The organism is Sphingomonas sediminicola, from assembly GCF_014489515.1.
GTDB classification, from domain to species: domain Bacteria; phylum Pseudomonadota; class Alphaproteobacteria; order Sphingomonadales; family Sphingomonadaceae; genus Sphingomicrobium; species Sphingomicrobium sediminicola.
Genome location: NZ_CP060782.1, coordinates 782,471 through 838,056, shown reverse-complemented (window position 1 = coordinate 838,056; position 55,586 = coordinate 782,471). Strand labels below are relative to the sequence as shown.

Annotated in this window: 57 protein-coding genes and 10 pseudogenes (2 of these 67 running past the window's edge); 34 read left to right on the top strand and 33 right to left on the bottom strand. The window is 61.7% G+C overall.

Annotation, left to right across the window (positions count from 1 at the left end; translation table 11 throughout):
- Positions 1-71: pseudogene (locus H9L14_RS04590) on the bottom strand (hydantoinase/oxoprolinase family protein) (its annotated part extends 1,338 nt beyond the left edge of the window); the annotation flags it as partial.
- Complete coding sequence (locus H9L14_RS04585; protein WP_187709401.1) at positions 68-1,009, bottom strand: hydroxymethylglutaryl-CoA lyase; 942 nt, start codon at positions 1,007-1,009, stop codon at positions 68-70. The gene H9L14_RS04585 and the pseudogene H9L14_RS04590, both read right to left, overlap by 4 nt.
- A gap of 64 nt (positions 1,010-1,073) precedes the next feature.
- On the opposite strand from H9L14_RS04585, the gene H9L14_RS04580 reads away from it, so the two are divergent.
- Positions 1,074-1,718 carry an isochorismatase family protein gene (locus tag H9L14_RS04580; RefSeq protein WP_187709400.1) on the top strand — a complete coding sequence of 215 codons (645 nt, stop codon included), beginning with the start codon at positions 1,074-1,076 and terminating at the stop codon, positions 1,716-1,718.
- Here H9L14_RS04580 and H9L14_RS04575 read toward each other — a convergent pair.
- Positions 1,697-2,353: a GntR family transcriptional regulator gene (locus tag H9L14_RS04575; protein ID WP_187709399.1), complete on the bottom strand. Its 657-nt coding sequence runs from the start codon at positions 2,351-2,353 to the stop codon at positions 1,697-1,699. The genes H9L14_RS04580 and H9L14_RS04575 overlap by 22 nt on opposite strands.
- A gap of 96 nt (positions 2,354-2,449) precedes the next feature.
- Between H9L14_RS04575 and H9L14_RS16920 the strand changes: the two genes are divergently transcribed.
- Entirely contained in the window at positions 2,450-3,370 is a 921-nt protein-coding gene (locus H9L14_RS16920) for a TonB-dependent receptor (protein ID WP_343070232.1), read from the top strand.
- Positions 3,367-5,094 carry a TonB-dependent receptor gene (locus H9L14_RS04570; RefSeq protein WP_343070231.1) on the top strand — a complete coding sequence of 576 codons (1,728 nt, stop codon included), beginning with the start codon at positions 3,367-3,369 and terminating at the stop codon, positions 5,092-5,094. The genes H9L14_RS16920 and H9L14_RS04570 overlap by 4 nt, the downstream gene beginning before the upstream one ends.
- Positions 5,095-5,107: 13 nt before the next feature.
- On the opposite strand, the gene leuD is transcribed toward H9L14_RS04570, so the two are convergent.
- Positions 5,108-5,770 carry a 3-isopropylmalate dehydratase small subunit gene (gene leuD / locus H9L14_RS04565; RefSeq protein ID WP_187709862.1) on the bottom strand — a complete coding sequence of 221 codons (663 nt, stop codon included), beginning with the start codon at positions 5,768-5,770 and terminating at the stop codon, positions 5,108-5,110.
- Complete coding sequence (gene leuC / locus H9L14_RS04560) at positions 5,724-7,142, bottom strand: 3-isopropylmalate dehydratase large subunit (RefSeq protein ID WP_187709398.1); 1,419 nt, start codon at positions 7,140-7,142, stop codon at positions 5,724-5,726. The genes leuD and leuC overlap by 47 nt, the downstream gene beginning before the upstream one ends.
- 595 nt (positions 7,143-7,737) lie before the next feature.
- On the opposite strand from leuC, the gene H9L14_RS04555 reads away from it, so the two are divergent.
- The 3 genes and pseudogenes from H9L14_RS04555 to H9L14_RS04545 all read left to right on the top strand — a co-directional run bounded on the left by H9L14_RS04555 (position 7,738) and on the right by H9L14_RS04545 (position 9,308).
- The gene (locus H9L14_RS04555) at positions 7,738-8,283 is read left to right on the top strand and encodes a PAS domain-containing protein (protein ID WP_343070230.1); all 546 of its coding nucleotides are present in this window, start codon (positions 7,738-7,740) and stop codon (positions 8,281-8,283) included.
- Positions 8,280-8,414: a LuxR C-terminal-related transcriptional regulator gene (locus H9L14_RS16915; protein ID WP_343070229.1), complete on the top strand. Its 135-nt coding sequence runs from the start codon at positions 8,280-8,282 to the stop codon at positions 8,412-8,414. Before H9L14_RS04555 ends, H9L14_RS16915 begins: the two co-directional genes overlap by 4 nt.
- Positions 8,415-8,649: 235 nt before the next feature.
- Positions 8,650-9,308: pseudogene (locus H9L14_RS04545) on the top strand (inositol monophosphatase family protein).
- Here H9L14_RS04545 and hisIE read toward each other — a convergent pair.
- The 8 genes from hisIE to H9L14_RS04505 form a co-directional block, all read right to left on the bottom strand.
- Entirely contained in the window at positions 9,276-9,908 is a 633-nt protein-coding gene (gene hisIE / locus H9L14_RS04540) for a bifunctional phosphoribosyl-AMP cyclohydrolase/phosphoribosyl-ATP diphosphatase HisIE (protein ID WP_187709396.1), read from the bottom strand. The pseudogene H9L14_RS04545 and the gene hisIE sit on opposite strands and share 33 nt — an antisense overlap.
- Entirely contained in the window at positions 9,884-10,648 is a 765-nt protein-coding gene (gene hisF, locus H9L14_RS04535) for an imidazole glycerol phosphate synthase subunit HisF (RefSeq protein WP_187709395.1), read from the bottom strand. Before hisF ends, hisIE begins: the two co-directional genes overlap by 25 nt.
- Positions 10,635-11,291, bottom strand: a complete 657-nt coding sequence (locus H9L14_RS04530) for a 1-(5-phosphoribosyl)-5-[(5-phosphoribosylamino)methylideneamino]imidazole-4-carboxamide isomerase (RefSeq protein ID WP_281389480.1) — start codon at positions 11,289-11,291, stop codon at positions 10,635-10,637. Before H9L14_RS04530 ends, hisF begins: the two co-directional genes overlap by 14 nt.
- A 75-nt stretch (positions 11,292-11,366) precedes the next feature.
- Positions 11,367-11,945, bottom strand: a complete 579-nt coding sequence (gene hisH, locus H9L14_RS04525) for an imidazole glycerol phosphate synthase subunit HisH (RefSeq protein ID WP_187709394.1) — start codon at positions 11,943-11,945, stop codon at positions 11,367-11,369.
- Positions 11,942-13,600 (bottom strand): histidinol-phosphate transaminase, encoded by a 1,659-nt coding sequence (gene hisC, locus H9L14_RS14970; protein WP_222949922.1) that lies wholly within the window; start codon positions 13,598-13,600, stop codon positions 11,942-11,944. Before hisC ends, hisH begins: the two co-directional genes overlap by 4 nt.
- Entirely contained in the window at positions 13,597-14,670 is a 1,074-nt protein-coding gene (hisD, locus tag H9L14_RS04515) for a histidinol dehydrogenase (protein ID WP_222949921.1), read from the bottom strand. Before hisD ends, hisC begins: the two co-directional genes overlap by 4 nt.
- 217 nt (positions 14,671-14,887) lie before the next feature.
- Positions 14,888-15,778, bottom strand: coding sequence for an ATP phosphoribosyltransferase (hisG, locus tag H9L14_RS04510; RefSeq protein WP_187709393.1), 891 nt, complete (start codon positions 15,776-15,778; stop codon positions 14,888-14,890).
- Complete coding sequence (locus H9L14_RS04505) at positions 15,768-16,094, bottom strand: YerC/YecD family TrpR-related protein (RefSeq protein ID WP_187709392.1); 327 nt, start codon at positions 16,092-16,094, stop codon at positions 15,768-15,770. The genes hisG and H9L14_RS04505 overlap by 11 nt, the downstream gene beginning before the upstream one ends.
- A gap of 231 nt (positions 16,095-16,325) precedes the next feature.
- Between H9L14_RS04505 and H9L14_RS04500 the strand changes: the two genes are divergently transcribed.
- The 6 genes and pseudogenes from H9L14_RS04500 (at position 16,326) to H9L14_RS15585 (ending at position 19,860) form a co-directional block, all read left to right on the top strand.
- The gene (locus H9L14_RS04500) at positions 16,326-16,961 is read left to right on the top strand and encodes a DUF1326 domain-containing protein (RefSeq protein WP_187709391.1); all 636 of its coding nucleotides are present in this window, start codon (positions 16,326-16,328) and stop codon (positions 16,959-16,961) included.
- Positions 16,942-17,659, top strand: a pseudogene (locus tag H9L14_RS17325) (DUF2182 domain-containing protein). Before H9L14_RS04500 ends, H9L14_RS17325 begins: the two are co-directional and overlap by 20 nt.
- Positions 17,660-17,779: 120 nt before the next feature.
- A pseudogene (locus H9L14_RS04490) lies at positions 17,780-18,480 on the top strand (type 1 glutamine amidotransferase domain-containing protein).
- Positions 18,481-18,684: 204 nt separating this feature from the next.
- A complete protein-coding gene (locus tag H9L14_RS04485) occupies positions 18,685-19,149 on the top strand; it encodes a potassium channel family protein (protein WP_187709390.1) in 465 nt (154 codons plus the stop codon).
- A 73-nt stretch (positions 19,150-19,222) separates the two neighbouring features.
- A complete protein-coding gene (locus tag H9L14_RS04480) occupies positions 19,223-19,651 on the top strand; it encodes a PAS domain-containing protein (RefSeq protein ID WP_246444453.1) in 429 nt (142 codons plus the stop codon).
- Positions 19,645-19,860 carry a LuxR C-terminal-related transcriptional regulator gene (locus H9L14_RS15585; RefSeq protein WP_246444450.1) on the top strand — a complete coding sequence of 72 codons (216 nt, stop codon included), beginning with the start codon at positions 19,645-19,647 and terminating at the stop codon, positions 19,858-19,860. The genes H9L14_RS04480 and H9L14_RS15585 overlap by 7 nt, the downstream gene beginning before the upstream one ends.
- Here H9L14_RS15585 and H9L14_RS04475 read toward each other — a convergent pair.
- The 3 genes and pseudogenes from H9L14_RS04475 to H9L14_RS04465 form a co-directional block, all read right to left on the bottom strand.
- Positions 19,844-20,721 (bottom strand): annotated as a pseudogene (locus H9L14_RS04475) (polyprenyl synthetase family protein). The gene H9L14_RS15585 and the pseudogene H9L14_RS04475 sit on opposite strands and share 17 nt — an antisense overlap.
- Positions 20,722-20,752: 31 nt before the next feature.
- Complete coding sequence (gene ispH / locus H9L14_RS04470; protein ID WP_425506922.1) at positions 20,753-21,697, bottom strand: 4-hydroxy-3-methylbut-2-enyl diphosphate reductase; 945 nt, start codon at positions 21,695-21,697, stop codon at positions 20,753-20,755.
- A gap of 119 nt (positions 21,698-21,816) precedes the next feature.
- Positions 21,817-22,242, bottom strand: a complete 426-nt coding sequence (locus H9L14_RS04465; protein ID WP_187709389.1) for a DUF2141 domain-containing protein — start codon at positions 22,240-22,242, stop codon at positions 21,817-21,819.
- A 50-nt stretch (positions 22,243-22,292) separates the two neighbouring features.
- Here H9L14_RS04465 and H9L14_RS16500 point away from each other — a divergent pair, with 50 nt between their 5' ends.
- The 4 genes and pseudogenes from H9L14_RS16500 (at position 22,293) to H9L14_RS04445 (ending at position 25,776) form a co-directional block, all read left to right on the top strand.
- Positions 22,293-22,952, top strand: coding sequence for a lycopene cyclase family protein (locus tag H9L14_RS16500; RefSeq protein WP_187709388.1), 660 nt, complete (start codon positions 22,293-22,295; stop codon positions 22,950-22,952).
- A gap of 97 nt (positions 22,953-23,049) precedes the next feature.
- On the top strand, positions 23,050-23,430 hold the full coding sequence (locus H9L14_RS16495) for a lycopene cyclase family protein (protein WP_187709387.1): 381 nt from the start codon (positions 23,050-23,052) through the stop codon (positions 23,428-23,430).
- Positions 23,427-24,904, top strand: a pseudogene (locus H9L14_RS04450) (phytoene desaturase). Before H9L14_RS16495 ends, H9L14_RS04450 begins: the two are co-directional and overlap by 4 nt.
- Positions 24,901-25,776, top strand: a complete 876-nt coding sequence (locus tag H9L14_RS04445) for a phytoene/squalene synthase family protein (RefSeq protein ID WP_187709386.1) — start codon at positions 24,901-24,903, stop codon at positions 25,774-25,776. The pseudogene H9L14_RS04450 and the gene H9L14_RS04445 overlap by 4 nt, the downstream one beginning before the upstream one ends.
- Here the strand turns inward: H9L14_RS04445 and H9L14_RS16490 are convergent.
- The 4 genes and pseudogenes from H9L14_RS16490 to groES form a co-directional block, all read right to left on the bottom strand.
- A pseudogene (locus H9L14_RS16490) lies at positions 25,739-26,483 on the bottom strand (sterol desaturase family protein). The gene H9L14_RS04445 and the pseudogene H9L14_RS16490 sit on opposite strands and share 38 nt — an antisense overlap.
- 3 nt (positions 26,484-26,486) lie before the next feature.
- Positions 26,487-26,981 carry a sterol desaturase family protein gene (locus H9L14_RS04435; protein ID WP_281389424.1) on the bottom strand — a complete coding sequence of 165 codons (495 nt, stop codon included), beginning with the start codon at positions 26,979-26,981 and terminating at the stop codon, positions 26,487-26,489.
- Between the two features lie 213 nt (positions 26,982-27,194).
- Positions 27,195-28,814 (bottom strand): chaperonin GroEL, encoded by a 1,620-nt coding sequence (gene groL / locus H9L14_RS04430; RefSeq protein ID WP_187709385.1) that lies wholly within the window; start codon positions 28,812-28,814, stop codon positions 27,195-27,197.
- A 49-nt stretch (positions 28,815-28,863) separates the two neighbouring features.
- Positions 28,864-29,178 (bottom strand): co-chaperone GroES, encoded by a 315-nt coding sequence (gene groES / locus H9L14_RS04425; protein ID WP_187709384.1) that lies wholly within the window; start codon positions 29,176-29,178, stop codon positions 28,864-28,866.
- Positions 29,179-29,633: 455 nt separating this feature from the next.
- Between groES and H9L14_RS04420 the strand changes: the two genes are divergently transcribed.
- The 5 genes from H9L14_RS04420 (at position 29,634) to H9L14_RS04400 (ending at position 32,535) form a co-directional block, all read left to right on the top strand.
- Positions 29,634-29,903, top strand: coding sequence for an usg protein (locus H9L14_RS04420; protein ID WP_187709857.1), 270 nt, complete (start codon positions 29,634-29,636; stop codon positions 29,901-29,903).
- A gap of 156 nt (positions 29,904-30,059) precedes the next feature.
- On the top strand, positions 30,060-30,224 hold the full coding sequence (locus tag H9L14_RS04415; protein ID WP_187709383.1) for a hypothetical protein: 165 nt from the start codon (positions 30,060-30,062) through the stop codon (positions 30,222-30,224).
- Positions 30,225-30,374: 150 nt separating this feature from the next.
- Positions 30,375-30,680 (top strand): hypothetical protein, encoded by a 306-nt coding sequence (locus H9L14_RS04410; RefSeq protein ID WP_222949919.1) that lies wholly within the window; start codon positions 30,375-30,377, stop codon positions 30,678-30,680.
- A gap of 132 nt (positions 30,681-30,812) precedes the next feature.
- Positions 30,813-31,088, top strand: coding sequence for a high-potential iron-sulfur protein (locus H9L14_RS17320; protein ID WP_425506898.1), 276 nt, complete (start codon positions 30,813-30,815; stop codon positions 31,086-31,088).
- An 88-nt stretch (positions 31,089-31,176) separates the two neighbouring features.
- Positions 31,177-32,535 carry a hypothetical protein gene (locus H9L14_RS04400; protein WP_187709380.1) on the top strand — a complete coding sequence of 453 codons (1,359 nt, stop codon included), beginning with the start codon at positions 31,177-31,179 and terminating at the stop codon, positions 32,533-32,535.
- A gap of 31 nt (positions 32,536-32,566) precedes the next feature.
- Here H9L14_RS04400 and H9L14_RS04395 read toward each other — a convergent pair whose 3' ends face one another.
- Both H9L14_RS04395 and H9L14_RS04390 read right to left on the bottom strand, forming a co-directional pair.
- Positions 32,567-33,559 (bottom strand): M14 family metallopeptidase, encoded by a 993-nt coding sequence (locus H9L14_RS04395; protein ID WP_222949918.1) that lies wholly within the window; start codon positions 33,557-33,559, stop codon positions 32,567-32,569.
- Between the two features lie 23 nt (positions 33,560-33,582).
- Positions 33,583-34,518: a glutamate-cysteine ligase family protein gene (locus H9L14_RS04390; protein ID WP_187709378.1), complete on the bottom strand. Its 936-nt coding sequence runs from the start codon at positions 34,516-34,518 to the stop codon at positions 33,583-33,585.
- A 131-nt stretch (positions 34,519-34,649) separates the two neighbouring features.
- Here H9L14_RS04390 and H9L14_RS14965 point away from each other — a divergent pair, with 131 nt between their 5' ends.
- From H9L14_RS14965 to H9L14_RS04370, 4 genes are all read left to right on the top strand, one after another.
- A complete protein-coding gene (locus H9L14_RS14965) occupies positions 34,650-34,889 on the top strand; it encodes a hypothetical protein (RefSeq protein WP_222949917.1) in 240 nt (79 codons plus the stop codon).
- Positions 34,890-35,189: 300 nt separating this feature from the next.
- Positions 35,190-35,723, top strand: a complete 534-nt coding sequence (locus H9L14_RS04380; protein WP_246444448.1) for a lipocalin family protein — start codon at positions 35,190-35,192, stop codon at positions 35,721-35,723.
- Between the two features lie 154 nt (positions 35,724-35,877).
- A complete protein-coding gene (locus H9L14_RS04375; RefSeq protein WP_187709375.1) occupies positions 35,878-36,636 on the top strand; it encodes a ThuA domain-containing protein in 759 nt (252 codons plus the stop codon).
- On the top strand, positions 36,633-37,889 hold the full coding sequence (locus H9L14_RS04370) for a metal-dependent hydrolase family protein (protein WP_187709374.1): 1,257 nt from the start codon (positions 36,633-36,635) through the stop codon (positions 37,887-37,889). Before H9L14_RS04375 ends, H9L14_RS04370 begins: the two co-directional genes overlap by 4 nt.
- Here H9L14_RS04370 and H9L14_RS04365 read toward each other — a convergent pair.
- Positions 37,886-38,137, bottom strand: a complete 252-nt coding sequence (locus H9L14_RS04365) for a DUF167 domain-containing protein (protein ID WP_246444445.1) — start codon at positions 38,135-38,137, stop codon at positions 37,886-37,888. The two genes, H9L14_RS04370 and H9L14_RS04365, sit on opposite strands and share 4 nt — an antisense overlap.
- 68 nt (positions 38,138-38,205) lie before the next feature.
- Here H9L14_RS04365 and metC point away from each other — a divergent pair.
- Positions 38,206-39,392 (top strand): annotated as a pseudogene (metC, locus tag H9L14_RS04360) (cystathionine beta-lyase).
- 63 nt (positions 39,393-39,455) lie between these two features.
- Here the strand turns inward: metC and H9L14_RS04355 are convergent.
- From H9L14_RS04355 to H9L14_RS04330, 6 genes and pseudogenes are all read right to left on the bottom strand, one after another.
- Positions 39,456-39,887, bottom strand: a complete 432-nt coding sequence (locus H9L14_RS04355; RefSeq protein WP_187709372.1) for an ExbD/TolR family protein — start codon at positions 39,885-39,887, stop codon at positions 39,456-39,458.
- Between the two features lie 17 nt (positions 39,888-39,904).
- Positions 39,905-40,396, bottom strand: a complete 492-nt coding sequence (locus tag H9L14_RS04350; protein ID WP_187709371.1) for an ExbD/TolR family protein — start codon at positions 40,394-40,396, stop codon at positions 39,905-39,907.
- A 77-nt stretch (positions 40,397-40,473) separates the two neighbouring features.
- The gene (locus H9L14_RS04345; RefSeq protein ID WP_187709370.1) at positions 40,474-41,295 is read right to left on the bottom strand and encodes a MotA/TolQ/ExbB proton channel family protein; all 822 of its coding nucleotides are present in this window, start codon (positions 41,293-41,295) and stop codon (positions 40,474-40,476) included.
- A gap of 50 nt (positions 41,296-41,345) precedes the next feature.
- A pseudogene (locus H9L14_RS04340) lies at positions 41,346-42,004 on the bottom strand (energy transducer TonB).
- 177 nt (positions 42,005-42,181) lie between these two features.
- A complete protein-coding gene (locus H9L14_RS04335) occupies positions 42,182-42,607 on the bottom strand; it encodes a dihydroneopterin aldolase (protein WP_187709369.1) in 426 nt (141 codons plus the stop codon).
- On the bottom strand, positions 42,607-43,338 hold the full coding sequence (locus H9L14_RS04330; protein WP_187709368.1) for an SDR family oxidoreductase: 732 nt from the start codon (positions 43,336-43,338) through the stop codon (positions 42,607-42,609). Before H9L14_RS04330 ends, H9L14_RS04335 begins: the two co-directional genes overlap by 1 nt.
- 35 nt (positions 43,339-43,373) lie before the next feature.
- Here H9L14_RS04330 and H9L14_RS04325 point away from each other — a divergent pair, with 35 nt between their 5' ends.
- The 5 genes and pseudogenes from H9L14_RS04325 to H9L14_RS17310 all read left to right on the top strand — a co-directional run bounded on the left by H9L14_RS04325 (position 43,374) and on the right by H9L14_RS17310 (position 46,679).
- Positions 43,374-43,955 (top strand): DUF1285 domain-containing protein, encoded by a 582-nt coding sequence (locus H9L14_RS04325; protein WP_187709367.1) that lies wholly within the window; start codon positions 43,374-43,376, stop codon positions 43,953-43,955.
- Positions 43,952-44,293 (top strand): NUDIX hydrolase, encoded by a 342-nt coding sequence (locus H9L14_RS16905; RefSeq protein ID WP_343070227.1) that lies wholly within the window; start codon positions 43,952-43,954, stop codon positions 44,291-44,293. Before H9L14_RS04325 ends, H9L14_RS16905 begins: the two co-directional genes overlap by 4 nt.
- On the top strand, positions 44,248-44,532 hold the full coding sequence (locus tag H9L14_RS16900) for an NUDIX hydrolase (RefSeq protein WP_343070226.1): 285 nt from the start codon (positions 44,248-44,250) through the stop codon (positions 44,530-44,532). Before H9L14_RS16905 ends, H9L14_RS16900 begins: the two co-directional genes overlap by 46 nt.
- Positions 44,523-45,715 (top strand): annotated as a pseudogene (locus tag H9L14_RS17315) (CCA tRNA nucleotidyltransferase). The gene H9L14_RS16900 and the pseudogene H9L14_RS17315 overlap by 10 nt, the downstream one beginning before the upstream one ends.
- A 70-nt stretch (positions 45,716-45,785) precedes the next feature.
- Positions 45,786-46,679, top strand: coding sequence for an outer membrane protein (locus tag H9L14_RS17310; protein WP_425506897.1), 894 nt, complete (start codon positions 45,786-45,788; stop codon positions 46,677-46,679).
- Positions 46,680-46,993: 314 nt separating this feature from the next.
- On the opposite strand, the gene H9L14_RS04305 is transcribed toward H9L14_RS17310, so the two are convergent.
- The 4 genes from H9L14_RS04305 to H9L14_RS04290 all read right to left on the bottom strand — a co-directional run bounded on the left by H9L14_RS04305 (position 46,994) and on the right by H9L14_RS04290 (position 53,695).
- The gene (locus H9L14_RS04305; RefSeq protein WP_187709365.1) at positions 46,994-48,223 is read right to left on the bottom strand and encodes a L,D-transpeptidase family protein; all 1,230 of its coding nucleotides are present in this window, start codon (positions 48,221-48,223) and stop codon (positions 46,994-46,996) included.
- A 140-nt stretch (positions 48,224-48,363) separates the two neighbouring features.
- A complete protein-coding gene (locus H9L14_RS04300; RefSeq protein WP_187709856.1) occupies positions 48,364-50,025 on the bottom strand; it encodes a putative bifunctional diguanylate cyclase/phosphodiesterase in 1,662 nt (553 codons plus the stop codon).
- Between the two features lie 163 nt (positions 50,026-50,188).
- On the bottom strand, positions 50,189-52,414 hold the full coding sequence (parC, locus tag H9L14_RS04295) for a DNA topoisomerase IV subunit A (RefSeq protein ID WP_187709364.1): 2,226 nt from the start codon (positions 52,412-52,414) through the stop codon (positions 50,189-50,191).
- Between the two features lie 342 nt (positions 52,415-52,756).
- Entirely contained in the window at positions 52,757-53,695 is a 939-nt protein-coding gene (locus tag H9L14_RS04290) for a LysR substrate-binding domain-containing protein (protein ID WP_187709363.1), read from the bottom strand.
- 153 nt (positions 53,696-53,848) lie between these two features.
- Here H9L14_RS04290 and H9L14_RS04285 point away from each other — a divergent pair, with 153 nt between their 5' ends.
- From H9L14_RS04285 to H9L14_RS04275, 3 genes are all read left to right on the top strand, one after another.
- A complete protein-coding gene (locus H9L14_RS04285) occupies positions 53,849-54,043 on the top strand; it encodes a hypothetical protein (protein WP_187709362.1) in 195 nt (64 codons plus the stop codon).
- A gap of 29 nt (positions 54,044-54,072) precedes the next feature.
- Positions 54,073-54,252, top strand: a complete 180-nt coding sequence (locus tag H9L14_RS04280) for a hypothetical protein (RefSeq protein WP_222949916.1) — start codon at positions 54,073-54,075, stop codon at positions 54,250-54,252.
- 132 nt (positions 54,253-54,384) lie between these two features.
- On the top strand, positions 54,385-55,586 hold the 5' portion of the coding sequence (locus H9L14_RS04275) for a S9 family peptidase (protein WP_187709360.1). 823 nt of this gene lie beyond the right edge of the window; 1,202 of the gene's 2,025 nt are visible here — the first part of the coding sequence; its start codon is at positions 54,385-54,387; its stop codon lies off the right edge, out of view.

The window sequence follows — 55,586 nt, the reverse complement described above, 5'->3', positions numbered from 1 at the left end:
CCGTTCGTATCGTCGATGACAAGCAGGTCAGTGAAAGTGCCACCGACATCCACGCCCAGCCGATAGCTCATGCACACTCCTGCTGCTTTTGGGGGTGAGGCGAAAAATCTCCGGCCCGGCCGACCCGGCTGGAAAGCGATCTGCCCATCCTTTCCGATAACCAACGATTGGCTGCGATCGCCTTCGTGAGATCGAGGCCGGTTGAAATTCCGGCGCGCTCGAACAGGTAGATCAGTTCTTCAGTTGCGAGATTCCCGGCCGACTTGGGGGCGAAGGGACAGCCGCCAAGTCCACCCAGAGCGCTGTCGAACTTGCGGCAACCTTCTTGCCAGGCCGCCCAGGAATTCGCCGGCGCCATGCCGCGCGTGTCGTGGAGATGGACCCGAATGGGCAGGTCGCCCAGCCTCTTGCGCGCGCTTGCAACCATCCTCCCGACGTTCGCCGGAACCGCAACTCCGATCGTGTCCGCGAATGCGATCTCGGTTGCACCCGCTTCGGCCATGGTCTCGGCCAGACCTAGTACGTGATCCTCGCCGACTTCACCCTCGTAGGGACAGCCGAAGCTGCCCGCGATCGTGACCTGTGCCGAGAGGCCGCCCGCATTGGCCGCAGCGATCATTGCGCGATTCGCTGCAATTCCCTGATCGACAGTCTGCCCTTGGTTCGCGATGCCGAAGCTGTCGGTTGCGACGAGAACGCACCCTATCTCGTCGAGACCGCGCGTAGCCGCGGCGGAGGCTGCCAGCGCACGTTCGACGCCGCGCTCGTTCAAGCACAAGCCGATGAAACGTGCGTCGCTGAGGACCGGTAGGCCCGCGACGACCGCCTCAGCATCGGCCATTTGCGGCACGCGACGAGGACTGACGAAACTCGTGACTTCGATGCGCCGCGCGCCGATGCCGATGGCGCGTTCGATGAGCTCCAGCTTTTCCGCAAGCGACAGGCCGACCCGCTCGTTCTGCAGGCCGTCGCGCGGGGATACCTCGACGACTTCGACGTCTCGTTCCATCCGATTTTGTATACAAACCAGTGTCGCGCTTGTATAGCGGTCTCAAACCGGTGATGCAGGTGCGATGAGCGTTCACGGGCGCGATCTCGAGAAGGATTATGCGGCGTCTGGGTTTGGCGGCAGCCTTCCCAGGGGACGCCGGCCCGCGCTCCTGCTAGTTGACTGGGCGCGCGGCTATTTCGAGGACGGCTCTCCGTTGCGGGCGCCTGTCGAGCGCTGCAGGGAGGTTGCCGCCGACCTCGCCGCCGAGGCTCGCCGACGTGATGTGCCTCTTGTCTTCACGCGCGTCGAGTACCCGCTCGACAGGAATGCGGAACCAGCCCGGTTGTTTCGCCGCAAGATTGCTGGCCTCACGTGCTGGGAAGTCGGAAATCCATTGGGGGATTTCACGCCAGAGCTGGCTCCGAAGGACGGGGACCTCATCGTGACGAAGCAGTTCCCGAGTGCTTTCTTCGGCACCGACCTGGCGCAGCAATTGCACGGCCGCGGTGTCGACACGGTCCTTGTTGCCGGGCTCACCACAAGTGGTTGCGTGCGAGCTACGGCCTTGGATGCCCTCTGCCACGGATTCGCGCCTCTGGTGGTATCCGACGCTTGCGGCGATAGGGATCCGAAGGTTCACGAAGCAAACTTATTCGACCTTCAGGCAAAATATGCCGACGTGATCACTGCCGCGCAGGCTCGCGACTATCTCGCTTCGCTCTCCTGATCGCTGCGGGCAGTGAAGGCATGAAAGGCCCGGCGGATATGCCCGGTCATCACCGCGTGAGCCCATTCTCCGTCGCGGGCCGCGAAGGCCTTAAGTAGCTCTCGATGCTCGCTTGCGGATTGCTCGAGCTCTTCGCGGCCGTAGTGCATTGCAGTGCGCCGAACGATTGGCTGCTCGACCAAGGTTGCCAAGGTCGCCAGGAGCCTCGGCGACGAAGCGCCCTCAATGATCGATCCGTGAAACTCCCGGTTTCGATTGAGAAACGCGACCACGTCAGGCTTGGCCTTTGAAACCGCCGTTTCGATCGCCCGATTGCACGATTGCAGTTCGGCGAGCCGGTCATCAGTCATCCGTTCGGCCGCTCGCCTGGCCGCATGCGCTTCCAGCATCGCCCGAAGCGCGAACATTTCCTCTACGTCTTCTCGGCTCCAGTCCGCGACGAATGTTCGCTGGCTCTCGCTGCGAACGACATAGAGCTCCGCCTCCAGACGGCGCAGTGCGTCACGGACGGGTGTACGCGACACGCCGCAGAGATCCGCCAACTGTTCTTCCCTTAGCGGCGAGCCGGGCGGCGCGTCACCTGAAAGGATAAGGCTTCGAATCTCGGCATATGCATGGTCGGATGCGCGCGACATTGCCTGCCTTGTAGCTCCTGCGGTCTGACGAGCAACTCGCTTGACGCTTCCATTTTGTATACATTACATCTCTCATGCGGAAGGGGCTCTCCGTCCATGGCCGGCGAGTCGAAGCAGTACCGATTCCCTGTGCACATCAGCGGCGGCCGCGAGGCGCGCCACAAACGGAGGAGGGCGGCGATGAAGAAATGGTGGAAGACGCACCTGGCTGTCGGTTGCGCGGCATCGGCACTGGCAATTCCAGCTCAAGCCCAGGATGTGCCCCAGCCTACGGAGCCTTCGCAACAGTCAGCTGCCGCAGAACCGCAGCCGGAAGAAATCATCGTAACCGCCCGCCGCCAGAACGAGCGATTGATCGACGTGCCGGCATCCATTTCTGTACTGTCCGCCGAAACTTTGGCGCGCACCGGAATTACGAAAGCGGAGAGCTTCGTCCAACTCACCCCCGGTGTCACCATCGTTACCGGCACCGCCGAGGCAGGCGATACGCAGATCAATATCCGCGGGATTAACGGAGCGCGTGACGCCGAGAGTTCGGTCGCGCTGGTCGTTGACGGGATTCTCAAGACGAACACCGCACAGCTTAACGAGTTGCAGGGCACTCTCCGTCAGGTGGAAATCCTGAAAGGGCCTCAGGGAGCGCTCTATGGCCGCAACGCCGCTGCCGGTGCGATCGTCCTGACGACCGTCCGACCGGGAAAGGAGTTTGGAGGAGCCGTCACGGGCATCGTCGCCGAGAACAGCACCTACGAAGCACGCGGTTACGTTGCTGGACCATTGAGCGAGTCCGTTGGCGTCGTGCTCTCCGCCAACTACCGCAAGACCGACGGTTTCTATCATAACTTCTTCCTCGATTGTGACTGCGTCGACAATCAGAAGAACTATGGGTGGATGGCCGCGTTGTCGCTGCGCTCGGTCCAAACACGGAGATCGACGTCAAGGCTAGATACGCCAAGCTCAAAGGCGCTTCGATTGCTTTCAATTCGTCGTTCCACCTTCCCAATTTTGCTGGGGTGAATCCCGCCTTCTATGAGGACGTGAACGACCATCCTTTCGGTTTTTACGGGAATATTCGTCCGTCCAATGACCAGCGCACGATCGAGGCCTCGGTCAAGGTCGAGCATGATTTTGGTGCCGCCAAGCTCATTGCCTGGACGCTCTATTCCGACATCAAGCAGGACCTCGTCGCCGATGGTACGTCGGCCGACTTCGCCCGCTACATTGCTCCGGCGCTAGGCGCTCCGGCAAACCCCACAAACACCGCGGTTCAGAATGCCTGTTTTGCGTCCACCGCGGCTCTCACCGGCTTTCCGCTAAACCAGCCGGCGTTCATTGGCGCTATTCCGGTTCCCTTCATTTTCGCGCCGGCCAACGGCTCTACGTTCGGCGCGTATTCGCCGACCACGTGCGACGGGACGCAGTACCAAGTTCGCAATCAAAAGGACTGGAGCGCCGAGGTCCGTCTTGCGTCGGACACGGGCGGCCCGCTGAACTGGCAGGTCGGCGCCTACTATCTCCGGATCAGTCGGCTAGTCGGCGTCAGCCTCGCCGCAGATCTAGGCAGTGGCGTGATTCAGAATCTCTACAACGATCCAAGCTCGACCAACCCGACGTCGCAGCTTTATGCCGACAAATTCAACACCAACGTCTACGCCGGCTTCGGCTCGGTCGACTGGGCAGCTACCGAGAAATTGAAGATTGGAGTGGCGGCGCGATACGACGTGGAGGCGCGCAAGGTCTCGAACCGGGTACCATTCGTGACCGATCCAATCACTGGCGGTCCGCTGAATCCGGGCCAGGCATTCGGCCCGATTGAGGATCAAAAGAAGACGTTCCGACAGTTCCAGCCCAAGATCAGCGTCAGCTACCGGCCGGTGCCGTCGACCAACATCTATGCAAACTGGGGCATCGGCTTCAAAGCCGGCGGCTTCAACAACAGCGGGTCCAAAGCGACCATCGATGCCAGCTTCAATGACGGCGTGACGCCCGGAACCATCGACGCGGACGTCACCATCGAAGACCGTTATCGCAAGGAACGATCAAGCGCCTTCGAAGCCGGCATCAAGGGCGGGTTCCTGGACGGCGCGGTTACTTACGATCTCGCGGGATATTACACGCGCGTCACCGACATGCAGTTTTTCGAATTCTTCGTCGGCAGTTTCGGTCTGCTGCGAGTGGTCAGCAACATCGACCGGGTCGACATCAAGGGCGCTGAACTTAACGTCAACGTGCGGCCGCTTCGCGGCTGGACATTGTTCGGCTCGTTCAACGTGACCGATAGCAAGATCAAGAAGAACAGCTCGCGCCCGTACACGGTCGGCAACAAGTCTCCCTATACGGCAGATTACACGCTGAACCTCGGGACCCAGGTCACGCAGCCCATCGGCTTTGCGAGCCTGGTCGCACGAGCGGACTACAGGTTGACCGGACCAACCTGGTTCCACACGGTTCAGGGTGACGAGCGCCCTACCCTCTTCTCAGCACTCCTTCCGATCAGCGCGTTGGGACTGCCCGGGTTCGTCGGAAACGCCCGCTACGACGTGAACCGGCGCGACCGGTTCGGCGTTCTCAACCTCCGCGGCGGGCTCGAGGGCAAGAACTGGAGAGTGATCGCGTTCGTCGACAACGTGACGGACAAGAAATATCTCAACGAAGTCATCCCAGCGATCGAGTTCGGCGGCTCGTTCATTTCACCGGGCGGCCGCCGTCAATTCGGCGTGGAGGTCGGCGCAAGCTTCTAACGAAGGCGCGCGCTCAGAACTTCCCATTCGGGATGGGCGGAACTCCAGGGAGATGACGTGTCTCGAACTCGGCGATCGCCGGCTCGAGCTTCAGCGACCGTCCGATCTCGTCCAGGCCCGAGAGCAATGCCTCGCGCTTCTCGGCGGGGACGTCGAACGGGAATGTTTCACCAGTTGCGGCGGTGACCTCTCCAGCCTCGAGATCGACCTTGAGCAGGCAGGTGGCGGGGTTGCCCGCGAGCGCCAGCAACCTCTCAACCGCACCGGCCTCAAGCTTCGCTGGAAGCAGCCCGTTCTTGAACGCATTATTGTAGAAGATATCGGCAAAGCTCGGAGCGAGTACAGTTCGGATGCCAAAGTCGGCCAAGGCCCAAGCTGCATGCTCGCGACTCGAGCCGCATCCGAAATTGTCGAGCGTCACCAGGATTTTCGCCTGCCTCCATGGCTCCCGGTTGAGAATGAAGTCCTGTTGCTCGCGGCCGTCAGGGTCGTATCGCAATGGCGCCAACAGCACCTTGCCGAGGCCGTCTCGGGTCGTTCCCTTGAGGAAACGCCCCGGCACAATCTGGTCCGTGTCGACATTCGCGATCGGAAGCGGTGCCGCGACGCCGGTCACAAGTGTGAACGGGTCATACGCCGAATGTCCTAACGTCGACGATCTTGCCCGCGATCGCAGCCGCGGCGGCCATGGCCGGCGACATCAGATGTGTGCGGCCACCCGGACCTTGCCGCCCCTCGAAATTGCGGTTCGAAGTCGACGCGCAGCGCTGGCCCGGGTTCAGCCGGTCCTCGTTCATCCCCAGACACATCGAGCACCCGGCGTCGCGCCAGTCGAATCCCGCATCGAGGAATATCTGGTCGAGTCCTTCAGCCTCGGCAGCCTGCTTCACCATTCCCGAACCGGGCACCACGAGCGCTCGCACTCCCGGCGAGACGTGCCCTTCACGCGCAATCGCCGCCGCCGCGCGCAGGTCCTCGATACGGGCGTTGGTGCAGCTTCCGATAAAGACCTGATCGATCGGAATTCCAGCCAGCGGCTGGCCGGGCCGAAGGTCCATATAATCAAGCATTCGAGCAATTTGCGCGCGACGCCCAGCATCGGATGCCTCCTTCGGGTCTGGTACACGGCCGTCGATAGCCGTGACGGCCTCCGGGCTGGTTCCCCAGCTGACCATTGGAGCAATTTCCGGGCCCTCGATCACGACCTCGCGATCGAACCGGGCATCGGGATCGCTTCGAAGCCGCCGCCAACGACTGCAAGCCTCTACAAATGCCTCGCCTTGGGGCACCAGCGGCCGTCCCTTCAGCCATTCAAAGGTCTTCTCGTCTGGCGCTATCAGGCCTGCCCGCGCGCCCGCTTCTATCGACATGTTACAGACCGTCATGCGCCCCGCCATGTCCAGTCGCGCAATTGCTTCGCCGCAATATTCAACGACGTGGCCAGTCGCTCCCGCCGTGCCGATTTGGCCGATAATCGCGAGAATGAGATCCTTCGCTGTCACTCCGGTGCCGAGCGCGCCGTTCACCTGAATGCGCATGTTCTTCGCGTGCGACTGCACCAGCGTCTGGGTCGCAAATACGTGCTCGACTTCGCTGGTACCGATGCCGAACGCCAGCGCTCCGAACGCACCATGAGTTGACGTGTGGCTATCGCCGCACACAACGGTCATGCCTGGCAAAGTAAATCCGAGCTCAGGCCCGATCACATGCACAATCCCCTGCTGCCGGTGGATCAGCGGGACGTAGGGTATGCCGAACTCGATGACGTTCCGTTCCAGCGCCTCGACCTGGGCACGGCTTTCCCGATCGGCAATGCCGGCGACCCCAAGCTTCCGTCTTATCGTCGGCACATTATGATCTGCGACGGCAAGGGTGAGTTCCGGCCGGCGCACCTGCCGACTTGCTTGCTTGAGGCCAGCAAACGCCTGTGGACTGGTTACTTCGTGAATGAGGTGCCGGTCGATGTAGAGCAGCCAGTCATCCCCGCTCAACGGAGCGACCGCATGTCCATCCCAAATCTTGTCGTAGAGGGTTCGGCCAGAGCTCACGTATACATAATATGTCTAGGGTGCCCCGAGTGAAAGGCTAGAGCTTGAACTTGAGCGCCGTTACTAATGTCCAGAAAGGGTGGAAAGCGGACTTTGGCAAAGTGCTATCGAAAGGGGCGACTTGCGCCGTTAGCCGTCAGCTAGGGACTCAACCTGGTTCTCAGAAAGCGTTCGACGCTCCCATTCGCGTTCGGTCGCCAAAGCTCGCTGCTCGTAGCCTTCAGCCATTCGGAGCAGTGCTGACCGGTCTTCTGGCTTTAACGCAAGCTCGGCCGACTTGCGGCATCGGGTTGCCAACAATCGGTAGCGCAAACCGGGGACATCCATCCGTCGACTCCGAACCCAACTGAGTGGGCAATTCCACCCGACCGTCTTGGCTCGGCTCTCTTCGTTTGGAGGGGGATGAGAGCCGAGCCTGGGGATGAGAGATGCACTCGCCGTTTATGGCTAGACCGAGGGCACGCTCTCGCTTGAATTCTGCCGCCGTGTTGGACGAGCCGGAATACGGGAGTTACCCTAGGGTCTCTTACTTACAGAAGGGGTCCGGGGCCTCCGAACAGAAGCTGGATTGCGCGACTGAGATCAGGGGCGGGAGATGATGATCGGAGAGAACCAGCGCCACGAGGAAGCCGGTGCTGTCTACACCGCTATGATGGATCTCGCTGAAGAGCCCATTGAGCGAAGACGGTTCTTCGAAATGATCGAACTTAGCCCGGTCGCGATGCTGATCACAGATCCCACTCATCCCGATAATCCCATCCAGCTTGCTAATGCGGCATTCTGCGCACTCACGGGCTATCGGAAGTCTGAAATCCTTGGCCGAAACTGTCGCTTTCTGACTGGGCGCGCGACAGACCCGGCAGCCTCTGCCGAGATCAGGTCGGCTATCGAGCAAGAGCGACCGGCGCTTGTAGAGGTAATCAACTACCGAAGGGACAGGACTCCGTTCCGCAACGGTGTGATGATCACGCCCCTGTTCGACGCGAACGGAAAACTGAGATGGTTTCTGGGTTCGCAGGTCGATCTCGGCGCAAAGGAAAGGAGCGGGCTCACCGCTCGGGAAAGCGATGCCGCTCGTCGAGTTTCAACGCTGTCAGTCCGTCAGCGACAGATTCTTGCAAAAATGGCTCGGGGTTATTGAGCAAGCAGATCGCTTGGGATCTGAAAATCAGCGAGAAGACAGTTCAAATGCACCGTGCGCATCTGCTCAAGAGGCTAGGCGTGGCCACATCGGCGGAGGCAATCCGGCTCGCGGTCGAGGCCGGCCTTTAGTGTCCGGAGTGGGTCGAAAGCGGACACTAAGGTTAAGGCAAGCTTTTGGTGAAAAGCGGACATGAGAGCGCTAGGTTGGGCGGATGCCGGATTTTTTCGCCTTCGCGTGTGAGCTTTCTGTAGCCGCCAGGCGCGAGACACTGCGAGACCTGTCCACCACTCTCGGATTGGAGAACAAGAACCCCGGCGGCCTTTCGATCCAGTTTCGAATGCGGATCGGGGAGCCGAGCGTGCAATGCGCGAGCTCATTGTCGAAGCCTTTCCGGACCACGGTATTTTGGGCGAGGAATTTGATGATCGGGCGGGAACAAGCGTCTATCAGTGGAGCCTTGATCCCATCGACGGGACGCGTTCCTTCATTAGCGGTCTTCCAACTTGGACAACCTTGATCGCCCTCATGGAGAACGGTCATCCAATTATGGGGTTATCGATGCCCCATACCTCGATGAGCTTTATGTAGGTTGCCTTGACTCGAGTTGGAAAGAAGTAGCCGGAGCGCGAACGTCGCTTCGCGTGAGCAATGTCAGGGAATTAGGCGAGGCGCGCCTCGCGACGACGGACCCGTTCCTGTTTGATGGAGATGCGGCCGCGGCTTTCAAGACCCTCTACGGCTCCGTACCTATAACGCGCTTCGGTCATGACGCTTATGCTTATGCGCGCCTGGCATCAGGCACGATCGACCTGGTCGTCGAGTGTGGGCTCAAGCCTCACGACTATCACGCTCTGATTCCCGTGGTGCGCGGCGCTACAGGTGTATTTGGAGATTGGTCGGGAGGCACTGACTTCAGTGCCGGCCAGGTCATCGCGGCAGCGACCCGTGAGCTATACGAAGCTGCAGTCGAAATCATGCGCGCTGCAGCTTCATCCGTGCCGCCGCCGAAGGACGGTGATTAGGTCTTCCCAACTCATATCCCGGGCCTGCAAAAGCACGGCGAGATGGTAGAGCAGGTCGGCGCCTTCTTCAGCGCATCCGGATGAGTCTCGCGTGACTGCCGCCAGCGCCAGCTCCACGCCTTCCTCGCCCACTTTTTGAGCAATCCGCTCAACGCCGCTGTCGAGCAACTGCCGCGAATAGCTTGATTGTCCGCCCGAAGCAGCGCGGTCTGCGACTATGGACGACAAGTCCGCCAGCCAACCGGGTCCTGTCAGGATTTGCTCCCCGAAGCAGCTGCGCGTGCCGAGGTGGCAAGTTGGACCTTCTGGCTCGGCAATGACCAGCAACGCATCATCGTCGCAGTCCGCGAACACTGATCCCAGGCGCAACCGATTGCCGCCCGTTTCGCCCTTCATCCAGAGCCTCTGTTTCGACCGGCTGAAGAAGGTGACGAAACCGCTTTCGAGTGTGGCGCCGAGCGCGTCAACGTCCATGTAACCGAGCATCAGCATGCGGCCTGAGGCGCGATGCTGGATGGCGGCGGGCAGCAGTCCATCCATCTTGTCCCACGCGAGACCGCCGATGTCCGCCGCGGTCAGAGGCGCATTTCGATCCCGCATGATACGAGGAACTCCTTCAGCTTGGGAATGCCGATGATCCGCTCGTGAAAGACGGTGGCCGCGAGAGCTCCGCTAGCGCCGATCTCGAAGGCATGGCGGAAGTGCTCTGGCGCTCCTGCCCCGCCAGAGGCGATCACCGGGACTGTGATGGCTTTGACGACGGCGGCGGTGTGCGGGATGTCGTAACCGGTGCGGACGCCGTCGCGTCGCATGCAGTTCAAGACGACTTCGCCCGCGCCTCGGTCGCACGCTTCGCGCACCCAATCGAGCGTCCGCCGTCCGGTGTCGCGGGTCGCGTCGGGGCTGCCGGTATATTGCTTCACCCAGTAGTCGCCGTTCGCTTCAAAGCTGTCGACGCCGAGCACAACGCACTGGCTGCCGAATTCGCGCGCCAGCTCCCCGATAAGACCGGGCCGTTCCAACGCGGGCGAGTTGATCGACACCTTGTCGGCGCCGCAGTCGAGGCAAGCAGCCGCTTTGTCGCGGCTGCACAGACCGCCCGCGACTGCGAAAGGGATGTCGATGGTCTCTGCGACCTTGCGCACCCATGCGAGGTCGACACTACGACCCTCGGCGCTGGCCGTGATGTCGTAGAATACGAGCTCGTCCGCGCCCTCGTCGCGATACCGCATCGCCTGCTCGACAATGTCGCCGGCGTCGCGATGGTCCCGGAACTGGACACCTTTAACCACGCGCCCATACTTTACGTCGAGGCAAGGGATGATCCTACGTGCGGACAAGGCGGAGAGCCTCCTCGAGCCGGATGCGGCCCTCCCAAAGAGCCTTACCGACGATCGCGCCGTCGGTCGTTAGACGTTCCAGATCAGCAAGCGAGGAGACGCCGCCCGAAGCCTGGATATTCAGGGGCGCCAGACGCTCGACGGCGTCTTCGAGCAGCTCGAAGTTCGGACCGGCTAGCATGCCGTCCTGGCCGATGTCGGTGAGCAAAAGGTGCCGCGCCTCAGGATATTCGGCCACCACTTTCCACAGGCTGGTGCCCGTGTCCTCGGTCCAGCCGGAGATGGCGACGACCGGCACACCATCCACCACGTTGACGTCCAGCGACAAGGTGATCCGGTCGGCGCCAAACTCGCCGATCCACCTTCGGACGGTGTCTGGCTCGCGGACGGCAAGGCTGCCAATGACTACGCGAGCAATGCCGGCGTCCAGCATGCGCGCAACCTGATCGCGGGTGCGGAAGCCACCGCCGACCTGCAGTCGCAACGATGACATCCGTGCAAGTGCAGCGATCAGCTCATGCTGGACCGGCTCGCGCATCCGGGCTCCGTCGAGGTCAACAATGTGCGTCCATTCGGCGCCAGCCTCCGCGAAGCGCTGCAGCGCCTCGAGGGCTCGTCCGAATAGGTGGTGGCATCGTCGAATTTGCCCTGCTGCAAACGCACGATGCGTTCGCCCATTAGGTCCATTGCCGGGTAGATGATCATTGCGGTGGTGCAGTCACTGCAGGAAGCTTTGAAGAAACCGCGCGCCCGCCTCGCCGGACCGCTCGGGGTGAAATTGCGCACCCAACCAGTTGCCCGTTCGAACCACTGCAGGGATTGGCCGACCATAGTCGGCGCGCGCCACGGTCGCCGGCCCGTCGTCACACGCATAGCTGTGCGCGAAATAGACATAGTCGCCGGAGCGCAGGCCGAGGTCCTGGTTCCCAACATGAACACGGCTCCAGCCCATGTGCGGCACCGGGCGCTCCGGTTCTGGCTCCAGCGCGCGGACGGCACCGGGGATGATGCCGAGGCAGTCGACATCTTCTTCCTCACTGCGGTCGAACAGCAGTTGCATGCCAAGGCAGATGCCGAGCGCCGGTTGCTTCAGCGATCGCAGCGGCTCGCGCAGGCCGAGCGCTTGAATCCGTTCCATCGCGAAGCCGGCGGCCCCTACACCGGGCAGGACGACCTTGTCAGCGGCAGCGAGTTGCTCCGGATCGGCAGTGACAAATGGACTAAGTCCAAAGCGTCTAAACGCCAGCCGCACGGATCCGATATTGCCGCAACCGAGATCGACGATGGCCAGCTTCACAGCATGCCCTTGGTGCTTGGCAGCGCATCACCCTCTCGACGGACGGCTTGGCGGAGCGCGCGGCCGAATGCCTTGAAACAGGCCTCTGTCTTGTGGTGGTCATTCTCGCCCTGGACGCGGACGTGGACCGCGGCACCGAGGCCGTCGGCAAGGGAGCGGAAGACGTGAGGCGTCATCTCGGTCGGATATTCGCCGATGTGGCTGGTCTCGAACTCGCCTTCGAAACGGCTGAACGGACGGCCGGACAGGTCGATCAGGACCTGTGCTTCAGTCTCGTCCATCGGTAAAGCGAAGCCGAAGCGGCCAATGCCGCGCTTATCGCCGAGCGCGCGCCCGAGCGCCGTGCCCACGGCGATGGCGCAGTCCTCGATGCTGTGATGGCCGTCGATGTCGAGATCGCCATCGCAACTGAGCACGAGGCTGAAACCGGCATGCGCGGCGACCTGGTCCAGCATGTGGTCGTAGAACGGAATTCCGGTCGCGATGATCCGCGGCTCCGCCCGCTCCAGGTCGAGGGCGACCGCGATCTTTGTTTCCCTGGTCTCCCGGACGATCTCGGCGCGGCGCACCTTCTCGTCACTGCCGGGCACGCCGAAGGCCGCCAAGGCCGCAGCATTTTCCTGTTCGGTTCCGATGGTGAGGCGCACCCCGCCAGGCGCTGCATATGGCCGAAAGCGAACACGGATACCGAGACCGCGCAGTTTAGCTGCGAGCGCTGCCGGATCGTGGACTTCGAGGAAGAGAAAATTGCCCCCGCCGCTGCGCACCGACTTAACGATGGCCGATTGCTCCAGCAGCGGCACGAGCCGTTCGCGGTCGGCCTTGATGCGCGCAATTCGCTGCTCGTGGATGGGCCGGCGCGATGGCGCGAGGGCTGCCATTGCCGCTTCGATCGACAAGCTCGGCAGTGGGTATGGCGGCAAGGCCCGAGCGGCGAGACCGATCAAGTCGGGGTTCCCGATCGCGCAGCCGATGCGCGCACCGGCGAGGCCGAACGCCTTTGATAGAGTCCGCAGCACGACGAGATTGTCTCGCGAGCTCGCGTTGGCGGCGAGGCTCGCTGTCTCGGAGAATTCGAGATACGCCTCGTCGAGCACGATGATCGTGTTCGGCAGCGCGTCGGCGACGCGAAGCACCAGTGCCGGGTCGACCTCGTTCCCGGTCGGGTTGTTCGGCGAGCAGATGAAGGCCAGCTTCAGGTTCGGCTCGCCCTTCAGCACCTCCAGGTAAGCATCGGCGTCGAAGCCGAAGTTTTCGCTAAGCGGCACGTGGACGATACGGGCACCCTGCACACGGGCAAAGTGCGAATAAGCCGAGAAAGTCGGCTTGGGGATGGCCACGGCGTCCTGGCCCGGCCGGCAAAAGGCGCGCACCAGCATGTCGATCGCATCGTCCGCGCCGCGAGTGACGACGACATTCGCCGGCTCGACGCCGTAGAGTGCTGACATGGCGCGCGTCAGCCGCTCAGGCTGCGGCTCCGGATAGCGGTTGAGGCCCGCCGCGAGCGGACCCTCGGACAAGGGCGGAAAAGGATTCTCGTTGGCGTCCAACTTGATAGCGTCCGGGGTGAACGAGCCGTTTGCCTGCGCGGCGATGTCGAAGGGTTCGAGCGCCACGATCTCAGGCCGGGCGAGGCGTTGGGCGAGGATGCTCATCGCACCAGCTCCAGCCGCGCGTCGGCGGCGCGAGCGTGGGCTTCGAGCTGCTCGAGCCGAGCCAGTGCCGCAGCGGGGGCGGCGATGCGGCGGGCGGCCTCCGGACTAACTGTCTGCACGCTCATCGCCTTGAGGAAGGTGTAGGCTGAGACGCCGCCCCAAGCGCGCGCTGCGCCGTCAGTCGGCAGGACATGGCTGGAGCCCGCGATATAGTCGCCGAACGTCTCTGCCGCGAGTAGGCCTGCGAAAACGGCGCCGGCATTTCGAACGGCTGGAACGAGGGAGTCGGCATTTTCGACGGCAAGCGACAGATGCTCGGGAGCATAGAGGTTGGCGATCGCGACGCTTTCCTCGAGGTCCGCGACGAGGATCAGCCGCGCCGATGCCAGCGACGCACGGGCAATGTCGGACCGTGGCAAGTCGACGAGCTGCACTTCAACGGCTTGCGCAACGGTCTCGGCGAGCTGTTCGGACGGTGTAACCAAGATGACTTGAGCGCCGGCGTCATGCTCGGCCTGGCTAAGCAGGTCGGCGGCCACGATGCGCGGATCTGCACTTTCGTCGGCAATGACCAGCAGTTCGCTCGGCCCCGCAGGCATGTCGATGGCCGGTCCGCCCGGCAGGCTGGCGACCAGCCGCTTCGCTTCCGCAACCCACGCGCTGCCCGGTCCGCAGATCTTGTCGACCTTCGGGATGCCGCCAGCGCCGAACGCCAGCGCTGCGATCCCCTGCGCGCCACCGACGGTCCAGATACTCTCGATGCCGCATAATTCGGCGGCGAGCGCGATGAACGAGTCGAGGCTGCCGCCGGAGCATGGCGGTGTGACGGCAACGATCTCGCCGACCCCTGCGACCTGCGCGGGGATGCCGAGCATCAGAAGGGTCGAGAAAAGTGGCGTGTTGCCGCCGGGCACGTAGAGTCCGACACGGTCGATTGGTCGCCAGACCTTGCGTACGGTCAGGCCGGGTGCGGTCTCGACAGCAACGTCGCGAGGCAGGCTCGCCTCGTGAAACGTGCGGATGTTGCGGGCGGCAAGTTCGATCGCGGCGACTTGATCCGGGACGCCCACTGCCTGGCCTTGGCCGCTGCCGGAGCGACTTTGAAAAGCAATGGCTCGGCGCCATCGATGCGACGAGCGGCGGCGCGCAGCGCATCCCAGCCGCCGACGCGCACCTCCTCGACGATGCCGGCCACGCTGGAGCGCAGCGTCGCGTCCATGCGCTGCTGCGGGCGAGCCAGGGCCGCGGCTCGCTCCGCCTCGCTCAATGTGTTCCACCTGAGCGTTCTCACATCATCATCTTTTCAATCGGGACGACGAGGATTGCCGAAGCGCCCGCGCCCTTGAGCTTCTGCAACGTTTCCCAGAACACCGATTCCTGGCAGACCGCGTGGACCGCGAAGTGCCCTGGTCGACCATGCAGCGGCACGATGGTCGGCGCTTCTGCGCCCGGCAGGAGCTGGGTGATCTGCTTCAGCGCGTCCTCGGTCGCGTTGAGCATTATGTACTTGGATTCCTTGGTCGCCAGCACGCCATCAATCCGGCTCAGCAAGCCTGCAGAGATCGCTTCGCGCGCCTCGTCGAGCGGCCTCTTCGTACGGATCAGGAGCGACTGGCTTTCCAGCACTGTCCCGACCGGCTTCAGCCCATTTGCTTCCAGGGTCGCACCGGTCGAAACCAGGTCGCAAATGAAACTGGCGATCTGCAGCCGCGGCGCCAATTCGACCGCGCCGTTCATTTTCACGACCGTCGCTTCGATACCCTGCTCTTTCAGATACCGGGTGAGCAGCCGCGGATAGGACGTGGCGATCCGCGTGCCGGCTAGTGATTGCGGCCCGTCGAAACGTAGGTTCTCGGGAGCAGCGAGACGGAGGCTGCAACGGCCAAAGCCCAGTTCGGCAAGCACTTCATAGCGCTGATCGGGCTCGCCCAAGGCGAATTCCTCCAACACGTTCTGACCAACGATCCCGAATTCGCAGACTCCGTCGCTGACGAAAGTCGGGATGTCGTCGTCGCGGACGAACATCAGCTCCGCTGGAAAGTTCTCGACGCGGGCTGTCAGGCTGTTCTTGCCCGATTGGATGCGAAAGCCGGCGTCGCGAAGCAGTTCGCGGCTCGCGTCGGCGAGACGCCCGGATTTCTGAAGCGCGATGTGCAGACGAGAACGATCAGCTAACACCGTTCGGCCTCATTGCGTCGATTGCCCGCCGATAGCCTTGGTGCGGCTCGTGGCGCAGAAACCGTCCGACGCGGACCACAGTCGTCGTGCTGACTCCCGTCGCTTCGTGGATGTCGCGATACGGCAGGTCAGTGCCGTCCAGCAGACGCGCCACATGCCACCGTTCCGAGAGCGTGCGGATCTCGGCGGGCGTGCACAGATCCTGGAGTAGGCACCGCATCTCGGCGCGACTTTTCGGCGTCAGAAGCGCATCGCAAAGGTCGTTCTGCAGAACCTCGAGATCGCGCGTCGGCTCTGGCGGAGATGAAAGAGTCATCGAGAGCTTGTTCCATCGTGTTAAAACGCTAAAACGCATTCGCCGCCTTGAGTGTCTGAGTCAACCCCGATGCAAGTTGTCAAAGTCATCTTCTTCCGAGTGGCGACGCCAGCCGAATGTCCGGAATGGGTCGAAAGTCGACATTCTTCAGCCTGCCGAAATCGCAGAAGCCCCAATTCACGGGCTTGGGGCGGTGTGCTATTGAGGTTCCAGCGGTGATGGAGAGTCAGCATGGTCTATTGGGAGTTCACCGGCCGCGAGCTGGTCAATTGCACGTGCGAATATGGCTGCCCATGCCAGTTCAATGCACTTCCAGACAAAGGCCATTGCTATGCGGTCGCCGCCATCCAGATTGATCAGGGTAAGCACGGCGACACGCGCCTCGATGGCCTGAAGATCGGCGCCATTTTCAAATGGCCGGGCGCGGTCCACGAAGGCAATGGCGAAGCATTAGCCATAGTCGATGAGCGCGCCGACGAAACGCAACGGGACGCGCTGCTCAGAATCATGACCGGTCAGGACACCGACCCGTTCGCCACCATGTTCGCGGTCTACGCATCGACCATAACTAAAATGCACGAGCCTGTGTTCGCCGCCATCGACTTCGAAGTGGACGTTGATGGGCGCGTCGGGAGACTGTCCGTCCCTGGTTATGTTGAGATGACCGGCGAGCCGATCCGCAACAAGGTAAGTGGTCAGGAATCGCGTGCCCAGATCGTGCTTCCCGCAGGCTTCGAGTATGCAGTTGCGGATATCGGCAGCGCATCAAGCCGCACGACCGGCGGACCGATGCAACTTGAGATCGAGAGCAAATACGGTCAGTTCGCCCACCTTCATCTATCGAGCCATGGGGTCGTCCGCGACTGACCTGACCAGCCGATTGCTGCGCCACGAGCGAGGGCTACTCGCTGGTAGCATCTTGCTGCTCGCCGCTCTGAGCTGGAGGTTCCTGATCGGCAACGCGGGAATGGAGCCGATGCGGCCACCGCTGACGGCTCTCATGTTGATGTGGTGGGTGATGATGGTCGCGATGATGCTGCCGTCGGCAACACCCGCAATCCTGCTTTATGCGCGGGTGCGCCACGTACGCGGCAGCGATGCGGCAATCGCCCAGCCATGGGTTTTCCTTGCCGGCTATCTTACCATGTGGCTGGTGTTCTCCATTGCAGCGGCCTTCGCGCAGCGCTCGCTGACGGGCCCTCGATGGCGCTCCAAGGAAGCTTAGCAAAGGGCCTAATGCTCCTCGCTACGGGCGCTTATCAGCTCTCCCCGATGAAGTCGGCCTGCGTCAGCCAGTGTCGCTCCCCGGGCAATTCATCAGCCATCACTGGCGTTCTGGGTTGACCGGCGCATTGAGGCTTGGGGTGATCCACGGCGCCTATTGCGTGGGCTGCTGTTGGCTATTGATGGCGCTGCTGTTCGTCGGTGGGGTGATGAACCTCTTGTGGATAACGGGTCTGACGGTTCTTGTGGCCGGCGAAAAGCTGCTTCCAAATGGTCGCTTGCTTCAGCAGGTGTCGGGAGCGGCGCTCATCCTTTGGGGAGGAACAAAGATCCTCTTGTGATCTCTCGGGCAATGTCCGCAATGGGTCGAAAGCGGACGCGCGGCTGGTGACTGGCAACTTTGAAAGCGGCCGCCTTCTTCCTATCTGATTGCGGGGCGGGCCAACGACGGAGACGCGCCGATGAACATCCTGATGGTTCTCACAAGCCACGATCAGTTGGGTGATACGGGAAAGAAGACCGGGTTCTGGCTCGAGGAGTTTGCTGCCCTTATTACGTGCTGAAGGACGCAGGACACCAGATTACTCTTGCTAGTCCCAGGGGCGGCCAACCACCTCTCGATCCCAAGAGCGATGAAGCGGCATCGCAGACGGATGCCACCCGCCGTTTCAAAGGCGATGCAGATGCTCAGGCGCAGCTCGCTTCCACCAAACCACTGGAGTCTGTGCGACCGTCAGACTTCGATGCACTCTTCTATCCTGGCGGTCACGGGCCGCTTTGGGACCTTGCGGAAGATCCAAAGTCGAAAGCGCTAATCGAGCAGACGCTCGCCGACGGGAAGCCGGTCGCGCTCGTTTGCCATGCCCCTGCAGTGCTGAAGAATGTTACAGCGCAAGATGGCGTGCCGCTTGTTGCCGGCAAGTCCGTTACTGGGTTCACGAATGAAGAGGAGGAGGCCGTCGGCCTGACCAAAGTTGTTCCGTTCTTGCTCGAAGATGTGCTCAAGCAGCTTGGTGCCAAGTTCAGCAAGGCCGAACCCTTCAAGCCTCATGTGGTACGCGAAGGTCTGCTCATCACAGGTCAGAACCCGCCGTCGAGCGAGCCCGCCGCCGAAGCCCTGCTGGAGGCGCTTGCAAAGGAACCGGCAGGCGTCGACTCCTGACCAGCGACAGACCCTCCTAGTGTTCGCAATGGGTCGAAAGCGGACACTCGGCTAACGTCAGCTTTGGTCGATGGCGGACGTCACGCTCCAGACTAACGTGGTTCGTTTTGGCTCGTTCGAGTGGCCCGCAGATGTCGGGAATAGTAAGAGTGGCGGCGCGGGCCCTCCCGTCGCTTTGACTTCCTCTATGGATTGGAGCGCTCGATGCTGATTCAGCTGTTCCTGGCGACAATCATGTCGCTCGTCACGGTGGTAATTCACCTGACCGGTCTCGCTTTCCTCGTGCGAATACTCCGGTCTCACCATAGATTGGTCAGGCCGTTGAAGAGTGCCCCTGTCGCAGTCCTGCTGGTCTCAACAGCCACTATCTTCGCAATTCACACCGCGGAGATATGGCTCTACGCGTTTCTCTATTTGCTGCTCGGCGCCCTCGGCACTTTCGAGGTGGCGCTCTATTTTTCAACCGTTACCTATTCGTCCGTTGGCTACGGCGACGTGCTGTTAGGCCACGAATGGCGGATATTCGGCGCCATCGAGGGTGCGACCGGAATCCTCATGATTGGTTGGTCAACCGCTTTCCTCGTATCAATGCTGGGGCAGCTCAAATTACTGACTCACGACTGGCTGACACCTGAGGCAGGTCCAAGTCTGAAGCAGGCGGCACGTTAATGTCCGCTTTGGGCCTAAAGCGGACATTCGCAGTGAACTTGATTCGAAGCAGACCGCCACGTAACCGGGCGTAATGCAGGGTTCGGCGGGTCACGTAGAGCTGAGAGAACTTCGCGCCTCTATCCACCGCACGCCAATCGCAACCATCGTCACCGACAATCGCGCAACGGACAATCCGATCGTAGAGGTCAACGATGCGTTCCTGAGGCTCACCGGCTATGAACGAGAGGAAGTTGTAGGGCTCAACTGCCGTTTTCTCGCCGGTCGGGGATCGGAGCCGGAAGCTCAGGCCGCACTTCGGGCGGCGGTCGCGAATGGCGCACCGACGATTGTCGAGATCACCAATTATCGGAAGGACGGCACTCCTTTCCGCAACGCCGTCATGCTCGCACCGGTATTTGGCGAGGATGGCTCGGTTGCCATGTTCATCGGCTCACAGATGGAAGTTCAATCTGGCGACGGAGCGGGGCCGGACTGCGCGAGACACAGGCGCGCATGCTAGTCGGAAAGTTGACGCCGCGACTGCGGCAAACTCTGGAACTGATGGCGATGGGCTATCGCAACAAGCAGATCGGCGGCTTCCTGGGCATCGAAGAGAAGACCGTCAAAATGCATAGGGCACGGATGATAGAAGCGCTCGGCGTGAGGACCTCCGCCGACGCTATCCGGATCGCCGTGGAGGCTGGGATCGTCCCTAGCGGTCGCGACTGATCGCGAACCGGGCGATTGCAGCCAGAAGATCGGCGGCTTGTCCGAATGCATGGAGGTGCTCGATCGCTTGATCGACGAGAATTTGAGCTTGGTGACGGGCACGCTCCTCGCCGAGCAGTGTGACGAAGGTCTCCTTGCCTTGCGCCTCATCCTTGCGGAGGCGTTTCCCCACGGAAGAAGGATCGCCTGAAACGTCGAGCAAATCGTCTGTGATCTGGAAGGCCAATCCCAAATTCTGCGCATAGCCCCGCAGACTGGTTCGTTCCTCGGTCCCAGCACGACCGAGGATGGCGCCGCACTCAACCGACCACCCAATCAGGGCTCCCGTCTTCAACCTCTGCAGCCGAGCAATTGCCTCCATGTCTGCAGGCTGCTCCATCGGCATGAGATCGAGCATCTGGCCCCCGCCATGCCGTAGGCACCTGCCGCGTGCGCAAGGTCTCTGACCAGCTCCACACGCACCTCCGCCAAAGGGTGGGTTTCGGGGTCGGAGAGGATCTCGAATGCGAGTGCGAGCAATGAGTCGCCCGCCAGTACGGCCGTCGCCTCATCGAATGCAACGTGCACTGTTGGCTTTCCGCGCCTCAGATCGTCGTCGTCCATGCAAGGAAGGTCATCGTGAATGAGCGAGTGCACGTGAATGCATTCGACGGCGAGTCCCGCGCGGACGGATAGATGCCGGGATACGCCGAAAATGTCGGCGGAGGCACACGCCAAGAGGGGCCGAAGGCGTTTGCCTCCACCTATTGCGGCGTGACGCATCGCATTCAGAAGTCGGGCGCTGGGATCGGAGGGTATAACCAGCACTCTTTCGAACAATGCGTCGATGTCCGCCGCAATCTTCGCAAGCGGTAGGTCTATTCGGGTACATCCCGTGCAATTTCCGCTGTTCTCATGCGATCGCCATGCGTTTGAAGACGGTGGTTTCGGTCCCGGAGCCGAGCTCTTCCACGATCATGCGGTACCGGGCGCCCAGCGCGGACAGAATTGACTGCACGCTGGTCTCAGGAGTCGATGCGGCCGCAGTAATCCCAATCACTCCGCTCTTCGGCAGGCCGCTCCAGTCGATTTCATCGGACCCCGCGACCAGCTGCACATTATTGCAGTGGGCGCTCGCCACCTCGGCCAGCCGGCAAGCGTTCGAAGAGAATTGCTCTCCTGCAACGATGATCGCGTCGCTCTGCAGGGCCACTTCCCGGACGGCCGCCTGACGGTTGGTGGTCGCGTAGCAAATGTCGCTGGAAGCTGGGCCAACAAGGTCGGCGAAGCGAAGATGCAGAGCCTGAATGATGGTCCGCGCGTCATCGACCGAGTAGGTCGTCTGGACGGCATAGGCGGCCGGTTCATGACTTGAGATCGGCAAGTTCTCGACCTCGTCGACGCTGTTTACGACATGCTTGCGGACGGACGAGACGTGACCCAGGGTGCCCTCAATCTCCGGGTGCCCCTTGTGGCCTATCAGGATGATCTGACGTCCTCGGCGCTGGTGGCGCTCGACTTCGCGGTGGACCTTTGCGACCAGCGGACAGACGGCGTCATAAGCGATCAGCCCTCGCTTCTGGGCATCGGCCAGGATCGCCGGCGACACGCCATGCGCTGAGAAAACGACGACGCCGCCGGCCGGCACTTCGTCCAACTCCTGGACGAACACGGCCCCTTCCGCTTCCAGCGATCGGACGACTTCTAGATTATGGACGATTGCACGGCGCACAAAGACGGGGGTTCCATGCTTGGCAAGAGCATCCCGGACTGCGTCGATTGCCCTGCGCACCCCTGCACAAAAACCTCGCGGCGCCGCGAGAATGACACGGATTTCCGGCCTTTCTTCCGCAAGCAATTGGGAGCCTGGGGAAGTTCGGGGAATGTCGGTAGAACGCAAGTCGAGCATCGCCTTCCGAAACAGCATATACCCCAGCATTGCAGGGTAAGTCTCTGAATTCCGCGAATCTATATGGGCTAAAGCAGGTATTGCATGCGCACGCTCGTGCGAGTGAAGCCGGACGTAAGTTCAATGCTCACCTTTTCGAAACGCGGCGGCCCGAAGCGGATCCCAGGATTTCGCGAGAAGCCGAAGCCCTCTCTTGGGATTCCGACCAGCGTATCGAGCTTCTGGTTGGCGTTTTCGTCATGAAAAACGGACAAGGCATAGCGACCGGCGGGCACCCCAGTGAACTGGATCCTTCGAATGTCCGCCGGAACAGATTGCTTGAACGCGTCGGGATCTGCCTTGCAGTTCGGGAAGTGCGCCGGGTTTCGGGTCATGCACAAGCGAATGGCTCCGTGCGTGTTACGAAGCGCCGTCAAATCGACTTCGACCGTAGCGGCAGGAGCAGTCGCCGAAATCAGCGGAATAGCGACCAGAAGCGTGGCAAATCGTGTCATTCGTCAATTGCTTATCAGCGGCCGGAGGATTTCGCCACGCGGGTGATGAAGTGAGCCGGATCATAATCGCAGGCGGAGGGCTCTCGGGTTCTCTCGCCGCTCTCGCGCTCGCGAGACGTCGACCGAGGACCGAGCTGCTACTCGTCGAGCAGGGCGAAACTTTCGGCGGAAACCACACTTGGTCGTTCTTCGAATCCGACGTCCCGCCAAAGGTCCGCTGGGTGCTCCAGGGAGTCGAGGCGACCCATTGGCCTGCGCACGAGGTCCATTTCCCCAGGCGCAGCAGAAAGATCGACGTCGGTTACACCGGCATTCGTTCGATCCACCTCGACGACGCCGTCCGCGCCGGGTTGCGTCCCGAACAGTTTCGCTTGAATGCGCGGATCCAGGCCGTGGAGCCGTGCGCGATTACGCTGGACGGCGAAACGATCGAGGCCGACGCGGTAATTGATGCACGAGGCCCGTCATCGATGTCAGGCCTCGAGCTGGGGTGGCAGAAGTTCGTCGGCCGCTACTACCGCTTCCCCCGGCCGCACGGCATGTCGCTCCCTATTATCATGGACGCGACCGTCGAGCAGGTCGACGGCTACCGCTTCATCTATCAGCTGCCGGTCAGCCCGACCGATCTGCTGATCGAGGATACTTATTACTCCCGCACCCCGGTTTTGGATCAGGCGGCATTGCGGGCCGGATCGATCAGCTGGCCATGAGGTTGGGCGGGGGTTCTCCAGAGGTCCTAGATGAAGAGAGCGGCGTCCTGCCCATCGTGCTCGGCGGGATGTCGAGACGCTCTGGCGAAGCGGACAGGTGGCGCGCCTTGGACTTCGCGGCGGATTCTTCCACCCGACCACGAGCTATTCGCTCCCCGATGCGGTCGCCAATGCTGCGCTCCTCGCCCAGCAAGATGAGCTCACGAGTGAGGCGCTGCACGCGGTTTTCCACAAACGGGCACAGCAGCTTTGGCAGGACAGAGCCTTTTTCCGACTTCTCAACCGCATGCTCTTCTACGCGGCCGAGCCTGATCAGGCGTACCGCGTTCTCGAACATTTCTACCGGCTACCGCCGGCGGTCATCTCCCGCTTTTACGCTGCCCAGCTCTCGGGCTTCGACAAGGTCCGCATTTTCAGCGGCAAGCCTCCGGTTTCGATCGGCCGCGCTTTGTCGGCTTTGCGCAGGAGCGCGGCATGAAGCGGAAAGCCGCGGTCATCGGCTCCGGCTTCGGTGGGCTGGCGCTAGCGATTCGATTGCAGTCGGCCGGGATCGACACGACGGTAATCGAGGCCCGCGACAAGCCCGGCGGCCGTGCTTATTCCTGGGAGAAGGACGGCCACGTCTTCGATGCCGGCCCGACGGTCATTACCGACCCAGCCTGCCTCAGGGAGCTTTGGGAGCTGACCGGCGCCGACATGGCGCGCGATGTCAGCCTCGTCCCGGTGTCGCCTTTCTACCGCCTTTCTTGGCCGGACGGCACGACGTTCGATTACGTCAATGACGACGAGGAACTTGGCCGGCAGATCGCTGCTCTGGAGCCCGCGGATGTCGCAGGATACCAGCGTTTCCTGCGTTATTCGGAAGGTGTTTACGCCGAGGGATACGAGAAGCTCGGCGCTGTTCCTTTTCTCGACTTCAAGTCCATGCTGCACGCGGCTCCGAAACTCGCGCGGTACCAAGCTTGGCGATCAGTTTACTCCATCGTTTCGCGCTTCGTCCGCAACGAGAAATTGAGGCAGGCGCTGTCGTTTCACAGCCTGCTCGTCGGCGGCAATCCGATGACGGCAAGCGCGATCTATACGCTCATCCACAAGCTCGAACGCGACGGCGGAGTGTGGTTCGCAAAAGGCGGAACTAACCAGCTAGTATCCGGCATGGTCAAGCATCTGGAGAGGCTTGGCGGTTCAGTTCGATTGGGCGACCCTGTCGCCGGCATCGCCACGAAGGAGGATCGCGCCACTTCCGTTCGTACTCGGAGCGGTTGGGAGGAATCGTTCGATGCGGTCGCCTCAAACGCCGATGTCGTTCGAACCTACGACATGCTTCGACATCGTTCGGCCAAGCGCAGCTCCGCCAAGCTCAAGCGCAAGCGCTTCTCGCCGTCTCTTTTCGTGGTCCACTTTTCGACTGATGGTAATTGGCCCGAGGTGTCGCACCACAGCATCCTGTTCGGCCCCGTTATGCTGAGCTGCTGAAAGAGATTTACGGCGGCAACTCGCTCCCTGAAGACCCGTCAATCTATTTGCATCATCCGACCGCGACGGATGCCTCGATGGCGCCCGCCGGCCGCTCGACATTCTATGCTCTGGCGCCCGTGCCCCACCTCGGGCGGGCCGACATCGACTGGGAAGTCGAAGGGCCGGCATATTCGCGCCGCCTTCTAGAAATCCTCGAGCAGCGGATGCTCCCGGGTCTCAGGGACAGGCTCGGCGAAGTCTTTCATTTCGGGCCCGCCGATTTCGAGCACGAGCTTAACTCCCACCTGGGATCCGCGTTCAGCCTCGAACCAATCCTGACTCAGAGCGCCTACTTTCGGGTCCACAATCGCGACGACGTCATCGGCAACCTCTACTTCGTTGGAGCTGGGACTCACCCCGGTGCCGGGATCCCCGGCGTGGTTGGAAGCGCCAAGGCAACGGCGGGACTGATGATCAAGGACCTTGCCGCATGACTCGCGATGAGATCGTTGCCGGCGCGTACGAGGTCATTCAAAGCGGCTCCAAGTCCTTTCGCGCCGCCAGCCGGCTGTTCGACCGCACCACCCGCGAAAGGGCGTGGCTGCTCTATTGCTGGTGCCGGCATTGTGACGACGTCTGTGACGGTCAGACCTACGGTTTCGCCGGCGGCTTCCGTGGCAACGTCGCTGTCCTTCGCGGGAAGACGCATCGGGCGGTCGCGGGCGAAGCCACGGCCGAATTGCCGTTCCAGGCCCTGTCGCTGCTGCTCTCCGAATGTCCGATCCCCGAACGCTTCCTCGAAGATCATCTGCGCGGCTTTGCTCTCGATGAGTCCGGCTGGCAGCCCGTCACGGAACAGGATCTCGCGACGTACTGCTATTATGTCGCCGGCGCCGTCGGATGCATGATGGCCATTCTGATGGGTGTGCCGGCGGATGATGAGGAGACGCTGGAGCGAGCCGCCGACCTCGGGATCGCCTTCCAGCTTTCGAACATCGCGCGCGACGTACGCGAGGACCTGGAAGCTGGTCGATGCTACTTGCCCAGCGACTGGATGGCCGAGTTCGGAATTACTCGAACGACCCTTTTCGATCCGGAGAATGAGACGGCACTCGTGGCGATCGTCAAACGGCTGATCGACGGAGTTTCGATCTACGAAGAGAGCGCTCGTCTCGGGGTAGAAAAGCTTCCGTTCCGCTCACGCCTTGCGGTCTTGTCTGCGTTGCGCATCTACGGAGCGATCGGGCGTCGCGTCGGCCGACTGGGCAGCGCTGCCTGGGATCAGCGCGTGACCGTCGGCAAGATGCAGAAGCTGGCGTATGTCGTGCCTAGTTTCGCAGAGGCCGTGGCGACGGGTCGATCATAAATTCCCCAAGACCGCGGTCCGTGCCGCACAGTCGATCCCAGAACCGGAAGTACAATCCGTAATTGCAGAGATGTTTTTCATGATGTCGCTGGTGGTGGCTGGCGGTTATCAACCATCGACCGGCGGGCCCACGGACAAGCCAGTTCGGGAATAGCTCCCAACCCATATGATTGGTGACCCCATCACCGTCATGATCAGCAGCACCGCGAGCAAGGCCCATAATGGATCGGAATGAGCAGGACGAGCGAGGGGACCAGCACGGCCCCCGTAATGGATTCCCATGGATGGAAGCTCATCGCCGCCCACGCGGTTGGATTCCGGCTTGCATGATGAACCGCATGCATTCTCTTGTAGATGCGAGGCCGATGCATGAACCGGTGCGTCCAGTAAAACCAACTGTCGTGAAGCAGCAGGCAGACGACCACGGATCCTGGTAGCCACCACAACGGATAGTCTGTGACGTCGGCATAGATGCGCGTCCAACCACGCGCCTGCCAACCCCACGCAAGCAAACCAGCGGGCGCCGCATAGATGAAGGCGCTCGCAAGGGACCAACCGATTTCCTTGCGGATCTGATCGCTGCGGTCGTCGTAAAAGCCTGGCAACCGACGCTCCGTGAGCCACGCAAATGCTCCGCTGACCGCCAGATAGCGGACGCCAACGATAATTGTCATCGCGAACACGGAAAGGATCAGTGCGGTCAGCATGTTTTAGCGACGAGGCTCGCGGACAGTCGCTTGCTTGCTCTCGCCAAGCTGCCGCTTCAAACGGTCCGCAGGCGGCGCCCACAGGAAGCCAAAGCTCACCGAGCCGTGCTTACCGCTGGTTGCGTGGTGCAATCGGTGCGCTTGAATGATCCGCTTCATGTAGGTCGAGCGCGCTACGTAACGATGGTCAATGCGTTGATGGACGATGACGTCGTGAAACCCGAAATAGATCGCGCCGTAGGCCGCGATGCCCGCACCCACCCACACGGCCCAGCTTCCCCAGCCAAGCTGCACGCCTCCAAGCAGAAGGACGATCGAGGGAATTGCGAAGATCAGCGCATACAGGTCGTTGAGCTCAAACAGCGTATCCCTACGGCGATGGTGGCTCGCGTGCAGGAACCAGCCCGGCCCATGCATCACCCAACGATGTGCCGCGTAAGCAACGGCCTCCATCGCAAGAATGGTGCCCAAAAACAGAAATATGCCGGCGACAGTCACTGGGCGTCCTATAGACCTGCCGACACCGGGTTCGAAGCGGTCTTTAGGCCGTATGAAACGCCCTTAGGCCGATCCGAATGTCCGCAATGGGTGGAAAGCGGACTTGGCGCCAATGACTGGACCGGGTGAAGTCCTATACTAGTGTGGATGCACTCTCCACTATAAACCAAGTAGGATTGAGGAGCGCAGCCAGGCTGCGCTCCTCGTCCTTCTTCAGAAGTCCATCGCGGGGACCGACGGCGATTTCTCTTCCTTGGGTACCTCCGCAACGAGCGCTTCCGTGGTGATCAGCAGGGAAGCCACGGACGACGCGTCCTGCAGCGCTGTGCGGACGACCTTGGCCGGGTCGATGACACCTGCCTTGACGAGATCCTCGTAGGTACCGGTGGCGGCATTGAAGCCCCACCCATACTCGTCGGTCTCCAGCAGCTTGCCAACGACGTAGGCACCGTCTTCGCCAGCATTCTCCGCGATCTGGCGCGCGGGAGCCCGCAGCGCACGGCGGACAATGTCGACGCCCGACTGCTGATCGTCATTCGCTGTCTTCAACCCGTCGAGCGCCTTGATCGCTCTCAGCAGCGGAATGCCGCCTCCAGGAAGGATGCCTTCCTCTACGGCCGCGCGGGTCGCATGGAGCGCGTCATCGACGCGATCCTTCTTCTCCTTGACCTCGACTTCCGTCGCTCCGCCGACGCGAATGACCGCCACACCTCCAGCGAGCTTGGCAAGGCGCTCATGCAGCTTCTCACGATCATAGTCGCTGGTGGTCGTTTCGATTTGCTGTCGGATCTGCGCAACGCGGGACTCAATGTCCGCCTTGGCGCCGGCACCGTCGATGATTGTTGTATTATCCTTGTCGATCGCGACCTTCTTGGCGCGTCCGAGCATGTCGATCGTGACGTTCTCGAGCTTTGTGCCAAGTTCCTCGCTAACGACGTTGCCGCCTGTCAGGATCGCAATGTCTTCCAGCATCGCCTTGCGACGATCGCCGAAGCCCGGCGCCTTGACCGCCGCGACCTTGAGGCCGCCGCGCAGCTTGTTGACCACAAGCGTCGCAAGCGCCTCACCTTCGACGTCCTCGGCTATGATCAACAGCGGCCGGCCGGACTGGACGACCTTCTCTAGGAGCGGGATCAGAGCCTGGAGATTGGAGAGCTTCTTCTCGTGGATCAGGATGTAGGGATCGTCCAGTTCCACCTTGAGCTTCTCAGAGTTGGTAATGAAGTAGGGCGACAGATAACCGCGGTCGAACTGCATGCCTTCAACCGTCTCCAGTTCCGTCTCCAGGCTCTTCGCCTCCTCGACGGTGATCACGCCCTCGTTCCCGACCTTCTCCATGGCCTCTGCGAGGATGCGCCCGACCTCTTCGTCGCCATTGGCGGAGATCGTCGCCACCTGCGCGATTTCATGGTTCGCGCCCACGGTACGTGCATGGCTCTCGAGGTCCTTGACGACCGCAGCGACGGCCAAATCGATGCCGCGCTTGACATCCATCGGGTTCATGCCGGCGGCGACCGCCTTCGAGCCCTCACGGACGATTGCCTGAGCGAGCACGGTAGCGGTGGTGGTACCGTCGCCAGCGCGGTCGTTCTGCTTGTTGGCGACCTCGCGCAGCATCTGAGCACCCATGTTTTCGAACTTGTCGGCGAGTTCGATCTCCTTCGCGACCGTCACGCCGTCCTTGGTGATGCGCGGTGCACCGAAGCTCTTATCGATCACCACGTTGCGGCCCTTCGGACCCAGAGTCACCTTCACTGCGTTCGCAAGAGTATCCACGCCACGCAGCATGCGATCGCGCGCGTCCGACGCAAATTTCACTTCCTTGGCAGCCATTCTGCCCAAACTCCTTTCTATAGTTTCAGCTTGTTGGAAGTCGCGAGGGTTAAGCCGCGCGCTTGAGCGCAGCTTCCACCTCGATCACTCCGAGGATGTCGCTTTCTTTCATGATCAGCAGATCCTCGCCGTCGATCTTGACCTCGGTCCCCGACCATTTGCCGAAAAGGATGCGGTCGCCCTGTGCGACCGACAGCTCAACGAGCTTGCCGTTCTCATCCCGGGCGCCTGGGCCGACGGCGACAACCTCGCCCTCCTGCGGCTTTTCCTTTGCGGTGTCGGGAATGATGATGCCGCCCGAGGTCTTTTCCTCGGCCTCGATACGGCGGACGACCACCCGGTCGTGCAAGGGGCGGAAATGCATGCATTAACCTCCAGTTGCAAAACGTGAATGTCATCGCCGGGCATCCGCTGAGGACGCCAGGCGGCGGCGGATTTTGGAGTTCGAAATCCCTCGTTCAAGACCCGGAACGAAAATTTTTGGCGCTCGTTGGCACGAAGTGCCAAATTCCGCAGGAACTCGCCCCGGGAGCGGCTCTTTTACATCTTGACGGGAGCGCCTGACGGACAAAAATTCCAGCGGGCCAACAGGCCCTTGAGCCTTAGGAGCGGCAGTTTGGAAGGAGGATTACAGTGTCGCGACAAGTCTTTCCGAGCGATCACCCATTCAAGGCAGAGTTGCGGCCAAGTTTCGAGCCCGAGGTCCAGCGTGCGATCCTCGCTCGCCTGACGTCCAGCGCAGCGCCACGTTCGCCGCGCAGCTTCGGCACCCCGGGTATGATCTGGTTTCTAAAGGGCCCACGATGGCACTGCGCCGGCATGACCGATCGCGCGTTCGTCGAGCAGATGGGCGGATCCGGGCTCACGACGGCGGAGATTTATTACTATCGGCCGGATGCGCAGTCACTGCTCCAGTTGTTCGTCTGGCAGGAGTATGATCTGGCGCCGGATTTTCCGGTCCTGTTTCAATTCCTTGAGAATTGGCAGCAGCAATTGGAAGGCGCACTTCACTCGGTCAGCATTTCGCACCAGAGGCTGATAAAGCCCGCCGAATTGCGCGCTGTCGGTGGAATTCTCAGATTACCATAATGCTCAAGCGGTCGACGGGTGGTTGTGGCAGCCGTGGCCCGATGCTGTCGCGGCAAGTTTGGGTGGAAAGGGACATTAGCGACGCTGTGTCGATAGGTGCGCAATCGCGATGGGTGAGACGCCAGGGGCTTTTGGAGCCAGCAGCGCGATTCAGGCTTGCTGTCGCTCGTTATCCTGTTGGCCTCGCCGAGCTTCGAATGTGCGAATGTCCGCTTCGGCCTCATCGGCCATTTGCCTGAGGACGCCTTCAGTGTGTGGATCATTGATCATCGCCGCAAGACGACGACACTGCGCCACCCGGTTCCGCGCCTTCTGAACTAGGTCTTCGTCACTCATCGCCCGCTAAACGCACTCGGCTTCGGCTTGTTGCAATGTCTGCTTTGGTCGAGGGCAGACATTGCAAAATGCATCGTCACTGGCTTGAGATGCTCAGGGCTAGGTGGCGTGGAGCCACTTCTGTGAGGTGCTTTGATGCTCTCTGTTCCGAAGACCCCAATGGAGGCACTCGCGATCTTCCGCAGCCCAGACGCAGAAGACTGGGAGCGCGACTATGCCGCTTTGATGATTGCTTCGCTCGATGAAGCGCTTCCTGACCTGGTGGCGATGGCGCGCGACAACACTGCAAGCGAGATGTTGCAGCAGAGAGCGGCAGAGGCTCTTTCGTTCGCTTGGAGGGATCGCGACATACTTTGGACAGCCGATATATCCGGCTTCACGCCGGCCGCTCGTCAGGAAATACTTTTCCGCCGAGGCGAGGGACCGCCGTTCCGAGGCTGATCCTCAATGTCCGCAATGGGTAAGAAGCGGACATGAGTTCACCGGTCAGACACATCTGAGCTTACGCGAATCTACTTATTTCGCAGCCACTCCGATTAGGGCCAACTAGCACACAGCGCCGGAGTTGTTGCCATGTCAGAGCACGAGAGGTTTGGGCTAGTTTCTCGCAGGGACCTCCTCAACATCGCTGCGGTCGGAGCTAGCGCCTTGGTCACATCGGGCGTGAGCTACGCTGCATCAGCAGCGCCCAAGAAATTCACGCAGAAGCAAGCCCACTATCAGCCGATTCCGAAATCCGGGCAGCGCTGCCAGACATGCGCGCTCTGGCAGCCGCCGACTGATTGCCAGCAAGTCGAAGGACCGGTCAGCCCTGCTGGTTGGTGCATCCTTTACGTTCGGAAGAGCTGAACATCATGGCCAGAGGGGCGGCGGCATGACGATACGGGTCAGTTGGGTATCGACCTTTCTCCCAGGAGCGGTCCTCTTCGGAATCGCCTTGGCATTCCATCGCCCGGCACAAGCCGTTCCCGCTTTTGCAGAGCAGACAGGACGCAATTGCGCCGCTTGCCACGTAGGCGGCTTCGGACCCGAACTCACTCAGTTCGGGCGCGAGTTCAAACTGGGCGGCTATACGCTGCGCATGCATAAATCAGTGCCACTCTCGGCGATGGCAATCGCCTCATGGACGCATACGCAGAAGGATCAGGTTCCACCGCCGGAGCACTTAAGTCGCAACAACAATCTGGTGCTTGATCAAGCTAGTCTGTTTGTCGCCGGCGGAATCGGTGAACATCTTGGCGGCTTTGCCCAGCTCGTCACCTATGACGGCGTCGAACATGCTTGGTCGTGGGACAACATAGACATTCGCGCCGTCACGAACGCCAAGCTGTTCGGCCAGGATTCGATCCTCGGGCTGACACTGAACAACAATCCGACCGCCCAGGATCCTTGGAATACACTACCGGCATGGGGATTTCCATTTACGGAGACCGCGGTCTCACAGACACCGGGAGCCGGAGAGTTGATCGACGATCCTCTGGCCGGAAACGCGTTGGGACTCACCGCCTATGTTTGGTTCGACCACAAATTCTATGCCGAAGTCGGAGGCTATTCGAGTCCATCCCGCGGGTTCCTCGATTTCGTCGGCATGGATCCGGAAGACCCCGGCTCGCTTCACGGAATCGCGCCCTACGGACGCATTGCCTATCAGGCCGACCTCGCTGGCGGGACCTTCGAAGTCGGGGCGAATGTACTTAAGGCGGCGATCTTCCCGGAGCGCGATCGCTCGAGTGGTTTAACCGACCGTTACACCGACTGGGGACTCGACAGCTCGTGGCTAAAATCGATGGGTAAATCCGACTCATTCAGCGCCCATGTCCGCTTCGAGCATGAGAGAGGCAACCTGCGCGCGAGCTGCGCGCTTGTACTCGTCGGCGACGGCACCGACACAAACTGCGGGCGTTATGACCTGAACGAGTGGCGTGCGGCGGTTCGCTATAACTGGCACGACAAGGTCGGTGTGACGGTGTCTCCGTTCAGCATCAGCGGCTCTCGAGACTTCGATTTGTACGACGGCAATGGCCGGCCCGATAGCAATGGGGTGCTCGGCCAGATAGACTTCACACCGTGGGGCGCCGAAAATTCCCCCTGGGCCCGAGGTTCAATGCGAGATTGGGTGTTCAATACACGCTCTACGGCAAATTCAATGGCCGCCGGCACAACTATGACTTCGCGGGCGCTAACGCGCGTGACAACAACGCCCTCCGACTCTTCACTTGGGTCGCTTTCTAAAACAACGCCGGCGATGCGCGATAAGCCTAGCTCAGGATTGGTCGTTTATAGGCCGGCCCGGTAAGAGTTCAAACCGGAGTCAGATGTGAAGAAATTCAAAGGCGCTCCATGAGATAGCAGAAGCAGTCCTGCCTCACTATGCGCGGCACTACCGTGAGCATGGCGGGCACAGCTTGCTTGCGGAGTTTCAACTTGCCCCCGCTTGTTTCGAAATAATGCGCCGCTACATCGAGCCCCCTCTCATCAATCATCTGTAGCGGCATTTGATGCCGGGTTTCCCCCAACACTGTTCCGGGCTTCAACTCTCGGAAATTGTTCTTGTCGAGGGCCGGGTCGAAGCGAACTTCGGCCTCGCCCACTCCGAACCCGAAGCTTACGTCCTCTCTTACGCGAACAACGCCGAGCGTGTGGTAGAGCTCGAGCATAATCCGTTCATTTGCGCCGTTCGGCAACTCGTCGAGATTCAGCGCTTCGTCGAGGAAGCGGGCTCCTGCTTGTGCGTTGGCTGCTTCGCCCGGCAGTCCGCATTCGGCGGTGATTGCCGGGATTAGGCCGGCGAACGAAGCGGTCTGGCTGCCCAAGATGCCGCGGAAGCAGACCGCGCGCCGCGAGAACAACGCGGCCAGACCGAGCGTGGGAGGATCGAAATTGCAAACGACGGCATAATGTGGGTTGCGGCCTGTATTGTTGTGGAGGTCGATGGCGGCCACGGCGTGCCGAGCCAGCGCCCGCGCATGAACTTTGGCCATCATCCCGGCTTCCGGCGTGTCGCCTTGGTTCGGCGTTCCGGGCCAGATGCGATTATAGTCTGGCTGATCGTCCAGCCGGCGCAGCCCATGGCGCGCCGCCTCAACATTCCCGATCAGCAGCATCAGCGAGCGCGGGAGCACCCGACCCCGGTAGCCATTCATGACGCGCTGAATTGCGCCCAGGCCCGAGTCCTCATTGCCATGCAGCAGGATCGAAACGAACAGGGGTGATCCGCGTTCGCCCGCCAGCTCGATGAGCGTTGGCCCGTCCAACACCTGGTGCAGATCGCGCGCGTGGCAGTCGAGAAAGCCGTCGGGGAGGGCGTCGAGTATGGCCAAGCCGGTTGTCCTCGCCATGTCGCTTAAAGGGCCCATTCGTGAACCGGTCTCCCGGTCCTCTGGTTCTCGACATAAGCAGCCGTTAGCTTGTGGAGGTCTCCGTACCGATCGAAATGGGCGAGCTGCCAATCCGCACCATTGCGACCGCAAGCCAGCCGCGACGAGATGATATGGAGATAATGATCAATGAGGTCATCATCCATCCCCTGCGCGGCCAGTCCCTCGGCCGCCAGTGGGAGGATCTCGCTCAGAACACCGCGGATAGAGCGTTTCCCGGTCCCGTTCAGCCAATGAATTTCGGCGTCGAGACCGAAGCGAGCAGCTTCGTAGAAATTCTCCCGCATTGATGCAAAAGGCAGCATCGCTTCAGCATTGTCGAGCTCACGCGCGAGCACGTGGACTGCGCCGAAATAGAGTGCGGCATTGGCCATCATGTCGCGCACCGTTGGCCCGGCCGGAAGGACGCGCTGCTCGATCCTGATGTGGGGCGTTCCGTCCGGGTCAAAACCGACAATCGGCCGGATCCAGCGCCATATCGTGCCATTGTGCAGGCGCAAGCAGGAATAACAGCGCACGGGATCCTGGGGCTCGACCGGCAAAAGGACCGGATAATCTCTCAAATTCTCCTCGAACAACTCGGTGATATCGGTCCCAGCATACTTCGTTCCCAATGTGACCCGTTGGGGACCATGAGGCTGCTGAAGCGATTGCTCGAAAATCGGAATCCGTGTTTCCCTCCAGAGCGGCTGCCCGAACAAGAAGGGCGAGTTCGCGCCGATCGCGACCAGCGGGCCAGTCAACATCAGCGACGCATTGTAGGTGCGCGATATCAAGTCCGGCGGCACCTGGAGGTGGAGCTGGAATGACGTAGCTGCCGCCTCAAGCATCACGTGCTTGAAGCAAGCGAGGAAAGGATGGCCGCCGGGAAGCGCGCAATCGATGTCTACATTCAACGGCATGCCGCCCTAAGGCGCATCGCTTCGCGGTTGAGGGCTTGGTAGCGATGGGAAGGCGTCATTGCTTCGAGTGAAAGGTCTTGCTGTCGAAGGGTCGGCAAGGTCCCGATCGCGATTACCGTGTCGATGTCGTCATGAGCGTTGGCGGCGCAACGACGCATAGTCTCCGACAGATGCTTGTGCATGCGATGGAAGCCGGGGCCTTCAAGCCGCTCTACAGGCGCATTGATCTCGATATTGAACTGCGAAAGCTCGGCAACCACGCATGGGTCGGCGAGGCGTTCGAGAAACAATTGATTGTGTGGCGCCGGGAAGAAATTGTGGTCGATCAGCCAGATTTCGAGCTCCAGACCAATGAAGGGTCCGGCGCTTGAGGATCGGCCGGCAGCGAAGGTTTCGCGCAGTGACCCGGTCTCTTGCGCTAGCCGCCTTCGAAACCGTGCGAGATCCTCTGCGGAAAACTCGCGACCCCGGATTTCCTGGCCCATGCTGTTCACTCTCTGATGGAGGTATAGACAATGATTCCGTGAATGTCCGCAATGGGTCGAAAGCGGACACTAGCCTGCTAATGTCTGCGTTGGGTGGGAAGCGGACATTGCCCCGTGCGGACACTCGAGAGGGGAACGACCAATCACGTTCATCGTTCGGCGGCGGTGAGACTGATTTCAAAACTGTTGGCACTTGGGGGTTTCGGCCTGGCTGCCATCGGCCTTGCGGCATGCTCGACCCTGGTTTCCCGGCACCCAATCGGGAACCGTTCCGTTCCACAGCCAAACAAGCCTGTCGATCTGCAGAAGTACCTCGGCCGTTGGTATGAGATTGCCCGTTACGAACAGAGCTTCCAGAAAGGATGCGAAGGCGTAACCGCGGATTATTCGCTCCGGGCGGATGCTAGCATCGACGTGGTCAACCGGTGCCGGAAGCCCGATGGCAAGTCGAGCGAAGCACGAGGTCATGCCAAAGTGGTTGATGACGAAACCAAAGCCAAGCTGAAAGTCAGCTTTTTCGGTCCGTTCTACGGAGACTATTGGGTGCTCGATCACGCTGACGACTATGGCTGGTCGATTGTGGGTGAGCCGTCCGGGCGATATCTGTGGATATTGACCCGCGAAGCGACACCGGCAGAAGCGGAAGTCCAGAAGCTGATCGAACGTGCGAAGGACCTGGGCTACGACACGTCGATGCTACTTCGCACCAAGCAACCCTGACTGCGTCGGTTGAACCCACCTGCCGCATAGCACGGAGGAAACCCTTTCCTACAGCGGGGTTTCTGTGTTCCACAGTAGGAATGGCCGGTTCCGTCGTATCTCGATCAAATCGTGAGTTCCGACTCGCGTTTGCGCCTGCCTGCGCGCGTTGGGAGTGAACCTGGTGAACTTCCGAGCCTTCTTGGCGCTGATTTTCTTTTTTCTGCTGGCCTCGCCCGGTTTTGCGGGCCCTCAGGCGAATGGCGCGATCCTGATTTACTCAGGCACGACCGGATATCGTCACGATTCCATACCAGCGGGCGTCAAGGCGGTCAGTGCCATGGCCGCGCGGCGCGGGCTCGCGGTGATCGCGTCGGAAGATCCGACGGTCTTTTCCGCGACCAACCTGAAGCGCTTCAAGGCGATCGTGATGCTCAGTTGCACGACCGATCCGAAGAAGCCGGATTCGGAATGGCTGGTCGGCGATCGCCGCGATGCGCTCCAGCAGTTCGTCCGCAACGGCGGTGGCATTGTCGCCATCCACGCCGCGGCGGACTCTCACTACAGCTGGCCCTGGTACGGGCGGATGATCGGCGGTCACTTCGCCCGTCATCCCACCGGCACTCCGAAGGGACGGGTCACCATCGTCGCCCCGTCGGATCCGGCCGTCCAGGGACTGCCGCGAACCGCCGACCGTACGGACGAATGGTATTATTTCGAGGACTATGACCCCGTTTCGAAGGTGCTGGTGACGCTCGATCCCACTTCGATCGGTGAAAAGGACATCAATCCCAACCCGATCTCGTGGACTCGCCAGATCAACGAGGGCCGCGTCTTCTACACGGCGATGGGCCACACGACCGAAAGCTATTCGGAGCCGTACTTCCTCAAGCATGTTGCGAACGGACTCGACTGGGTGTTGAGGCGCCGATGATCAGGAAATTGCTTCTCGCGGCATTGCTCGTGGGTGCGGCCCCGGCGCAGGCGGACACGCTCCTGCTCAAACCTGCCCGCGTGTTCGACGGCGTCAATGCGCAGCCTCACGAGGGTTGGTCGGTGCTTGTCGAGGGAGATCGGATCGCCGCCGCTGGGCCCGTGGTCGCGGCGCCCGCCAATGCCCGCGTCATCGAACTTCCGGGCGCGACCCTTATGCCGGGGATGATCGAGGGCCACTCACACCTCTTCCTCCATCCCTACAATGAAAAGCTCTGGGACGATCAGGTGCTCCACGAGCCGCTTGCTTTGCGAACCGCACGTGCCGTCGTCCACGCAGCGAAGACGCTCGACGCGGGCTTCACGACCGAACGCGACCTCGGCACCGAAGGCGCGGGCTTCGCCGACGCGGGCCTCCGCCAGGCGATCGACCAGGGCATCGTCCCCGGCCCTCGCCTCCTCGTTGCGACCAAGGCCATCGTTGCCCGCGGTGCATACGGGCCGAAAGGATATGAGCCGGGAATGGCGATCCCGCAGGGCGCCCAGGAAGTCAGCGGCGTCGAGGAAATTGTGCGCGCGGTTCGCGACCAGATCGCAGGGGGCGCAGATGTCGTGAAATTCTACGCCGACTATCACTGGGGCAAGGGCGAGCCGAGCCGCCCTACCCTGTCGCAGGCCGAGTTGAGCGCGGGCGTCGCGGCCGCTCACGATGCTGGGCGCTCCGTCGCCGTCCATGCGACGACGCCCGAAGGCATGCGCCGCGCCGCTCTCGCCGGTACGGACACGATCGAGCATGGTTATGGCGGCACCGAAGAGGTGTTCCGCCTGATGAAGCAGAAAAACGTCGCACTTTGCCCGACGCTCGCCGCCTCGGAAGCCTATGCACGCTACTTCGAGAAGTGGGACGGTCAGGAACCCGCACCGCAAAGCGTCCAGGAGAACCGCCACTCTCTCCAGCTGGCGAAGAAAGCCGGCGTACCGATCTGCATGGGCGGCGACGTCGGGGTCTATTCCCACGGGGAGAATTGGCTGGAGATGGATGCGATGCGGCGCGCCGGAATGCGCACCGCCGATGTGCTGGTTGCGGCCACGTCCGGAAACGCGGCGATATTCCATCTCACCGATCGCGGCTCGGTCGGCCCGGGGCTTCTCGCCGACCTGGTTGCAGTCGATGGCGACCCGACCCGCGACATCTCGATGGTTCGCAACGTGAAACTGGTGATCAAGGGCGGAAAAGTCGTCCGCGCGCCCTAATTGCCAAGCCTTCGCCTCACCTCGTCCGCATCGAGCGCCACGGCAATTCGCTTGTGCCGGCTCGCATGTCCGCTGACGATATCGACATCCGAACGCGGGACTCCGAGAGCCTTCGCCAGCAGCTTGATGACGGCCGAGTTCGCAGCGCCATCGGTGGGAGCCTCCGAGACGCGGACCTCCAGCTCTTCCCGCCCGTCGGTTCCGGCCCGCCAGCCGCCGAAGCCCGGATTTGCGGAACGCGGCGTCACTCGGACTGCAATCTGGCACGACAAGGTCAGCTTCCCCTTCCGAACGCGCTTGGGCTAGGTTGCAGTCGATGAGCGACAAGAAGCCGATGCATCCGGACACAAAGCTCGTTCTAGGCGGCCGGCGCAAGGAGTGGCTGCGCGGCATGGTCAACGTGCCGGTGTCGCGAACTTCGACGATCCTTTTCGATAGCGTCGAGGAAATCCACGCCGCCTATCCGCCCGAGGACGGTAGGCTCAGCTACGGACGCAACGGAACCTGGACCCAATGGTCGCTCGCCGAAGCGCTGACCGATCTCGAGCCGGGCGCTGCCGGGACGCGCCTGTTCCCCTCCGGATCCGCCGCGGTTTCGATCGCGCTGACCAGCGTTCTCGGTCCCGGCGACGAGCTTCTGATGGTGGACAGCGCCTACGGTCCGACACGCCATTTCTGCGACCGTGAACTCAAGCGGCTGGGCATCGCCACGCGCTATTACGATCCGGTCGCCACGCCAGAAGAGTTGGAGGCGATGATCTCTGACAAGACGCGGGCGATCTTCATGGAAAGCCCAGGCTCGCTGACGTTCGAGGTGCAGGACGTGCCCGCCATCTGCGCCATGGCGAAGAAGCGCGGACTCACCACCTTGCTCGATAACACCTGGGCGACGTCCTTTTTTTTCCCGGCGATCGCCAAGGGCGTCGATCTCGCGATCGTCGCTTGCACCAAATACATCTCCGGACATTCCGATCTGATGATGGGCGCAGTCACCGCAGCCCCGTCGCATTGGGAACGGCTGAGCCGGACGGGCCGAAGCTTCGGCCAGTACGTCAGTCCCGACGACGCCTACCTCGCCGCTCGCGGGCTTCGGACCCTCGGCGTCCGGCTTCGGCAGCATGAGCTCGGCGCCGTGAAGGTTGCTCACTGGCTGAAGGACCAGCCGCAGGTAGAGCGGATCATCCATCCCGCCTTCGCCGATTGTCCCGGCCACGAATTCTGGCGCCGCGACTTCCTGGGTTCATCAGGCCTGTTCGGTTTCGCCTTGAAGGGGGCGGAGACGCAGCGCGCGACCGGCTGGTCGAGAGCCTGGAGCTATTCGGCATTGGCTACAGCTGGGGCGGATTCGAAAGCCTCGCCGTCCCGGCAGAGCCCGATCCCATCCGCACCGCATCCAAACGTGATTACGGCGGTCCGCTGGTGCGCCTTCACGTCGGTCTCGAGGATCCCGACGACCTCATCGCGGATCTGGCCCAGGCCCTTGCCATTCATCCAGCAAGCTGAGGCCTCAATACGAAAAAAGGCGGCCCAGAAGGGCCGCCTCAAGAGGGTAGACGGAAAGCCGCCTTAGAACTTCATATAGGCTTCGTTGCCCACGAAGCCCATCTTTTCGACGTGGGCTTTCTTCGTGATCGCAAGCACTTGATCAACTAGCTCGTAGCGGGCTTCCGGCTCCGGCTGCAGGTGCAGCTCGGGAATCGGCTGAATCTGCTGCGAGAGCTCGAGATACTGACGCAGCTGTTCCGGTTGCACTGGCGTACCGTTCCACAGGATCTGACCACCGGCCGTGATCACAACCTTGTTCTTCACAGGGTCGATCGGCGGCGGGGGCGTGTTCGGCTGATCGACCGGAAGGTCGAGCTTCACCGCGTGCGTCTGGATCGGAATGGTAATGATGAACATGATGAGGAGAACCAGCATGACGTCGATCAACGGCGTCATGTTGATATCCATCATCGGCTCGCCACTGGTGTTGTCACTGGTGGTTTGCATCGCCATGGCGATAAGCTCCTAAATTACAGGCGCGTCGTCGTGCCTTCACCCGCGGGCGGCTCGGAAATGAAGCCGACGCGAGCGAAACCAGCGCGTTGCATAGCAAACACCGCACCGCCGATGCAGCGGTAAGGTGTGTTGATGTCACCGCGAATATGCGCTTCCGGCATATTCTCCTCGGTGATGTTCTCAACGCCGCCAACGTCCCTGATCGTGTCCTCAAGCTTTTTAACGGCGCGCTGCAGCAGCTCGTCGGAATTCACCTTAGTGAGATTCCAATAGACTTCGCACGTTCCGCCCGGGCCACCGCGAACCGACAGGTTCACGTTTTCCGGCTTCGTCGTCGTGGCTTCGTACTTAACCTTCGGAAGCGAGACGGGAACCGTCTGCAACACGACGGGAACCGCGATGAGGAAGATGATCAGAAGCACCAGCATGACGTCCACGAGAGGCGTCACGTTGATGTCAGACATCGGCGTGTCTTCTTCACCTTCTTGGGAAACGCCCATAGACATAGCGTTTTGGCCTTCTTCAATTCAAAGTCGTCACGAGTCCGTGCCGGCACCGGCCGGCACGGGATCCCGTAGACAGATTAGACGCGGTCGGCCGTGGTGGTCGCACCGGTGCGCAGCGGCTCCTGCGTGCGAGCAGTGGCGGCAGCGGCCGTGCGGCCGGCGTCAGTCTTCGGAGCTGGGCCGCCAAGACGCGGCTTAACGCGGCCTTCCGACATCAGGTACCCGTGGAGGTCGTTCGTGAAGGCCGCGAGGTCCTCCATGATCGACTTGTTGCGGCGAACCAGCCAGTTGTAGGCAAGCACGGCAGGAACGGCGACGACCAGGCCGAGAGCAGTCATGATGAGCGCCTCACCGACCGGACCGGCGACAACGTCGATCGAAGCCTGACCCGACGCGCCGATCTTGATGAGCGCGCGGTAGATGCCGATGACGGTACCGAACAGACCGATAAACGGAGCGGTCGAACCGACGGTCGCGAGGAAGGCGAGACCTTCACCGAGACGGGCGCCGATGGCACCCTGGCTGCGGGCGAGGCTGTTGCCCATCCAGTCGTGACGGTCGATCGGGTCGGTCAGCTTGTCGTGCTGCTCCTGAGCGATCAGCGCGTCATCGACGATCGCGCGATAAGCGCTTCGCGTTTCGAGCTTGGTCGCGGCTTCGCGCAGGTTCGGAGCATTCCAGAAGCTGGCGCGGACCTTGCGGCCCTGGCTGATGATCTTCTGCTGCTGCATCAGCTTGGTGAACAGGATGTAGAATGAGAAAATCGACATACCGACCAGGATGATGAACACCGACCAGGCGATGACACCGCCCTGCTGAAGCGCCTCCCAAAGTCCGTAAGGATTCTTGTTGGCTGCAGGAGCTGCGGCAGCGGCTGCCGTAAGTGCGAGAATTGACATATCCGTCTACTTTCCTCTCGAAAAATTCGTTTCAAATCAGCGCCGAAAGCTTAGCCCTCGAGACGCCAGGTAATCCGCTTGCTGTAGGTATCCGGCATCGGCTGGCCATTGCTGCCCTTCGCCGGGCTGAATCGTGCGCGGCTGCGCAGGATCCGGCACGTCGCGTTATCAAGCGACCGCGAGCCGCTCGACGAGGTTACAGTGCAACCGCTGACGCGGCCGTCCGTACCGATATTCAATGAAACGCCAACCGTACCCTGCTCGTCGTTGCGCTGCGCATCGGCGGGATAGTCGTCCCCGCTGAACAGCGACTGGAGATCGCCGCGAGCACTCTGCGCCTTTGTGACGATCGCGGGCGGCGCCGGAGGGCCGGCGGCGCGGGAGGCGCAGTCGGCGTAATCACTGGTGGCGGCGCTTCGCGAACCGTCTGAACGATCGGCGGCGGAGCAATGTTGGTACGAACGAGCGGCGGCGGCGCCACGACCTGCGGAGGTGTCTCCGGCTGGTCCGGCGGCGGCGGCGGCGGCTCTTCGGGTGGCGGCGGCTCCTCTTCGACGTCGAACGTCTTGAGGTCCTCGGCCGCCTTCTTGATCACATTGTAGGCAAGGCCCGTGACGATTGCATAACCGAGCAACGCATGGATCAGTGCCACGACCACGATCGCGACCGTGCGGTTGCCGCTAAGCTGTTTGTGTTGGGCGTATGACATTAACGCGCAATTCTCCTGGACACCGCATCAACTGGTTCAGACTAGGCGGCACCCCTGCACCAGGCCTGAGGAAGGGACGCCGTCCATGTATCAACGTAACATGGGCGACAAGCGCGCCTCCTTATATTCGGCTCAAGTGCGGCGCAACGGATTTTGTTCCACACTTGTCACATTGTCTCACCGCTCAGGCGCGCCGCCGCTGAACGAAGCGAGTTCGACGCCGACCGCACGAGCTTCCCGATAGACGTCCGGCTTCGACGTAACGACGCGCAACGCGCGCACTCCGCGCAGCGCGGCGACGCGGTCGTAAATTGCATGTGCCAGAGATTCCTGGAGATTATATCGGCGGGCATTCGCCAGCTCTTGAACCTGCTCGCGAAGGAAATCGTAATCCCACGCGAAGGCCGGATCGTCGCAGTCGGCGGGCGGAATATGATCCAGCCAGATTTCAACTGACACCAACAAACGCTGTGGAACCCCGACTTCGAAATCATGGAATCCGATGTCCGCCATGACTTCAAGCGAATCGAGAAAGATTCGCGCGGTTCGGGGCCGGAGCGCTTCCGGGACCAGTCCCTGAAGCTTGGGTCGTGTATCGCTCATTAGTCCTCCAGGAATTGGACGTCTCGCGCTGGCGGCGAAAACCGCTGTCCGCCATCGATCACGAGCACCTCTCCGGTCACCGTGGGAACAGAGACGAGATATCTGATCGCCGACATGACGTCGTCGGGCTCCACGCCCCGTTGAAGCGGGTTGCGGGAGTGAACACGCTCGTAGTTTTCGTCTGTTTGCCCCGCCGACCGAAGCATCAGTGCGGGCGCGATTCCGTTTACTCGGATTCCCAGCGAGGAAAGCGCTCGAGCGGACAATTCGGTGAAGCCGGCCAGCGCCTGCTTCGACAAGGTGTAGCTGAGGAAGTCGGGATTCGGCGCGGCCAGCTTCGAATCGAGCAGATTGATGATGAGGCCGTCGTCGCCATCGTGCCTTCGGGCGAATGCCTCGGTCAGCAAGATGGGAGCGCGCAGGTTTACCGCCATATGGGCATCTAGCTCTGCGGCGCTCAATGCACCGAAGTCGTCCCGAACAAATCGGGCGGCATTATTGATCAACAGCCGGACAGGCGGGAGACCGTCGGCCGCCGAGAAGATCGCCCGTCCACATTCAAGATCGCCCAAATCCGCGACGGCGCTCACTGCCCCAACCGGAACCTCGTCCCTCTCGTGATGAACGTGCGCGACGACGGTCCAGCCATCCGCAATGAGTGCCGAGGCGATGACCGCGCCAACGCGCTTGCCCGCTCCAGTAACGATTGCCGTTCGCGGCTTGCCCTTCATGGACGCCCTGTTGTCATCGCGAGCCCGCCGAAGCAATGACGAGCCGTGCCCGAAAGCCGTCCCCTATCGAATTGCAAGGCGTCAGCCTCTCCGGTCTTCAGAACCTGATCGACGAGCGGCGGCTGCCTCCGGTCGAGCAATGGAACCCTGAGCGCTGCGGACATAGCGACATGCGCATCGCGCGCGACGGCACCTGGTACCATCAGGGCTCGCCGATCAACCGGCCGGCGATGGTCCGGCTGTTCTCGACGGTCCTCCGGCGCGAGCCTGACGGCAGCCACGTACTAGTGACCCCTGTCGAGAAGCTGGAAATCGATGTCGAGGCCACGGCCTTCCGGGCAGTTGAGATGCAGTCCGAAGGAGAAGGCCAGGATCGGCAGATTGCCTTCAGCCTGGACAGCGGCGACGCCGTTATCGCGGGTCCGGAGCATCCGATCAGCATTGTCGTATCGGAGCACGGCCCCTCGCCGCGCCTCGGGGTCCGCCACGGGCTCGAAGCCGAGTTATCGCGCGCGATCTACTACGAGCTCGCCGAAATCGCCCTTGCCGAGAATCACGATCCGCCCGGCGTATGGAGCGATGGAGAGTTCTTCCCGCTATCGCCGCCCGAAGCATGAGCCTGATTGACCGCCTGCGCGAGGCGCTTACGCAGCCTTCTGTGTTGCCTTTGCTTGAGGGCGACCTACCGGAGGAGCGTGCTCTCGCGTCGGTCCCAGCAGCGGTTCTCGTCGGCATTACAGACCGGCCGGACCCGGGAGTGATCCTGACCGTCCGCCGCGAGCATATGCGGACGCATGCCGGGCAAGTCGCCTTCCCCGGCGGCCGCATCGACCCGGGCGAAAACAGCGTCGAAGCCGCCCTTCGCGAGGCCTGGGAGGAACTTGGGCTCGATCCGGGGCGGCCGAGATCGTGGGGGCGATCGATCCTTACCGCACCGTCACGGGCTATGTCGTGACGCCCGTGCTCGCCGTGGTTCAACCGGACCAGCCGCTGAGCCCCCACGAGCACGAGGTCGCCGACTGGTTCGAAGCGCCGCTTGGGTTCGTCCTCGATCCCACGAACCAGCAATACAAGAGCGCACTGTTCCAGGGCCGCGAGCGACACTACTACGAGATCATGTGGGGAGAGCGGAGGATCTGGGGGGCGACCGCGTCGATGATCGTGAACCTGTCGCGCAGGCTGCAATGGAACTGAGGATCAATGCGTCAAAGTGGCGCAGGAAGCGCGGCGTTTCGCGGCTCCTCGATGCCCTCGGCGCCGATCAGGGGCTGACCCGTTTCGTCGGCGGCGCCGTCCGGGACGACCTTCTGAACCTGCCGGTCAGCGACGTGGACCTTGCGACGAGGCTGAAGCCGGAAGAAGTCGTCGAGCGCCTCGAAGCCGCAAAGATTCGCGCGGTGCCGACCGGGATCGATCACGGCACCATAACGGCCGTCAGCAGCGGCAGCCCGTTCGAGATCACAAGCCTTCGCCGCGATGTCTCGACCGACGGCCGGCGCGCGACGGTCGCATTCACCGACGACTGGCAAGAAGATGCCGCGCGGCGGGATTTCACGATAAACGCGCTTTCGGCGGACCCGGTCACCGGCGACATTTACGACTATTTCGATGGCAAGGAGGATTTGCTTGCCCGTCGAGTGCGGTTCATCGGCGATCCTCTCGAGCGCATCGCCGAAGACCATCTTCGCATCCTCCGATTCTTCCGGTTTCACGCGCGCTTCGGTGAGGGCGATCCGGACCCGGAAGCACTTGTGGCCTGCACGAGCCGTGCAAACGACTTGATGGCTTTGTCGCGCGAACGGATTGCCGATGAGATTCTCAAGCTGCTCGCAGTCGAGAACCCGGCAGCAACGGTGAAGGTCATGCTCGATCGAGATATCCTGCGGCCCGTCGTCCCCGAAATTGAGCGACCTGCGCTGGCGAGACTGGAATCACTCGTCGAAGCGGAGCGTAAAGCCCGCATGAAGCCCGACCCGCTCAGGCGTCTCGCCTCGCTATTGCCTCGCGATCCCGAGGTTTCGGGGCAGGTTGCCGCGCGGCTGAAGCTCTCCAACAAGGCACGCAAGCGACTCGCCTGCGCCGCTAGTGAAGAGATCCCGCGAAAGTCCGCGAGCTTGCGTATTATAATGGCGCGGAATGTGCGGCGGATCGGCTGCTGCTGGCTGGAAAGGCCGATCTCGCCGCCGGCATCGCCCATTGGGACGCGCCTAAGCTACCGATCAGCGGCGGCATGCTTATTCAACGCGGACTTCCCAAAGGTCCCGTGGTCGCGAAGACCTTGCAGGCCATCGAGCGGCAATGGGTGGTACAAGATTTCCCTCAAGGCGCGGAATTCGAGCGGATCGTCGACCAGGCCCTTTTGTCCACGCGGGGCTGATGCAAGTCGTGTCGTAAATGCAACACCGGTGGCGCGAGACCGCCATCCTGTTGCGCCGCCACATATTCCGATGCATGACCGACCCAGCCCAACTTGGCCAAAAAGGGGTCTTTTCATGCGTAAATTATTGCTTGCTGCGGTCGCGACCGTGGCAATCGCCTCACCGGCAGCCGCCCGCGACGGCTCCGGCTATGTTGGCGTCGAGCTCGGTGGAATGCTCGCCGAAGACACGAAGCTCGACTTCGACGACGCTGCCACTCATATCAACAATGCGATCGCACCCGACTACGACACGGGGTTCGATGGCGACCTGATTGGCGGTTACGACTTCGGGATGCTCCGCGCGGAGGGTGAACTCGGTTACAAGCGCGCCAGCATCAACGAGGTGGTGCTCGGCCCGGGTGCTTGCACCAACATCAATAATTGCATTCTCGATGCTGACGGCCGCGGAAGCGTACTTTCGGCTATGGCAAACCTGCTGCTCGACTTCGGCGACGACAATGGCGTTACCGGCTACCTCGGTGCGGGTGTCGGCATGGCTCGAGTCAAGATCTCGACCGATTTCTCGGGCACCTTTCCGACGATCCCGGCAACGGGTTTAGGGTTCAGCGATTCTGACTCGGCTCTTGCCTGGCAGTTCATCGCTGGCATCCGCACGGCGGTAAGCGACAACATCGACGTTGGTGTGAAGTATCGCTTCTACAACACGCGCGAGCTTAAGTTCGCCGACAGCGATTCGCAGCTCACGGGTCACTGGCGTTCGCACAGCCTGTTGGCGAGCCTGATCTACAACTTCGGTGCAGCTCCGCCGCCTCCTCCGCCTCCTCCGCCGCCACCCCCGCCGCCTCCGCCGCCTCCGGCGACGCAGACGTGCCCGGACGGCTCGGTTATCCTGGCGACCGAGGCTTGCCCGGTTCCGCCGCCACCGCCACCGCCTCCGCCGCCCGCTCCCGAGCGCGGCTAAGCGTCAGGCGAACAGAAAGAGGCCGGTCCGGGGAAACCCGGGCCGGCTTTTTCTTTGTCTGAACATGGCGCGGAACGCGGCGCGGCTAGCGACGAACTCGGAGCGCTCTGACGACAGGGCGCCGGTTGGTCCGTCAGTCGAAACGGCCTTGGGGCACCAAGAGGCCAGACCGGTCTTCAAAAGGCTTTGCGCGGATCAGTTGGCGGCGCGTGCGGCCGGGCTGATGTAGGTCGACGCGACCTGCGCACCGGGCTGGTCCCAGCCATATTCGTCCTTCACCCATGCAATCTGTCCGCCGCTGGTCGGCTGCGCAGTCAGGTAGGTGATGTAGATTGGAACGCCGCGTGGCAGCTGAACCTGAATCTCGGGCGTCGTTCCCGGGGGCTCGGTTCACGGCCGAGCAGCCAGCGACCGAAGCGCTGAGCGTCCTCGAGACGGACGCAGCCGTTGCTGCGAGCGCGGTTCGCAAGGCTAAACGGCCCCTTCTCGGGGGTATCGTGCAGGTAGATGTCCTGCGGATTGGCGAACGGATATTTCAGCTGAGCCATGAAATTCTTGGGGCCCGGGTCCTGCCGAACGCGCACGTGTGTCTTGCCCGCCGCGACATCTTTCCAGTTCACGCTTTCAAAGGGAACGGTCGCTGAATTCGCCGACCAATCCGCCATCACCTGATAACCCATGCTGTCGAAATACTTCTTGCCGCCGGCCAGTGTCTTCGCGGCGATCGGCCCCTTCACCAGATGGTCGGGCGCGTTCCAATATGGGTTGTAGGTGATGTAATACATCACGCTGGCAATCATCGGCGTGGGCAATTTTGTATCGCCGACGATGACCTTCATCGAATCTACCGGAGCACCGTTTTCGTACATGAAGAGGCGCTGCGACGCGACGTCGACAAGCACGAAGCGGCCCCGCGACGGAATCGACCGCGCGCGTTCCAAATTAGCCAGGATCTTGGGATCCGGCGTCATCGTTCCAGCCGCTTGCATTCGCGCCCATTCCGCGTCTCGAATTCCCGAATAGATAGGATTCACCGCGGCGACCGAGCTGATGTACGCTTCCAGCGAGGGAGCGGCTGCGGCGCCCAGCAGAATCTGGTCGGTGCGACCACCCTGCGGCTTTAGCACTTCGTACTGATAGATCATGCCCGGCGTCGGCCGCTTGATCGTCTGGACGTAGAGGACCCAGGCCGAAGACATCAGCTGCTCGGCCGCGTCGACTGCCGCCGGATTGCCGTTCGTCGACCGCATCGCCGCCTCGATCTGGTCGGCCAGCTGCGGACCCGAACCGAGGCCATCCAGCGGCGAACGCCGAAGAATCTGCACCAGCTGAGTGGCGGCAACGGTGGGTGCACCGTTCCGGAACCAGATCGGCTTCATCTTGTACTGGTTATAGATGGCTGCCACGGATCCCGCCGTCGGGAGCGCGAGGGCCTGCGTGGCCGCGACTGGAACCGCCGCCTGGTCGGCAGCAACAGCGGCTCCCGGCGCAACAAGCGCAGCTGCGGACGCAAAGGTGATCGATTTCAAAAAGCTAATACTCACGATGTCCCTCTACCCAGCCCTAGCTGAACAATGCCCGTATGGTGTCGGAGGTTCAACTTTTTGACCCCCTCACGCAATTACGCAGACTGACTGTGTACTCGTGAACACAGCATTGCGGGGCGGATTTCAAGTGCCGGCGACTAGTGGCGCTTGCGGGATTTCCAGTATTCGAGCGCTGCCTCTGCCTCCAGCGGTTTGGCGAAGTAGAAGCCCTGCCCGCTTGCACATCCCAGCGTCGCCAGCGTCGTTGCAAGCTCGACGGTCTCGATGCCCTCGGCCGTCGTGGACATGCCGAGCGCATCGGCCAGGCTAAGCACGGCGCGGACGATCGCCACGCTGTCGGGATCGACCATCATGCCGGTGACGAAGCTGCGGTCGATTTTCAGCACGTCGATCGGCAGCCGCTGGAGATAGGCGAGGCTCGAATAGCCGGTGCCGAAATCGTCCATCGCGACCGTTGCGTCGAGCGACTTCAGTGCGTCGAACACACGGGTCGCGCGTGCGGGGTCTTGCACGATCGAGCTCTCGGTGAGTTCGAGGGTGAGGCGATCGCCTTTCAGTCCGCTCGACTTCAGGGCGCTCGAGACGACGGCTGCAATGTCGTCCCGGGCGACCTGAATCGCGGAAAGGTTCACGCCAACGTAAAGCGGTAGCGGCTCGCCGGCCTTGCGGTCCCAGTCTGCCAGCGTGTCCGCGGCGGTGTGCATCGCCCAGCGGCCTAGCTGCAGGATGAGCCCCGATTCCTCGGCGACGGGAATGAACTCCGTCGGACTGATCTCGCCGCGATCCTCATGCTCCCAGCGCGCGAGAGCTTCGAAACCCGCGACTTGGCCGGACTTGAGGTCGATGAGCGGCTGGTAAAACAGCTTCAGCTGGTCCTTGTCGAGTGCGCGACGCAGCTCCGTCTCGATCGAGAAGCGTCGGCGAGCTTCGCTGGCCTGCCTCGCTTCGTAGACTTGCGGTTTGCCGACCTGCTTCGCTTGCTTGACTGCGAACTGAGCGTTGCGGAACAACTCTTCGGCGTCCTGCCCCGCAGTCATCAGCGCGAGCCCGATGGCGCATTCGACGCGGATCTCTAGGTCCGAGATCTTGAACGGAGCCGCCAACACCTCCTGGATGCGATCGGCCGCTGCGAGAGCGTCGACAACGCCGCGGCGCAAGGTCACCAATACGCCGAATTCATTGCCCCCCGTGCGCGCCAGCACGTCGCCGCCACGAAGCGCGGACATCAACCTGCGAGCGAAGGTGATCAGAAGCTCGTCGCCGGCGAGGCTGCCCATGCTCTCGTTGATCCGCGAGAAGCGCAGCATGTCGACGACAAGGACGGCATGCTCGACGTCACGCTTTCCGTCGTGGTCGAGTTGCTCAACCTTTTCCGTAAAGGCGAGGCGGTTGGGCAGGCCTGTAAGGCTGTCGCGCAGCATTTCGGCGCGCAGCGAGCGTTCCGCCTGCGCTTCGACCGTGCGGTCGACGAGGCTCAGCAGGCAGCGAGGGAATGAACCCTTGCCTTGCGGCAATGGCGCAAGTTTCATTTTGAAATAGCGGGCCGAAACGCCCTCACCGTCGCGGAAATCCAGCTCCCCGGGCGACGAGAAATCACCAAAGAATTCGCGAAGGACCTCGGCGATCGCGCCATCCTTCAAACAGTCCGCATCATTCCAGTCGATTGCCCTGCAGGTCGACAGCTCGACGGTTTCCATGAACCGGTCGTTATAATCGAGGACTTTCAGGCAACCGTCCTGATCGCCGATCACGGCCGCAGCGATGGGCAATGCGCCGAGCAATGCCGCATCGTCACCCATCGCGAGGTGCGCCTTAGCATGGTGATTTTCCCCCTGCCGACCGGTTTTGCGGTTCGGCAGGCGGTTGACTGCAGCCTGCATAGAAGCCGGTTTACGGCGAGTAGGTTAATTCGGAGTATCCGGCGCAGAGGTAAACCGAGTTAACCCTGGTTAATATTGTCGGTCAGTCGAACTTGTTCGAGCGGGGAAAACCGATAGGTGGCATCCGCCCAGCCGCACCGCGCGCTGCGCGCCACGGGCTCAGGTCCGTTTCGGTGCGGGTTCGACCGCTTTCGCCACCCAGCGCCCAGCTCAGGCCGTCGGTGAGCCGGAATGCGATCACATCGGAGAGACCGCCGTCGCGGTATCGTTGAAGCGTTACGCCCTGTCCGCGTGCGAGCTCGGGCAATTCCGAGATCGGGAACACGAGCATCTTGCGGTTCTCGCCCACGACACTGACTGCATCGGCACCTTCCGGAACCTGGCGAACGACCGCGACCCTCGCGCCCGATCGCAAGTTGACGAGTTGCTTACCCTTGCGGGTCTCCGCGAGCGTGGCCTCGCCGCTCGTTAGGAAGCCCTTTCCGTCGCTGGAAGCGATCAGCAGCTTCGTGTCGGCCCGGATCACCATTAGCTCAACGATATCGACCTCCGCGTCGAGGTCGATCGAAAGCCGCACTGGCTCGCCGAAGCCACGCCCGCCGGGAAGCTTGTCGCCGCCGAGCGTGTAGACACGGCCATTGGCGGCGAAGAGCGCCAGCCGGTCGGTCGTCTGCGCATGAAAGATCGTATCGAGCGCATCGCCTTCGCGGAATTTCAGCGTCTCGGCGTCGTCTAGTGCGACGTGGCCGCGCATAGCCCGGATCCAGCCACGCTGCGACAGGATGACGGTGATCGGCTCCTTCTCGATCATTGCCGACCAGTCGATCTCCCGTGTCGCAGCGACTTCCTCGATGCGCGTGCGGCGATAGTCCCCGAACTGCTGCTTCAGGGCTTCAAGATCCTTCTTGAGGCGCCGCCGCTGGCGAGGGAACTCGGCGACCAGCTTGACCAACTCTTCCCGTTCCTTCGCGAGCTTCTCGCGCTCGCGACCGATTTCCATCTCCTCGAGCCGGCGGAGCGAGCGCAGCCGCATGTTGAGGATCGCTTCGGCCTGGCGGTCCGAGAGCGAGAACTCCGTCATCAGCACGGGCTTGGGCTCGTCCTCAGTGCGAATGATCTCGATAACCCGGTCGAGGTTGAGGAAGGCGATAAGGAAGCCGTCAAGGAGCTCCAGACGGTCGTCGATCTTTCCAATGCGGACCTGGCTCTTGCGGACCAGCACTTCGATCTGAAACTTGAGCCAGGCCGAGAGAGCCTCCTTGAGACTCATCACCACCGGCGTGCGGTTCTCGTCGAGCACATTGAGATTGAGCGGAAACCGCACCTCAAGATCCGTTAGCCGGTAGAGGCTCTCTTCCAGGAGCGCGGCGTCAACGGTTCGAGCGCGCGGCTCGAGGATGATGCGCAGATCGTCGGCACTTTCATCCCGCACGTCCGCGAGGATCGGCAGCTTCTTTTCGCCGATCAGTTCGGCAATTTGCTCGATGAGTTTGCTCTTCTGAACGCCGTACGGAATCTCGGTGACCAACAAGTGCCAGCCGCCGCCCTTCTCGGCGACCTTCTCAACGGTCGCGCGAAGGCGGAAAGAACCGCGGCCACTGACATAGGCGCGTTCGATCGTTTGCGGATCGTCAACGAGCTTGCCGCCGGTCGGGAAATCCGGACCCTTTACGATCTGCAGGATGTCGCGATCGTCGGTCTTGGGCTCCTCAATCAACTTGATCGCGGCCTCGATCAGCTCGCTTACATTGTGCGGCGGGATAGAGGTCGCCATGCCGACCGCAATGCCGCTCGCTCCATTGGCGAGCAGGTTCGGGAACAGGCCGGGGAAGACTTCGGGCTCTTCCTCTTCGCCGTTGTAGGTCGGGCGGAAGTCGACCGCTCCTTCGTCGATGCCGGCCATTAGAGCCATGGCGACGGGCGTCAGCTTGGCCTCGGTGTAGCGATAGGCAGCGGCGTTATCGCCGTCGATGTTGCCGAAATTCCCCTGTCCGTCGACCAGCGGATAACGAAGCGCAAAATCCTGCGCGAGGCGGACCATGGCATCGTAGACGCTCTGGTCCCCGTGCGGGTGGTATTTGCCGATAACGTCGCCGACGACACGGGCGCTCTTCTTGTACGCGCCGGCCGGATCGAGCCTCAGGAGACGCATCGCCCACAAGAGGCGCCGATGGACCGGCTTCAGGCCGTCTCGGACGTCCGGAAGCGAACGCGCGGTGATCGTTGAGAGGGCGTAGACGAGGTAACGCTCCGACAGAGCGGCGTCGAATGGGGTATCGATGACGGAGGATTCTGAATTCGGGTCCATCCGCCACGCTTAGCAACGGGATCGGACCGCCGTCACCCGTTAAGCGGCAATTGCGAGCGAACTTTTGATCGTTGCGGAGTCGAATTGAACCGCCTTTTCATTCGATGATACAAACGGCTATCGCCGGGGGGCGCAGGATTGGAAGCTTATCGAGTCTATTGTCTCGACGGGGCCGGAAAAGTTTGGGCCGCCGAATGGATTGACGCCGCGGATGACGCTGCGGCGCTCGAATCCGCTCGGCGTTTCAACCAGGCCGTGCACTGCGAGGTATGGCTAGGTCAGCGACTTGTCGGCCGTGTCGAACCCGATCGAAGAGACGACCAGGGCGACGACTAGCGCAGCTCAGATCTCCATCGCCGCGTCTGAAAGAGCGGGTTGCCTCGCCTCTTCCATGACCGCGAGCAGCCATTCACGGAACCGCTTCACCTTGGGCACCATGCGCCGCTCCGGAGGGAGCACCAGCCAATAGGCCCAACCGCGCGCCGAAATGCTCTCCGGGAACGGGACCACCAGACGCCCGGCCGCGACGTCGCCTTGCCACAGGAACGGTGTCAGCAGCGCGAAGCCCTGCCCCGCCATCGCCGCATGACCTTCGTTCGCCTGGTTGTCGAGGCGAATGCCGGGACGCCTAAGGGCTTTCTCGTCGGGAGCAACGCCATTGTCGCAGAACCATTGCTGCCACCAGTCGTCGCCCGGATTGATGATGTGCGCGGTCGGCATGTCCGACGGCTGCAGCTTCCGGCCCAACTTGCGCTCTTCGGCGGCCAGGCACTCCGGGCTCGCCATCGGCGTGAACTGGGACTCGAAAAGCTTATGGGTCTCGAGACCCGGCCAGTGACCGGGGCCTGCACGTATAGCGATATCTGCGTCGCCGGCTTTCAGGTCGACGATGTCGTTGCTGGTCGACATGCGAACGGCAAGCTCCGGGTGAGCCATCTGGAATGCGCCGAGCCGCCACGCCAGCCAGGTGTTCGCAAACGTATGGGTGGTCGTGATCGTCAGTAGGCTTTCGTCCTCCTCGCGCTGGGTCGTGAAAGCCGCCTCGATAGAGTCGAAGGCCTGGCTTAGCGTCGGAAGAAGCCGGTGGCCCAGCGGGGTGAGCCGGGCGCGTCCACGTTCTCGCACGAACAGTGGAGCACCGAGCCGCTCTTCCAATGCTTTAACCTGATACGAGACGGCGGCTTGCGTCAGCCCGAGCTCGGCCGCAGCAGCGGTGAAGCTCTCATTGCGGGCTGCGGCTTCAAAGGCCCGAACGGCAGCGAGGGGTGGCAGGCGTCGCATCCGTTTACATAAGCCCAGCTTATGCCCTTTGTCGAGGCTTTGATTGGCCCCGAAACGATCGAATCCGTAGATAGATCACAAGCCGCCGCCGGACCAAATGGGATCCTCTCCCCAACCCCCGAACCGGCGGCGGCGAAAAAGGAGGACGCAAACATGGCTTATGGACTCAATCCACGCCTGTTCGTCGAGAACGGGCCCGCGCTCCAGGCGGCCGCAGCACATTCGCGGAGCTCCAGCGACGCGTTCCGTGCTTGGGCCGGACTCGATGCCGAGCACCGCCTCGAACTGATCGAGAAGGCGCTCAAGGAGGCCGCGAACGACAGCAGCGAGCTGCCGATCGCGCTCTAAACAGAAGGAACGAGGAAAGGGTGATCACCATGATCGATGAAATTTTCGACCGCCAATACCAGTCCGGTCGCAACGAATTGAATGCTGGTCTCGACCGGCTGTTCGCCACGATCGGTCGCGAAGTCAGCAAGAGCCTTGCCGCTGTGCACCGCTTCGAATGGAACGCCCCCTGGGCTCGCAACGTCACGCCTTCGAAGGATGTCGGATGAGCGTGATGCAATGGTGAGGAACGCGGACTAGCACGCGCCGCGTTCCTCACTGTGTTTAATTCAGATTAAGAAAGACTCGCCTCCCCAAGATCTTGAGTGCAGAATTCGCCCCATCAATCTGAGGGGGCATTCATGCGAACAGCGATCCGAGTAACGTTTCTTGCGTCAGCGTTCGTCACTTCATCGACGCTCATTGCAGCCGAGCCTTCCGACCCGCCGCTGATAGAGCGGACCAAGCTCTTCGGAAATCCGGTCAAGGCCTACGGCCGCATCTCTCCCGACGGAAAATGGCTGAGCTTCACCGCTCCGCGCGACGGCGTCCTCAATATCTGGGTAGCACCTGTCGACAATATCGATGCCGCCAAGCCGCTCACGAACGAGCGTGAGCGCCCAATCCGCTCATATTTCTGGACCCCGGATTCGAAACAGATTCTGTTCATCCAGGACAAGGGCGGCGACGAGAACTTCCTGCTCTATGGAGTGGATGTCGCGACCGCAAAGCAGACCACCCTCACGCCGTTTAAGAAGACTCGCGCGGAAGTCGTTGGCATCTCGAGCCGGCATAAGGACCGGATCCTCGTCGGCCTGAACAACCGCGATCCCAAATGGCACGACGTTCACAGCCTGAACCTCAAGACCGGCAAGCTCACGCTCGTGCAGCGCAACACCGGCTACGGCGGCTTCCTTGCCGATAACGACCTTCATTTGAGGATGGCATTGAAGTCCCGCGACGACGGCGGCATGGACTATTACCGAATCTCCAACGGGAAGATCGAAACCAAGCCGTTCGCGACCGTTGGCCTCGAAGACGCGCTGACGACAAATCCCGCCGGATTCACCGCCGACAACAAGACGCTCTACTGGATCGACAGCCGCGGCAGGAACACGGCGGCCCTTATCGCTCAGGATGTCGCGAGCGGAGAAACGAAGGTTATCGGCGAAAGTCCGAAGGCCGACATCAGCGGCACGCTTACGAATCCGAAGACCCTTCAGGTCGAGGCTTATCAGGCGGAATATCTGAAGCCGGAATGGAGCGCGCTGGACAAGGACATCGGCGCCACGCTCGAATGGCTGAAGTACAAGCTGGGCGCTTCGCCGAACGTCCAGGCGAGGACCGACGCGGACGATAAGTGGATCGTCAGCGCGGACAAGGTCGTCGAGCCTTCCGCTGTCTATCTGTTCGACCGCAAGGCCGGGACCCTGACCAAACTGTACACCGGCCGTCCCGAGCTCGTCGGCGCTCCGCTCGTCCCGATGTGGCCAGTCGAGATCAAGGCTCGCGACGGGCTGACCCTGCCGAGCTACTTGACGCTTCCGGCCAGCGCCGACGCCAA

Excerpts from the sequence above, each read along its gene's own strand:
- H9L14_RS04500 (WP_187709391.1), top strand. The coding sequence starts at position 16,326 with ATGGTCTATTGGGAGTTCACCGGCCGCGAGCTGGTCAATTGCACGTGC.
- H9L14_RS04290 (WP_187709363.1), bottom strand. The coding sequence starts at position 53,695 with ATGCGACGCCTGCCACCCCTCGCTGCCGTTCGGGCCTTTGAAGCCGCA.
- H9L14_RS17320 (WP_425506898.1), top strand. The coding sequence starts at position 30,813 with ATGTCAGAGCACGAGAGGTTTGGGCTAGTTTCTCGCAGGGACCTCCTC.
- H9L14_RS04390 (WP_187709378.1), bottom strand. The coding sequence starts at position 34,518 with ATGCCGTTGAATGTAGACATCGATTGCGCGCTTCCCGGCGGCCATCCT.
- H9L14_RS04575 (WP_187709399.1), bottom strand. The coding sequence starts at position 2,353 with ATGTCGCGCGCATCCGACCATGCATATGCCGAGATTCGAAGCCTTATC.
- H9L14_RS16920 (WP_343070232.1), top strand. The coding sequence starts at position 2,450 with ATGGCCGGCGAGTCGAAGCAGTACCGATTCCCTGTGCACATCAGCGGC.
- H9L14_RS04355 (WP_187709372.1), bottom strand. The coding sequence starts at position 39,887 with ATGGCGATGCAAACCACCAGTGACAACACCAGTGGCGAGCCGATGATG.
- H9L14_RS04350 (WP_187709371.1), bottom strand. The coding sequence starts at position 40,396 with ATGTCTATGGGCGTTTCCCAAGAAGGTGAAGAAGACACGCCGATGTCT.
- H9L14_RS14965 (WP_222949917.1), top strand. The coding sequence starts at position 34,650 with ATGAGCGTTGGCGGCGCAACGACGCATAGTCTCCGACAGATGCTTGTG.
- H9L14_RS04480 (WP_246444453.1), top strand. The coding sequence starts at position 19,223 with ATGCAGGGTTCGGCGGGTCACGTAGAGCTGAGAGAACTTCGCGCCTCT.
- H9L14_RS04585 (WP_187709401.1), bottom strand. The coding sequence starts at position 1,009 with ATGGAACGAGACGTCGAAGTCGTCGAGGTATCCCCGCGCGACGGCCTG.
- H9L14_RS04555 (WP_343070230.1), top strand. The coding sequence starts at position 7,738 with ATGATGATCGGAGAGAACCAGCGCCACGAGGAAGCCGGTGCTGTCTAC.
- H9L14_RS04280 (WP_222949916.1), top strand. The coding sequence starts at position 54,073 with ATGATCGATGAAATTTTCGACCGCCAATACCAGTCCGGTCGCAACGAA.
- H9L14_RS15585 (WP_246444450.1), top strand. The coding sequence starts at position 19,645 with ATGCTAGTCGGAAAGTTGACGCCGCGACTGCGGCAAACTCTGGAACTG.
- H9L14_RS04410 (WP_222949919.1), top strand. The coding sequence starts at position 30,375 with ATGCTCTCTGTTCCGAAGACCCCAATGGAGGCACTCGCGATCTTCCGC.
- H9L14_RS04420 (WP_187709857.1), top strand. The coding sequence starts at position 29,634 with ATGACCGATCGCGCGTTCGTCGAGCAGATGGGCGGATCCGGGCTCACG.
- H9L14_RS04505 (WP_187709392.1), bottom strand. The coding sequence starts at position 16,094 with ATGACTCTTTCATCTCCGCCAGAGCCGACGCGCGATCTCGAGGTTCTG.
- H9L14_RS17310 (WP_425506897.1), top strand. The coding sequence starts at position 45,786 with ATGCATGACCGACCCAGCCCAACTTGGCCAAAAAGGGGTCTTTTCATG.
- groES (WP_187709384.1), bottom strand. The coding sequence starts at position 29,178 with ATGCATTTCCGCCCCTTGCACGACCGGGTGGTCGTCCGCCGTATCGAG.
- H9L14_RS04330 (WP_187709368.1), bottom strand. The coding sequence starts at position 43,338 with ATGAAGGGCAAGCCGCGAACGGCAATCGTTACTGGAGCGGGCAAGCGC.
- H9L14_RS16905 (WP_343070227.1), top strand. The coding sequence starts at position 43,952 with ATGAGCCTGATTGACCGCCTGCGCGAGGCGCTTACGCAGCCTTCTGTG.
- parC (WP_187709364.1), bottom strand. The coding sequence starts at position 52,414 with ATGGACCCGAATTCAGAATCCTCCGTCATCGATACCCCATTCGACGCC.
- H9L14_RS04465 (WP_187709389.1), bottom strand. The coding sequence starts at position 22,242 with ATGACACGATTTGCCACGCTTCTGGTCGCTATTCCGCTGATTTCGGCG.
- hisC (WP_222949922.1), bottom strand. The coding sequence starts at position 13,600 with ATGAGCATCCTCGCCCAACGCCTCGCCCGGCCTGAGATCGTGGCGCTC.
- H9L14_RS04345 (WP_187709370.1), bottom strand. The coding sequence starts at position 41,295 with ATGTCAATTCTCGCACTTACGGCAGCCGCTGCCGCAGCTCCTGCAGCC.
- H9L14_RS04325 (WP_187709367.1), top strand. The coding sequence starts at position 43,374 with ATGACGAGCCGTGCCCGAAAGCCGTCCCCTATCGAATTGCAAGGCGTC.
- H9L14_RS04300 (WP_187709856.1), bottom strand. The coding sequence starts at position 50,025 with ATGGGTGACGATGCGGCATTGCTCGGCGCATTGCCCATCGCTGCGGCC.
- groL (WP_187709385.1), bottom strand. The coding sequence starts at position 28,814 with ATGGCTGCCAAGGAAGTGAAATTTGCGTCGGACGCGCGCGATCGCATG.
- H9L14_RS04370 (WP_187709374.1), top strand. The coding sequence starts at position 36,633 with ATGATCAGGAAATTGCTTCTCGCGGCATTGCTCGTGGGTGCGGCCCCG.
- H9L14_RS04580 (WP_187709400.1), top strand. The coding sequence starts at position 1,074 with ATGAGCGTTCACGGGCGCGATCTCGAGAAGGATTATGCGGCGTCTGGG.
- H9L14_RS04335 (WP_187709369.1), bottom strand. The coding sequence starts at position 42,607 with ATGAGCGATACACGACCCAAGCTTCAGGGACTGGTCCCGGAAGCGCTC.
- H9L14_RS04285 (WP_187709362.1), top strand. The coding sequence starts at position 53,849 with ATGGCTTATGGACTCAATCCACGCCTGTTCGTCGAGAACGGGCCCGCG.
- hisIE (WP_187709396.1), bottom strand. The coding sequence starts at position 9,908 with ATGCGGGATCGAAATGCGCCTCTGACCGCGGCGGACATCGGCGGTCTC.
- H9L14_RS04445 (WP_187709386.1), top strand. The coding sequence starts at position 24,901 with ATGACTCGCGATGAGATCGTTGCCGGCGCGTACGAGGTCATTCAAAGC.
- H9L14_RS04485 (WP_187709390.1), top strand. The coding sequence starts at position 18,685 with ATGCTGATTCAGCTGTTCCTGGCGACAATCATGTCGCTCGTCACGGTG.